This is a genomic window from Candidatus Brocadiaceae bacterium, from assembly GCA_012728835.1.
Classification (GTDB): domain Bacteria; phylum Planctomycetota; class Brocadiia; order SM23-32; family SM23-32; genus JAAYEJ01.
In genome coordinates this window covers 1-57,547 of record JAAYEJ010000042.1, presented here as the reverse complement: position 1 = coordinate 57,547, position 57,547 = coordinate 1, and the positions used below count along the sequence as shown (strand labels likewise).

Here is a 57,547-nt window from a genome sequence, read left to right as displayed (position 1 = left end):
TGAGGCTGGCCGGCGCCGTCGCGGCCGTGCTGGCGGCCTTTGCGCTCTACGCACTGATCTCGCCCAAGAGCGCCGGAGCCAGCGTGCGGCGGCTGATGAACCCGCGGGCCGATATCCTGCCCCCGACGGCCACCCGCCTGGTCGAGATCGCGCCGGGCGACGTCTACGCGATCGTCGGGTCCGCGCCCGCAGTGGGCGTGACCGCGACGGGCGTCGAGCCGGCCGCCGTCGACGTCATCTGGGACGGGACGACGTTCTCCGGCCGTCGCCTGCCGCTCGTTCCAGCGGGGCCGCACCGGTGGGAGGGCGCGTTCCCGCCGCTGCTGGAGGACGGGCAGTATCACCTGGTCGCCGGCGACACGCGCAGCGAGCGATTCGCCATCCGGCTGCTGCCGGTGCCCGCCGTGGCGGACGTGCGCATGACGATCGCCCCGCCGGCCTACACGGGGCTGCCCGTGCAGACGGTCGACGGCGGCAGCGCCGACGTGGTGCAGGGGACGGAGGTGACCGTCGAGGCGCGCACGAACCTGCCCGCGCGGGCGGGCTTCGTGCAGTTCGCGCCCGGCCGGCGGCTGGCCATGGACGTGGGGGCCGACCGGCGGACGCTGCGGGGCCGGTTCTTCGTGCGGCGTTCGGAACGCTACTCCATCTGCTTCGAGACGCCGCCGTATCCGAACGGCGCCTCGTTCGCGAACCCTTCGCCCGTGGTCTATGAGCTGACCAGCCGCCCGGACCGGCCTCCGACGATCGAACTCCTGGCGCCGGAAGACGGGCTGGAGGCCAAGCGCGACGCGAAGGTCCTGCTGGGGTACGCAGCGCGGGACGACTTCGGCATCGCACGGGTGAACCTGCACTACCGCGCGAACGGCATGGCCGGTTCCATGGACACGGTCGCCGAGCCCGCCGTCGCCTCCGTGCCCCGCGGCGCGTACGAATGGGACCTGGCCGGAGTGCCGCTGCGGCCGGGGTCCGTGCTGGCCTACTGCCTGGAGGCCGTGGACAACCGGCCCGACCGGCCGCAGACGGTGCGTACCGAGGAGCGCCGCATCCTCGTTCCCGCGCTGCCCGCGCGCGACACCGCCCCGACGGCCGACTCCGACGAGCGCTCCGCAGAGGCCCCGGCCCGCCAGGACGCCCCCGGCGGACAGGCCGGCCAGGATGAAGCGGAAAGCGCCGGGGGCCACGCCGACGCGCTGACGGCTCAGGCACGCCGGATCGCCCGCGCGTTGGCGCAAGCGCAGGAAACGGCCGCTCCCCGGGCCGCCGACGAAGAGGCCGATCCGGTGGCAGACGCCGCCCCGCAGACCGCTGACGGCCAGGCATCCGGAGCGGCGCCGGCCGATGAAGCGGGGGCCGGTGTGCAGGGCACGCACGAGCCGGCGGACTCCGACGCGGGAGGCGAAGGACGCGAGGACTCACGGCGGCATGCACCGGAGTTCGAGGCCGGCGACGGGGCCTCCGAAGGCGGCGGCGCGCGCGGCCAGGCCCGCGGAGGACGCCCGCAGACCTCGGATGCCGACCGTGGGGCACGCTCCGGCGGCGCGACGAGCCCCGGCGGAGCCGAAGGGGGGGCTGCGCCGGATGCGGCTTGGGCCGCCGCCGGTGAATGCGCCGACTGCGCGGTGGGCGAGCGCCCGGGCGGGGCGGAGGGTTCGTCCCGCGCCGGGGCGTCGTCCGAAGGGGAGGGCGGGGACGAGGGCGGACCGTCCGGGACCTCGACCGGTCAGGGCGCCGAGCGGGGCAATGCGGACCCCGGCGCGTCGCCCGGCGAAGGCGGCGATCTGCCCGGCCGCACGCCGCCCGGCGATGGCGGCGGGGGGGGCTCCGCCGGCGGCGGGGGCGGCGTCCGCGCCCTTCCCGAGGACGGCCCGCCGGAGCCCGCCCTGTCGCAGGATGAACTGGACCGTGCGATGGAGGCCGTCGCACGGATGCTGCGCGACGAGAGCCTGCCGGGGGGCCTGCTGAAGGACCTGGGGATGGAGCGGGAGGAACTCCGTCGGTTCGTCGAGCATTATCGGGCCGCCCATGTGGACGGGTCGGCGCCGGGCCCCGAGGGGCCGGCGGCCGACCAGGGGCGCGTCGTGTATGCGCCCGAGGCGGCGGCCGACGGGGTGCGCGCGACGGAGGGCCTTTCGGATACACTACCGGCCGACGTCCTGCGCAGCCGGTTCGAGGATGCCGACGGGCGCCTGGCGCCCCGGTACCGCGACGTCGTTCAGCAATACTACAGAACACTGTCAGAGATCCCATGAGAAGACCCCTGAAGCTCCGCCGTTACCTGGTGCATTTCAGCAGCCACAACATCCCGCAGATATTCACCGACGTGCTCGTTCTCGGCAGCGGGGTGGCGGGGCTGACGGCCGCCCTGGCCCTACCGGAGCGCACCTCCGTGCTGGTCGTTACGAAGGGTGAGCTGCACGACGGGAGCACGAACGAGGCGCAGGGAGGGGTGGCCAGCGCCATGGGCCCGGGGGACACTCCGGAACAGCACGCCCGCGACACGCTGGAGGCCGGCTGCGGCGTCTGCAACGAGGACACCGTGCGGCTGGTCACCGAAGAGGGGCCGGCGTGCATGGAGGATCTGGCCCGGCTGGGCGTGCGCTTCGACCGGGCCAACGACGCGCTCTCGTTCACCCGCGAGGGCGGGCACGGGCGCGCGCGCATCCTGCACGCCGACGGCGACGCCACGGGCCGCGCCATCGCGACGGTGCTGTGTGCCCGGGCGCGCGAGCGCGCCAACACGGACATCTTCGAGCACACCTTCGCGCTGGACCTCCTGACCTTGGACGGCACGTGCCACGGGGCGCTGATCTGGAGCGAGAGCCGCGGGCTCATGATGGTGCGCGCGCGCCAGACCGTCCTGGCCACGGGCGGCTGCGGCCGCATCTACCGGGAGACGAGCAACCCGCCCGTTGTGACCGGCGACGGCCTGGCCATGGCGTTCCGGGCGGGCGCGTCGCTTCAGGACATGGAGTTCATGCAGTTCCACCCGACCACGCTCTACGTCGCCGGGGCGTCCCGGGCGCTCATCAGCGAGTCGCTGCGGGGCGAGGGCGGCGTCCTGCGCAACCGCGCCGGCGAGCGCTTCATGGACCGCTACCATCCGGACGCCGAGCTGGCGCCGCGCGACGTTGTCAGCCGCAGCATCATCGAGGAACTGCGGCGTACGGGACACACCTGTGTCTACCTGGACGTGCGCACGATGTCGGCCGACTACCTGGCGACGCGCTTCCCGACCATCACGGGCCTGTGCCGGCGCTTCGGCCTGGAGCCGTCGGCGGACCTGATTCCCGTGCGTCCGGCCGCCCACTACATGGTCGGCGGGGTGCGCACGGACCTGGAGGGGCGCACCGACATCCGCAACCTCCTCGCCTGCGGCGAGGTGGCCTGCACGGGCCTGCACGGGGCGAACCGCCTGGGCAGCAACTCGCTGCTGGAGGGTCTCGTCTTCGGGCGCCGCTGCGCCGCCACGGCCCAGGCCGCCATCGACAGGGCCCCGGAGGCGCTGTCCGTCCACGCCATCCAGGGGCTGCCGGAGGAACCCGCCTACGGGAACCTGAACCTGGCCGACGTGGGCAACTCGCTCCGCAGCCTCGTCTGGCGCAGCGCCGGCGTCGTGCGCACCGGCAGCGAGCTGGACGAAGCCCTCGAGATGATCACCTTCTGGTGCCGCTACCTGATGGACAAGGAATTCGACGGCCCGGAGGGCTGGGAGCTGCAGAACATGCTGACGGTCTCGCGCCTCGTGTGCATGAGCGCGCGCCAGCGCGGGGAATCGCGCGGCGTGCACTACCGGAGCGACTTCCCGGAGACCTCGCCGAACTGGCGGCGGCACATCATCACGGCGAACGCCAGTCAGGAGTGGCTGTAGTCGATGCGGGCGTGCTGGCCCGTGTGGGATGTCACGGCCGTCCGGACCAGGTGGCGTTTGCCCTCACCGCAAGCACGGAGGGCAGGGCCGATGACGCAGCAAGAGCGCGCGGAAGTGACGTTCAAGGGACTGGGCATCGTCCTGCTGGCCTCGGCGATCCGCCCGGCGTCGGGGATGATGCCGGCGGCGCTCTCCGGCGGCGGCGCTCTGTCTGCATCCGGCCGAGCGGCCCTGGCGGCCGTCGTCCTGATCCCGGCGATCTTCGGTGTCGCGTTCATCACCGCGGCGCGGCTCCTGGCGCGCCGCCTCCTGCCGGCCTGTGACCCGGCGCCGCCGCCTCCGGAGGAAGCGCTGGCCACCGGCGTCTGTACGGCCGGTCTGTTCTGGATGTGTGCGGCTGCGGCCATGATCCCCCCGGCTCTCCTGCTGCCCATGGGGACACCGGACGTCGGGGTCGGACTGGCGCGTGCCCTCGCCGCCATCTCCGTGATCCTCGCGGCGGTCTCCTTCTCGCTGGCGTTTGCACTCCGGCCGCGGAGTGTGGCCGCGTTCTGCGGACGGGTGGCCGGCGGGCCGCCTCAGAGCATGCTGACAGCCGGGCTGTGGCTCATCGGGCTCTGGTTCGGCACGCGCGGCCTCCTGATGGTGCTCTCGACTCTCAGTGTGCTCATCGAGAGTTCGCATCACGTGGCGATGACGGATGGCAGGGGGCCGCGATGGGTGCTGGGCTGGGTCGCCAGCGCAGGGAGTGCGGTTCTGCTTGCCGTGCTGCTTCTCCGGTGCGCACGCGGGATCGCATCCCGGTTCGGGAGAGCGGCGGACATGGAGGGCGCCGCCGGCGACGGCATCCGTTTGGGAGGCACGGCGGCGCTGGCGCTGGTTGTCCAGGTCGTTATCGCCGGCCTGCTCATGGGCGTCGATCCTTGGAGCGTGCGCACGGTGGTCCTCGGCGACGGCCGGGACAGGCTGATCGAGTTCGTACGGGGTATCGCGGAGCGTGTCGGCGATCTGTTGGGCCTGGCGCAACCCGGTCTGGATGCGGCGGCCGACGTCGCCGGAGCGCTGTTCGCCGTCGCCATGCTGCCGCTGCTGGCCGTCGTCGCGCTCTGGCTGGCAGGCAGGCTTGCCTGGCCGACGGCGCGCCTTGTGCACAAGCCGGCTGCTCCCGACGCGGAGACGGCGGCGCCCGCGTTGCCCATACTGCTGGAGGTCGGCCTCGCCGTGCTGGGGCTCTACCTCGCCATCGACCTTTTGTGCTCGGCGGCGTTGTCCATCGTCGCGGGCGGCGGCGCTCCGCCGGCGGCTGCCCCGTACCGCTTCGAACCGGCGCTGGCCGCGCTGGGCGCCCTCGCTGTCGTGCTGCTGAAAGGGGATCTGGCCTTGATGACCGTGCGGGACGGGGCAGCGCAGGAGGCGGGCCGCGCCACGCGGGCGGCGCTGCTCGGGCCGTGGTTGGTTCTGCTGGGCGCCTGGCTCGTTCTTCGGGATGGGCCGGCGATGGTCTCCTGGGCCGCCATGGCGTTGGCCCGTGCCTCGAGCGCATGGACGACAGCCTGGCCGCCGTGGGGCGCCGTCCCCGGGCTGCTGCTGATCGTGTGCGCCCGGCCGATCGCCCGCCTCCTGTCCTTCGGGCCGTTGCTCAGGCGACCGAAGGGGGAGGGGTGAGGCGACTGGACCGGCGGCGATCCGTGCGCATGGCCGCCCGTTGACGGAGTGTGGAACGGCCGCCCTCGGCTGTTGGTCCAGGTCTGGAGCGGCCTGCTTGCAGGCAGGAGCGCACAGGCGAGGGTGCCTGTGCCAACCAAGAGCACTTCCTCAACGGGCTGACAGGGCTTGACTTGGCCGGATGGTGCGGGTAGTCATGTTGGCGTTCTTGCGGCCGATGGGCACTGAGGGAGAGCAACGAGCATGATCGTGGTTAACACGGAGACGATCCCCGGCCTGCGCATCGTGCAGGCCAGGGGGATGGTCCAGGGGAACACCGTCCGGGCCAAGCACGTGGGGCGCGACCTCGCGGCGGGCCTGAAGAACATCGTCGGCGGCGAACTGCGCGGCTACACAGAGCTGCTCACCGAGGCCCGCCGTCAGGCCCTGGAGCGCATGCTCGCCCAGGCCGAGGAACTGGGCGCCAACGCCGTGGTCAACGTGCGCTTCAGCACCAGTTCCATCACGTCGGGCGCAGCGGAGATCTACGCCTACGGCACGGCCGTGACGGTCGAGCCGGAAGCGCAGCCGTGAGAGGGGGGTGCGATGGAGGGGAGTCTGATCAGCGTCGTGCCGGTCGGGTTCCTTCTGATGCTGGGCTGGATCGCGGGCCGGACGGCGGAGAGGCTGCACGTCCGGTCGCTTCGCATGCGCGAGGAGGCCCTCGCGCACGTCCTGGTGACGGACGTCCGAACGTTCCCGCCGGCCGCAGATCCTTCCGCCCATGCGGCCGTTGTGATGAGCGAGGTGGTCATCGCCACGGACTACATGAAGACGTTCCTCGCCGGCCTGCGGAAGATCGTCGGCGGCGAACTGCACAGCTACCAGAGCCTGCTCACCCGCGCGCGCCGGGAAGCGGTGCTGCGCCTGATGGATCAGGCGGTGGGGCTGGGCTACGACGCCGTCTGCAACGTGCGCCTCAACACCGCCGACATCGGCGGGGGCACGATGCGCAAGCGGGCGGCGATGGTGGAACTCATCGCCACGGGCACGGCCTACCGGAGGACCTCGGGCGGTGACGAGAGCCAGCAAGTCGGACAAGCCGTCGGTCTTTGATGAGCCGCACATGCACGGCGGCCCGATGAAGGCCGACCCGAGCGAGGCAAAGGCGGCGGCCGGCCTCCGGCGCGAGGCTCCGGCCGAAGCGAGCGAAGACGCGCGCGTGGACCGGACCGTCTGGGATGAGCCGGGCCTTTCCCGCGAGCTGGCCGGCGGGCCGCCGGCCGGCGAGTTGACCTACCGCGACTGGCTCGTCCGACGGCGGGACGGTGTGAGTGCGGCGCGCACCTGGGCCGTGACGCTCGGGCTCGCGGTGGCCGCCGGCCCGTGGGCGGTGCTGGGGGCGTTCTTCGGCTCGCGGCAGGGCCATTTCACCGTGCTGGTCGTCGTCGTCTTCGGGCCCGTCGCCGAGGAAGTCATGAAGGTGGCGGCGCCGTTCTACGTGGTCGAGCGGCGGCCGTTCCTGTTCCGATCGCCCGCGCAGATCGTCCTCTGCGCGCTGGCGGCCGGGCTTGCGTTCGCCGCCATCGAGAACGTGATCTACCTCGGCCTCTACATCCCGCGTGCGTCGCAGGCCATGGTCGCCTGGCGCTGGACGGTCTGCGTGGCGGTGCACATGGGCTGCAGCCTGGTGGCGGGGATGGGCGTGATCCGCGTCTGGCGCGACTGCTGGGAGCGGATGGACCGGCCGCGGCTGTGGATGGCCTTTCCCTACCAGGTCGTGGCCATCGCCATCCACGCCGTCTACAACGCCGCGGCGGTGGCGTTCAGTGTGGGGCACGGTGCGTTCTGAGGGCAGGCGCGAACGGGCCGAACGGAGACGTGCACGGACCCTCCTTTGCCCTTCCGGCGACGGAGGGCCTGCGGCACACGGACGGCCGTTGCGCGTTACCAGGCGCCGCGCCGGATGTCTTGCGCATATCCGACTAACACCCCGTAGTCGGCGTACTCTTCCACCGGCCGGTCGGGCACGGTGCGGACCTTGAACGCCATCTCGCCGTGCGGAAGCAGGCGCTCCAGGTAGTGCCTCTTCACCTCGGCGTCGATGAGGCGCCCCTGCGGGTCGAAGAACTGCGCTTCGATGCCGATCTTCTCCCACTCCACGTCGCTCTCATTGCGCAGTTTGCCGACGACGTAGACAACATCGCTGCCCTTGAACATCTCCGATTGAGTCACCGTGATCTGCCCGGTGTACGGGACGGCATCTTCGGCGCAGCCGTCCGGCCGGAGACGGGCGGAGAGCCACTCACCATAGACCATGAACCCAGCGGCGATCAGCAGGAATGGCGGGACGATCTGCCACAGCCAGCGCACCTGCATGTGTCCGCAGTGCGGACAGGCCCGCGCCCGGCGGTCGATCTCCCGAAAGCACATTCTACATAGCTTCGTATGTGGCTCGTCCTGCATCGTGCCGTTCCCTCAGAAGAGCGAATCTGCCGGCGACGTCGCGCGCACAAAGACGGTGTGCGCCGCGTAGCGATTCATGGGCAGTTCGGGCGGGGCCACCAGACGGAAGGCCGCTTCACGGTCGGGAGGAATAGTCAGGGGCCGGATGTACCAGGAATCCAGCCTGCCTACGTCCACGAGCCGGCCGGCGGCGTCGGTGAACTGTACCTCGAGGACGGCAATCCGCAGCGCCTCCTCTGCTCCGTTCCGCAACCGCCCGACGATGGCGAGCACGGGCTCACCTGCCTGTTCGCCCGGGACCATCTCCGAGGCAATCACGTCCACTTCTTTCTCGAATGCCCCCGCACCGGCAGCCGAGCGAAGCGCCAGCAGCCGCTGTGAGGCGAGGGACATGACCCACCACTGGAGCCCGATGGCGCACAGCACCATCGCGCATATCAGATAGGGCCCGAAAAGCACCCGATAGGCGCCACTGGCCGCGCGATCCTGCCAGCGGGCGCAGTGGGGACAAACGCGCGCGTCCGCATGCAGCGACCCCGTGCACCAGCGGCACCTGCGCTGAGCCCCTTCCGCTTCCTTTATTCCGCTTGGGTCGCCCATCGGACCTCCACTTCGCAGGCGGCGTAGTCCGCTACGGGAAGGTAGGGGAAGTGAGTGATTGCGAAACTGCGGTTCTCACCCGGTTGGACGCTGAGACTATGGTAGTCGTTGTTGACGTCGATCAGCTTGCCGTCGGCATCCAGAAAGCGGCATTCGGTCTCGATTTCCTCCCAGGGGATCCGCGACCTGTTCTCGAGTTTGCCCGTGACAAGCAGGACGGTGGATTCGTCTTTCCTGCCAGGTTCCATTCGGGTCTCCACGGCCACCAGCTGGTGCCTGTACCGGCTGAAGTCCTTTCCGGGACCGAACTTCTGGTGAACGAAGGCGCCCGTCGCCACCATGAACACGAGTGGCGAAAACATCAGGAGAGCCAGAACGGCTGGATGCAGAAGCCAGGCCCACCGGGTCTGCTGAATTCGGCAGTGGGGGCAGCGCTTCGCGCGCGGGTCGAGCGGCTCATAGCAGTACCGGCACAGCTTCTCTGTCCGTTCTGCCTCCATGGCAGTCCTCCTGCCCCTGAATACGCCGCCGCACCGCCCGGTATTCGCCCCCTGCCTTGTGAATTGTAGTGCGCGTCGGGCGGGAAGTCAATATGGGCGGCCCCTTCGATCCGTAGTGCAGCTGACTCGGGGCGGACCGGCACGGACCGACACGGACCGGACACGGACCTGTGCGGACGCCGCCCTTCGTGGCCGCATGTGGCACAGCCGCCCCCGGCTGTGATCCGTTGTCTTCCCGTCGTGCTCGTCGTGCCGTTGTGGTTCCACCGCCGTTGACTTTGGCGCTGAGGGCGGGTAAGCTCCGGGTTCCTGTCGTGTGCGCAGTCCTGCACGTGCTCCAGAGGTCAGCCATGCACAAGATCGCTGTCTTGCCGGGCGACGGCACCGGCCCGGAAGTCGTCCGCGAGGGGCTCAAGGTCCTCGCCGCCGTCAAGGAACTGGATGGATTCGAATGCGAGACCGTCGAATACGATTTCGGCGGCGAACGCTTTCTCCGTACCGGCGAAGTGCTGCCGGACTCCGCTCTGGACGAGCTGCGCGGCTTCGACGCGATCTACCTGGGCGCCGTCGGACACCCCGACGTGGCCCCCGGCATCCTGGAGAAGGGCCTGCTGCTGCGGCTGCGCTTCGAACTGCAGCAGTACATCAACCTGCGCCCCGTGAAGCTCTACCCCGGCGTGGACTGCCCGCTGAAGGACAAGGGGCCCGAGGACATCGACTTCGTTGTCGTGCGCGAGAACAACGAGGGGCTCTACACGGGCGCCGGCGGGTTCACCCACAAGGGCACGCGGGACGAGGTGGCCATGCAGGTGATGGTCAACACGCGCGCCGGCGTCGAGCGCTGCATCCGCTACGCCTACGAGTACTGCCGCCGGCGCAACGACAAGAAGATGCTCACGCTCTGCGCCAAGACGAACGTGCTCACGTTCGCCCACGACCTGTGGTGGCGCACGTTCTGTGAAGTGGGGGAGGAGTACCCCGACATCAAGCAGGACTACGCCCACGTCGACGCCACCTGCATGTGGATGGTCAAGAACCCCGAGTGGTTCGACACCATCGTGACCTGCAACATGTTCGGCGACATCATCACGGACCTGGGCGCCATGATCCAGGGCGGCATGGGCATCGCCGCCGGCGGGAACATCAACCCGGACGGCGTCAGCATGTTCGAGCCCATCGGCGGCAGCGCGCCGAAGTACACCGGCAAGGGCGTGATCAACCCGCTGGCCGCCATCTGCGCCCTCGGCATGATGCTGGAGCAGTTGGGCGAGTCGAAGTCCGCCCGCCGGATCGAGCAGGCCGTCATGGGCCTGACCGCGAACAAGATCAAGAGCATGGCGGCCGGCAAGATGGGCTACAGCACGTCCGAGGTGGGCGACCTGGTGGTGAAGGCTCTGCCGGACATCGACGTCTGAGCGGCGCCGCGACGGCGCCCGGGGGCTGCGCGGCGATGGCACGGATCTCGGACGCGTTCAGTGCGCGATGCACCGAGGCGCCCACCGCCCTGGTGGGGGCCCTGGTGGACTCCATGCCCTACCCCCTGATCGTGCGGGACATGGACCGGCGGGTCGTCCTGGCCAATCGCGAGGCCGAGCGTTCATTCGGCGGCGACCTGCTGAGCTGTCGCTGCCACGAGATCGAGGTCCTCCGACGCAGCGTCTGCGGGCATTGCCCCGCGCAAGAAGCCCTGGACCAGCGCCGTGCGGTGGACCGCGAGGTGAGCGATCCGGAGACCGGCCGGATCCTGTTCGTGACCGTCTTCCCGATGCTCGAGAGCGACGGGACGCCCTGCGGCGTCATCGAGACGGCGCGCGACGTGACGGAGGAACGCCGTGCCGCGGCGCGGACCCGCGACCTGCTCGCCCGGGTTACGGAGCAGAACGAGGAGCTGTCGGCCTGGCGGCGCAGCTTCGACTACGAGCTGCGCACGGCGCGCGAGATCCAGCAGATGCTGGTGCCGGGCCGGCCGTTCTGCATGGGCGGCATGTGCTTCGACTTCCTCTGTCGGCCGTCCGGCCAGATCGGGGGCGACCTCTACGACATCTGCCCCGTGGGACCGCATGGGGCGGGGCTGCTGGTCTGCGATGCCTCGGGGCACGGCGTGGCGGCGGCCCTGCTGGCCGTGATGGTCAAGATGGTGTTCCGGACCTCCGGCCTCGTCACGGGCAGCCCGACGCGCGTCATGCGGGCGCTGAACCGGCGTCTGGTGCAGATGTCGCCCGCCCAGCATTTCGCGACCGGGTTCTACGCCGTCTACGATTCGGAGACGCACGCGATGCGCTACGCCGCCTGCGGCCATCCGGCCCCGCTGGTGGTCCGGGCGGGCAGCCAGGACGTGGAGGAACTGCCGGGCGGCGGCATGGTCCTGGGCGGCATCGAGGAGATCCAGGTCGACGAGCGGTCGGCGCAGGTGGAGCCCGGCGACAGGTTCCTGGTCTACACCGACGGCGTGACCGACTGCACAAACCGGGCGGGGGAGCGTTTCGGGATCGAGCGCCTGCGGGCGGCGGCGCGCGAAGGAAGCCGTCTGCGGGGTCCCGAGTTCCTCCAGTGCGTTGTGCGGCACGTGGACGAGTTCGCGGACGGGGCGCCGCCGGCCGACGACCTGACGCTGGTCGTGGCCGAGCACACGCACGACGAGCCGGCCTGGCTGGCCGCGTATGGGCAGGAATAGCGGGCGCGGCCGGTTCTTGCATGCGGGCACGGCGGGGGTATAATCGCGGCCGTCGGGCGGCGACGGTGCTGCGGCGCCGAGGGCGGCTGCCCCCACGCATTCCAGACAGGGGCCGGGAGACGATGACGGAGCGCATCGAGAGCGTGGTCAGCATTCGGGACTTCGATCGCGACGCGATCCTGCGGGTGCTCTCGGTGGCCGCCGGCATGGAGGCGGAAGACCGTTCGGGCCTGCTGGCCGGCTGCGTGCTGGGCACCATGTTCCTGGAGCCCTCGACGCGCACGCGCATGAGCTTCGCCTCCGCGATGGTCAGGCTCGGGGGCAGTGTCCTGGACCTGGGCGACCCCGCCCACTCGTCCTTCAAGAAGGGCGAGTCGCTGAGCGACGCCATCCGGATCGTGGCCGGCTACTGCGACGTGATCGCGCTGCGACACCCGTGGGAGGGTGCCGCCCGCCTGGCCTCCCAGATCGCCGGCGTGCCGGTCATCAACGCCGGCGACGGATCGAATCAGCACCCGACGCAGACGTTCCTGGACCTCTACACGATTCAGAAGGTCTGCGGCCGGATCGACGGGCTCACGGTGGGCTTCGTCGGCGATCTGAAGTATGGGCGGACCGTGCACTCGCTGGTGACGGCCCTGAGCCGCTTCGACTGCCGGCAGGTCTTCGTCTCGCCCCCCAACCTGTCGGTCTCGGCCGACCTGCGGCGTGAACTCAAGGAGGCCGGCATCGCCGGCCACACGACCACCGACCTGCGGGAGGTCCTGCCGGAACTGGACATCGTCTACTGCACGCGCATCCAGCAGGAACGGTTCCCCGACATCGTGGAATACGAGCGTGTGAAGGGCGCCTACCGGATCGACCGCGAACTGCTGGAGCGCGCCGGCGTCAAGGACTCCATGCGCGTGATGCACCCGCTGCCGCGGGTCGACGAGCTGGCGCCGGACGTCGACGAAACGCCGCACGCCGTGTACTTCGAGCAGGCCAGGAACGGGATCCCCGTCCGGCAGGCCCTGCTGGCCATGGTGCTGGGAAAGGTATAGGCATGGACCCGGGCAGGGCGCCGCGCGAGAAGATGAACGTCGCCGCCATTCGCAACGGCACCGTCATCGACCACATCCAGAACGAGGCCACGTTCAAGGTCGCCGAGATACTGCAGCTGGCCCGGAGCGACCAGGTGGTTCTGGTCGGGATGAACCTGCGCAGCAGCCGCGGCGGGTGCAAGGGGATCGTCAAGATCGAAGACCGCGAGCTGACCGCCCGCGAGGTCAGCACCATCGCACTGATCGCCCCGCAGGCGACGTTGAACATCATCAAGGACTACCGGGTGGTGGAGAAGCGTCGCGTCGAGCTGCCCAGGACGGTCGAGGGGATCGTGCGCTGCTTCAACCCGAGCTGCATCACGAACTGCCAGAACGTCGCCACGCGGTTCGACGTGCTGGCATCCAACCCCGTCAGTCTGCGCTGCAGCTACTGCGAGCGCCTCATGAGCGGCCCCGACATCGTCCTGAAGTGACCCGGCCGGCTTCAGCCCGAGAACGCCACCAGCGGCACCTCGACCATCGTCTTGAGGCCCGGCTCGGCGGCCAGCACCGAACGGGCCGCGTTCACCACGATGGCGCACGTGGCCACGTCGCCGTTGACGCCGCCCTCGATGACCGAGCGGATGTCCGGCTCGCCGGTGATCTCGACGATGTCCCGGCTGGCCGGCTCGCCGACGGCGGCGCGGAACACGAGCCGGATCACCTCCTTGTCGCCCACGTAGGCGCGGCCGACCTGCTCGACGCCGCAGACCATGCCGGCCTCGATCGGCACGTAGCCGCCGCTGATCGCCTTGTCGGCGACGACCGGACGGATCGTCTCGGTGCTCCGCGTCAGCGTCCAGCCCAGGCGGGCGGCGATCATGTCCATGGACTCCGGCAGACCCACGTGGCGCAGCGAGCCGTCCTTGACCCGGCGGCGGAACTCCGCCCGCGTCAGGCCGGCACCGATCTTCTTCTGGAAGGGCACCCGGCGGGGCGCGGCGTCCTGCAGGCGGTGGACGACCACCTTCCGGACGCTCTGGCATACGGCGGTGAGCGCACACGGCAGGGAGTCCATGAGGAACCCCGGGTTGACGCCGGTGGCCAGGCACGTGACCCCGTGCTTCCTGCAGACCGCGTCGATGCGCCGCGCGGCGGCCGGCGCCGTGCGCCAGGGGTGGGAGAGCTCCTCGCAGGTCGACACGATGTTCAGCCCCGCGGCGGCGATCTCCGCGATCTGGGGCTCGATGCGTTTCAGATCGGATACGGTGGACAGGAACGCGACGTCGGCCTTGCGTCGCCCGAGGGCCGCGGCGAGGTCCGTCTTCACACGCACACGCAGGCGTTCGTGCCCGCACAGCTCGCCCAGGTCCTGCCCGGCCTTGTCCGGGGCGGGATCGACGGCGCCGATGAACCGCACCCCGGCGTTCGCCCGATCGAGCGCGTAGCGCACGATCTTCCGGCCCACGGGGCCCAGCCCCACCTGGATCACCTTTGCCATACCGGCCATCCCTTCTTCGGTCCTCGTGTGTGGTCACGGATCGGCGTGCGGCCCGGCCTCCGGGCGTGCCCACGGAATCATAACCCATGACGGCGCAAGGTCAAAGGGAGCTTCCATGTCGCGCCGGAACCTTGCGGGGCGTGCGTCTGTGCGCTACACTCAGCGCCCATCACACCTCGAAAGGCGCTCACCGTGCAGCAGCACACCAGAGCCGTGCCCGCCGGGGGCACACCGTCCACGGGCCGCGTCCGCGCGATGTCGGCGGCCGTGTTCCTTGCACTGGCGGTCGCGGCCGTGCCCGTGATCATGCTGGCGTGGGGACGGATGGGCGCCTCGGCGTCGGCACCGGCCGCCCCGGGGCGGCCGCCCCTGCCGCCGGAGGGCGCCCGCTGGGCGGTCGACCTGTCCCGCGAGGATGGAGACCGGCTTCTGGAGGCGTTCTTCGCGGCTCTGGAGGCCGAGGCGGGCGCGGCCGCGACGCCGCCGCCCGGGCGCGGGGGAGACGGGCCGCCGATCCCCGTGTTCGTGACCGCTTACGTGCCCGGTGCCGACCCGGTGCGCGTGTGCGGCTACGGAGCCGAGCCTGAGGAGGGCGTGCGGGAGGCGGCCGCAATGGTGCGTGCACGGGCCAACCCGGCCCTGGAGCCCGGCCGGATGCGCGTGCGCATCGACGTGGTCCGGGAGGCGCTGCCGTTCTCCGAGCGGCATCGCATGGCGTTCGTGCGGCGGCCGGTCGGCGAGCCGGTCGGGGTGGCGCTCCGGAGCGGCGAGCGCTATCACTGGTTCCTGCCCGGAGACATCGCCGACGACGAGGCCGCCGACGGCGAGGCGGTCCTGATGCTGCTGTGCCGCCGGGCGGGTCTGCGGGCCGGCCGGTGGCGTCAGGCGGGCCTGCCGATGTGGCGCCTCCGGGTGGCGGGGTTCGTCAACTCGGCGCCCGGCAGCCGCTACGCGATGGCGAGCCCCCGCGGGCTGGCGCCCCTGTCTGAGCCCACCGTCGCACGCCTGCGGCGCGCCTGCCGGATGGCCGCCGACTACCTGCTGCGGTCGCAGCAGCCGGACGGACGCTTCGTCACCTACCGCGACGCCGCCACGGGTCTGCGCGGCGGCTGCGAGACGGTCACCGAGCAGGCGGTTGCGGCCGGGGCCTTGGGGATGCTGGCGGAACTGCGGCCGGAGGTCGAATACGTCGAGGCGGCCTACCGGTGCCTGTCCTACGCCATGGCGGCCACGGACCTGGACGCCGCCGGCCCGATGACGGCCGTCACGCGCCGCCAGGAGGTCTGCAACGTCGCGTACGAACTGGAGACGACTGCCCAGGTGCTCGAGGCGCTCTGCCGCTACCGCCGCGTCAGCGGGCAGTCCGCGCCGGACGCCTGGATACTGGCCATGGCCCGGTTCCTGCTGTCGATGCAGGGCGAGGACGGGCGTTTCCACCTGGCCTACGACGCCGTTCGGCAGGAGCGCCTCAGCCCGGGCCTGCATGCGGACAGCCCCATCCCGCAGGCGAAGGCGGCGGCCGCCCTGCTCCTGGCCCACCGCGAACTGGGCATTCCGGCCTGCCTGTCGGGAGCCGGCAGGGCGTTGGTCGCGTTGCGGGACAGCCTGGCGGCCCGGCCCGCCCCCCTGCAGGCCCGCGAGGCGCGTTGGCTGGCCGCGGCGCTCCGCGAGGCGGCCCCCCTGTTTCCGGACGAGGGTTTCGACCAGTGGCTGTGCCGGATCTCCGCCGAGCGGCGCACGGCGCAGGTCCTGCCCGCCGACGCCCCGGCAGCCGACCTGGTGGGTGCGACGCTCGAGCGCCTGCCTCCCACCGCGCAGACGACCGCCGATGACCTTGTGGTCTTCGTCTCGGCCAGTATGATGGATGGGCCTGACAGGGCGGCCGATCTGGCTGCCGCCCGCCGCGCGGCCGCATGGCTGATGCACCTGCTGTACCTGCCTGAGAACAGCTACTACCTGGCCGACCCCGGCGCCGCCGAGGGCGGCCTGCGAGAGCAGATCGGCAGCAACGTCATCCGCGTTCAATCCCTTGAGTCGGCCCTCAGAGGCATGGCCATGCTGACCCGACTCGAACTCCAGGACATGCGCACGAATGATCGAGAAGGCTAAGATCGCAGACCCCCCGGCCATCCTGGCCATCGTCAACCACTTCGCGCAGCGGGAGCTGATGCTGCCCCGTTCGCTGAACGACGTCTACGAAGCCCTGCGCGACTTCTTCGTCTATCGCGAGGATGGCAGGATCATCGGCTGTGTGGCCCTGCACATCAGCTGGCAGGGGCTCGGCGAGGTGCGCAGCCTGGCCGTCGTTCAGGAGGCACAGAACCGGGGCGTCGGCACGGAGCTGGTGCGGCGCTGTCTCGACGAGGCCATGGAGATGGGCATGCGGCACGTCTTCGCCCTGACCTACCGGCCGGAGTTCTTCAAAAAGCTGGGCTTCGTCGACTACCCCAAGGAGAAGCTGCCTCACAAGATCTGGACCGACTGCCTGCGATGCCCGCGCTTCCCCGAATGCAACGAAGTGGCCGTGATGAAGGACCTGCCGCCGGGCGGCTGACGGCGGCGCCCGGCGGGGAGGCAGAGGAGCGACCATGACAGCGACAGGCGCCGCACCGGGCCGCACGCCGCCCCCCGACGAGGACGTGCGGGCCGAGGTGCGCGATTCCTCCGCCCGCACGATGCTCGTGGAGGCCGCCGCCGGCACGGGCAAGACGACGCTGCTCGTGGACCGCATCCTGGGCGGCGTGCGCGAGGGCCGCGTGCGCCTGGCCGGCACGGTGGCCATCACGTTCACCGAGAAGGCGGCCGGGGAACTGGAGGACCGCCTTCGCACGAAGCTCGCCGAGGCATGGCAGCAGGCCCCCCGCGATTCCGCTGAGCGTCGACACCTTCAGACGGCGCTGGAGGAGATCGACCGGGCGGCGATCGGGACGATCCACGCCTTCTGCGCGCGCCTGCTCCGGGAGAAGCCCGCCGAGGCCGGCGTGGACCCCGAGTTCGCCGTGCTGGAGACCTCCGCCGCCGACCTCCTGCGCGAGCGCTGCTGGCGGGAGTGGATCGACGGGCAGATGGACGCCCGGGCCGAGCCGCTGCGGGAGGTCCTCCGGGCCGAGGTGCCTCTCTCGGCGCTCAAGGGGCCGGCCCTGTCGCTGCTGGATGCCCCCGAGGTGCTGGAGGGGGAACGCTTCGTCCTGCGCAGGCCGGCTGCGTTGCCTGCGGAACTCTCGTCGGATCTGGTCGGCGGGCTTGCGGCCGTCCGGAAGGTCCTGGCCGGCCTCGAGCGCACGAACGAGCACTCCCGCGTTCTTGTGCAGGCTGTGGAGGGCCTGGACGACCTCGGGGCCGACGCGGTCCGACGGCTCGGCTACGCGGCGGCCGGCGTCCCCTGCGAGGACGTGCTCCGGAGCGTCTCCAAGGGCCTCCGCGACGAGGCCGTCGGCGTCCTGGAGCCATGGCTCGCGGCGGCGGCCTCCCTGGGCGCCCACCTGGCTGCCGATGTGTTCGAGTGGCTGCTGGGCTTCGTCCGCCACTACGGCCGGGCCAAGCAGGCGCGGGCGGTGCTGGACTTCCAGGACCTGCTCTGGATGTCGGCCCGGCTGCTGCGCCGCGACAGAGCGGTGCGGCGCTTCTTCCAGCTGCGGTTCAGCGCCTTCTTCGTCGACGAGTTCCAGGACACGGATCCTCTCCAGGCCGAGGTGGTGGCCTTCCTGTGCGAGGACCCCGAAGCCCCGCCGGCCGACCGGATGGAGGACGTGCGCCTGGCCGACGGCAAGCTGTTCGCCGTGGGCGACCCGAAGCAGTCGATCTACCGCTTCCGGCGGGCCGACGTCCTGATCTACGAGCGCTTCAAGGGCTTGTTCGGCCCGGCCGGGTTCGGCGAGGACCGTACACGCACGGTCTCGTGCAACTTCCGATCCACGTCCCGGCTGCTGGACGTCTTCAACCGGACGTTCGAGCGGCTCTTCGCGGTGTCCGACCGGCCGGACGTCTACCAGGCCGCGCACGTGCCCCTGGGGGCACCTGCGGACGCGGCGCCGGGCGGGGCGCCGGTTCTCGCCGTCTGCCCGCCGGCGGGCGTGTACGATCCGAAGCGACAGGCCGGGCAGGGGCGGCGGTTCGAAGCGGACGCGCTTGCGCGCACGATCCGCGCCCTTCTGGACGGCGCACTGCCGGGCGCCGACGGCCTCACCGTCGGGCCGTCCGGCGTCGCGGTCCTGTTCCGATCCCTGACCGGGATCGACGTCTACCGGGCGGCGTTCGACGCGCTGGGAATCCCTTACCGCGTCCTGGGCGGAAAGGGCTTCTACCGGCGCGAGCACGTGGCCGAGACACTGACGGTTCTGGAGGCCGTGGACGATCCTCTCAACGAGGCGGCCGTCGTCGGTGCGCTGCGGAGTTCGTTCTTCGGCATCACCGACGAGGAGCTGTTCCGGCACCGCGAGGCGGGCGGCCGCTGGAACTACCAGGTGAGCGCGGGCGGCTCGGCGCCCGTGCAGGAGGCGCTGGGGCACCTGGCGCGGTGGCACGCCCGCCGCAACCGCGTGCCGGCGGCCCAGCTCCTGCGCGAGATCCTGGCGGCCACGCGGGCCGTCCAGGCCTTCCGGCTCAAGCCGGCCGGACGGCAGCGGGCGGCGGACATCGATCTGATGCTGGGCCGGCTGCGGGAACTGGCCGGCTCGGCGCCCACGTTCAGCGCGGCTGTGCGCTACCTGAGCGCCATGCGGGACGGCGGGGCCGCCGAGCAGGAGTCCGCGTCCGGCGCCGAGCCCGGCGACGACTCCGTCTGCCTGATGACCGTCCACAAAGCGAAGGGGCTGGCGTTCGACGTCGTCGTGCTGGCCGACCTTGCCCATGCGTTCGCTTCGGTGGACAAGGTCGGGCCGCTTGTGGTCGATCGCCGGGGCGGGCAGATGGGCTTCCGGCTCACGGCGGGCCTTCGATCGCAGGGCTACGACGATCTGGCGGAGTGCGAGCACCGGAACGTGCAGGCGGAGGAGCGGCGGCTTCTCTACGTCGCGTGCACCCGGGCCAGGAAGCTCCTGGTGCTGCCCCTCCACTGGGCCCGCGACACGGCCGCCGGGTCCCAGCAGGCGGATCTCCTGGGCACAGGGCTGTTCGCGGATGCGGAGTCCGTGCCCTTCGGCCGTGAACAGGATGGGGTCTACTACCTGGACACCGCCCCCTGGGCCGGCGAACTGGGCGGCGGGCCCCGGCCTCGGGTCCTGCCGCAGGACGACCGGCCCGATGCGGAGGGCCTGCTTCGCCGGAGGGACGAGTGGCGGCTGCGCCACCGGCTGTTGGCGGACCGTGCCTCGGCGGCCGATCCCTTCGTGCTGCCCAGCGTCACGGATGCCGAGGCCGAAGGCGCCCGCCCGGCCGACGAGACCGCCCGTGGGGTGGGGGGCAAGGACTTCGGCTCCCTGTTCCACAACATCATGGCGCGCGTGCCTCTGCGGGCCGGCGAGGACGGAGGCGACCCGGGGCCGCTTGTGCGGGGACTGGCCCGCATCGAGGCCGATCTGCTCGGGCTGGACGACGCGGCCACCGAGGAGGCGGCCCGGCTGGCCCTGGAGGCGCTGGCCCACCCGGAGTTCCGTGCGCTGCTCGACGCGGCCACCGGCGTGGCGACCGAGGTCGCCTTCGCCGTGCCGTTGGCCGCGCTGCCCTTCTGCGCCGACGACCGCCCCGGCCTTCTGGAGGGGAGCATTGACCTGTTGCTCAGCGGTCCGGGGCGCACGGTGATCGTCGACTACAAGACCGATCGCGTCCCGCCGGGGCGGCACGAGGAGGCGGCGGCCGCCTACTGGCCGCAGCTGGGCCTGTATGCCCTGGCGGCCGGGGCCTGCGGCCGGGCGGCCGGCGAGGCGGAACTGGCGCTCTTTTTCGTGCGTACGGGCGATATGCTCCGGCGTCGGCTCGATGCCGACCTGCGGAGGAGACTGGCCGACCGGCTCTCCGACGGCGGACGGAGCGACTGAGCCGGCGTGCGCGGCCGGCGGCGCAGCCGCCTACAGCGCCAGCGTCAGCCCGTCGGTGGCGGCCAGGACCTCCAGGCCGAGTTCCTGCGAGAGGCCGGCGGCCAGCTCGCGGGGCCTCGACTTGAGCATCGTCATGCCGAAATGTGTCAGCACGGCCCTGCGCGGGCGCACGGTGCCGATCACCTCGCGGGCGTCCTCCAGGCTCAGGTGCATCACGTGCGGGCTCTTATGCGGTTCGCGCAGCACGACGTTGAGGATCAGTATGTCGGCGTCGGAGTAGGCGCCGGCCAGATCCTCGAATGGGGCCGTGTCCACCACAAATGCCAAGGTCCCGTGGGCATGACGGAACTTCACGCCGTAGGTCTCGACCCCGTGCCGGTGGCGCACGCTCGTGGTGAAGCGGACGGGCCCGAGGGCGTAGTCGGCCTCCGGCCGCAGCGGCACGACCTGGTCGAGGTGGGGCCGCAGATAGCCGAGAAGCACCGCGTCGGGGCCCTCCAGGCACTGCCCCGGGGCGAACAGGGCGCCGTGCGGACGATGGCCGCCGGCAGTCATTGCGTCCAGGACGGCGTTCAGGTCGCCGGAGTGGTCGATGTGGGCATGCGAGAGCACGACCGCGTCGAGTCCGGCGGGGTCGATGCGCGGGCGGGCGCGCGCACAGCGCACGAGCGTGCCGGGGCCGGGGTCGATCATGATGCGCAGGCCGTCGATGGCCAGCAGGGCGCCCGCCGAGTACCGCAACTGGCGCGCCATGACGAAGCGCGCGCCGGCGGTGCCCAGGAACTTCACGAAGTCGCCTTCCATGTGGTCCTCCGTGCCGGGAACATCCGCGCATTAGATCAGAACGGCGTTGCCCTGCCAACCGGCGAGTGCGCGCGCGGCCACGCGCGCGACGGGTCCTCTGCCTCGACGCGACCGACGCCACCACATGGCACATTCCTGGCCGGGCCAGCAGTTGCCATTTCGTCACGTTTGGTGTAGAATCGCGGGAGGCTGCGCGGCCGGAACGGCTTCGCGACCTGTAGCGTTGTGCGACCGCCGGGCCGGGGTGCGCGCCCGGCGCCGCCTGTGGAAGTTGGTGCTTCGGAATGCTTTGGGATACTGGTCTCGAAGTGCGACAGCTTGACGGTGCCCCATGGCACGTGCTTTGCGTAGCTGTCGTGCAGTTTGGCGTGTGGCGTCCGGTTGTCTCCAGGCAGGAGGGCGCGTCAGTCCATGAATCGGATCCAGACAACAGGCATTCGGCGAAGTCGCTCGGGGCAGGCCGTTGTGGAGTTCGCCCTGATCCTCCCGGTCTTCCTTCTCCTGCTGTTCGGCGCCATCGAATTCGGGAGGGCGTACTTCACGCTCCACCTGCTGACGAACGCCGCCCGGGAGGGCGCGCGGACCGGCGTGGTGCCGGGCAAGGTGAACGCGGACGTGTCCGACGCCGTCGACGTGTTCCTCCAGGGCGTGGGGTTGAACGGGTCGTGGACGACGAGCGTCGTCGTCAAGGACTCCTCGGGCACGGTCCGGGGGGCCGGGCTGGTCGACGCGCTCGAGGGCGACCGGGTGCACGTGGCCGTCAACTACAACTTTGCGGTCCTGAGCGGTCAGATCATCCCGGGAATGAGTGGAACGCTGCCGCTGGCCGGGCGGTGCGTGTTTCGGCATGAGTAGGGAGATGGTGTGCGACGGCGTGGCCGCCGTGGCGGTCTCGGCGGTCTGATGGGTCCTCAGTCTGCGTCGGGGAGTTGGCGGTGAAGGTGAAGAAGACGCGTTCGCGGGTGTTCATCATTGCGGGGGTGTGTTGCGCGTTGCTGGCCGTGGTTGTGCTGCAGAAGGGGAGGGGCTCGGGCAAGGCGCCCAAGGCGGCCCCCGAAGGCAGCAGCATCCTGCTGGCCTCGCGGGACATCGCGTACGGCGAACTGCTGGTGCCGGCCGGTCAGGGCGGCGAGGCGAACGTGACGGTCGTCAATGGCTGGCCGAGCGACCACAAGCCGGGGGGCGCCCTGACGGCGGCTCGGGAGCTGACCGAACGGCCGATGCGTGCGGCCGCGCCGTTCGTTCGGGACGAGGTGATCCTGAAGGCCAAGGTCATCCCGGAGGATGAGTTCATTCCGGCCGGCCTGAGGCGCGAGAGCATCACGGTCGACCAGGCCGATACCCGCTCGGGCCGCATCCGGCCGGGCATGCTCGTCGACGTCCTGCAGATCGTGAACAAGGAACCCCGCCCCTACATGCGCAACGTGCGCGTGTATGCCGTGGGTGCCGTGGACTCCCGGGAGCGCCCGGTGCAGCACAAGGAGCCCGATCCGATCGTGCACCTGCTCGTCAAGGCGGAGGACCATCTGACCTTTCTGGGGGCCAGGCTGAAGGCGAAGTTCATGCTGATGCCGGCGACGGATCCGACGATCGAAGGGCCGCTCCTGGTCGATGCCACGGTCCAGGAGGAGGCCATGCGCGCGGAGATTCGGGAGTTGCTGGTGCGCGGCGGCGCCCTGATGGCCGCGGGCGACTACGAAGGGGCGCATTCGGCCTTCCGGCAGGCGGCCGAACTGCACCCGTCGGTCGGCGACCTGTCCAAGCAGGCGGCCGAACAAGCCGCGCAGTGCCGGCAGAAGCTCGCGATGGGGCGCTATGAGCAGGCCCGGCGCGCGCTGGAGGAGGACAAGGACTACACGCTGGTCCTGCATCATCTGGACACCATCGCCAACGAGTTCGGCGACGTGCAGAGCGTCATCACCCAGGCGAGCGAGTTGCGCCGACGGACCGAGGAGGCGCGGAGCCGGGCGCTGGTGCAGGACCGCTACGCAAACGCCGTACGGCAGTTGGAGGACAGCCTGAAGGACGGCAACCTGCCCCGGGCCCGCGAACTGCTGGCCGACCTGAAGCAGCTCCAGGAACAGGGAGTCCGGTCGGACGGGGCGACCGAGGATCTTGCCACGGAGGTGGCCGGCTACGAGCGGAGGGTCCGGGAGGCGGCGCAGGCGTTCGAGAGCGACAGGATGGTTCTGGAGTCATTCGTTCGGCAGCAGAAGCTGCCGGAGGCACGGGACCGGCTCAGGCAGATGAAGCAGAAGTTCCCGCGGCACCCCGACCTGCCGCGTCTGGAGGCGTCCGTGCCTGCGGAGTAGCCGGATCAGTGAGGGCGGCCCGGGGCCGTCCGTTCGCGAATGGCGTCTACGAGGTGAGTGGTGACCGAGGTAGTCCTATTCGTCCTGCACGCAGACCGGGAATACGCCGAACAGATCGCGACCGCGTTCCGGCAATACGACGCGGAGATGACGATCGAGGTGCTGGTCGATCTGAGGGAGGCGTCCAACCGGGTCCGTGAGGAGGTGCCTACGGCGGTCGTCGTCGGCGTCGATGCGTCCAACGACCCCGCGCTCAAGACGGTCGAGACCGTCAGCCACATGTCGGGCGACGTGGGCATCGTCGTGGTCAGCCGGGATCCGAGCCAGGAGTTGCTTGTCTCCTGCATGCGGGCCGGCAGCGACGAGTTCCTGGAGTTCCCCATCGACCCGGACGAACTGGGCAAGGCGATGCGCGGGCTGTTCAAGCGCAAGGGGATCGCCGGCCGGCAGGAGGGGAAGGTGACGGCCGTCTTCAGCGCGGCCGGCGGGGTGGGCGTCACGACTGTGGCCTGCAACCTGGCCGCCGGAATCGCCGCCGAGATGGCCGGTTCCAGGGCCTGCAGCATCGTGGACATGAACCTCCAGTTCGGATCGGTCGCCCTGGCGATGGACGTGCGCGAGTTCGCGCATACGCTGGCGGACGCCGCCCAGGAGGAGTCGCGCCTGGACGAGAACCTTCTGGTGTCCTTCATGGCGCAGCATCCGTCCGGCGCGGGAGTGCTGCCGGCGCCGACGTCCTTGCAGGACCTGGACGGCCTGGACCCGTGGCGCCTGCGCACGGTCATCCAGGTCTGCCGGAAGACCTACAGCCACGTCATCCTGGACATGCCGCATGCGGTCGATGAGACCTCCATCGTGGGGCTGGACGAGGCCGACGAGGTGCTGGTGCTCTGCGACATGCTGCTTCCGACGATCCGCCACACGATCCACGCCCTGGAGCTGTTCCACGAGCTGGAGTATGGCGCCGAGAAGCTGAAGCTGGTCATCAACCGGTTCTACGACAACCACCAGGTGTCGCTGGACGAGATCGTCGAGCACGTGAAGCTGCCCGTGCACTGGGTGATCCCCTATGATTCGCAGGTGGCCATGGCCGCGCTGAACGCGGGGCAGTCGTTCGAGGCCACCGACGGCGACAGCCAGGCGACTCACAGCCTGATCGCCCTGGCGCAGTACTCGGCGGGGCTGCAGCCCCGCCCCCGACCGAAGAAGAAGCGCGGTCTGTTCAGTTGGACCCGATGACGCGCAGCGTCCACAACCGCAGGGGGTCGACGCGGAAGGAAGGTGACGCATGAGTTCTCTCAGGGACAGAATCAACAAGCTTCGTTCCACCGGGGCGAGCGAACCCACTCCGGCCGCCCGGGAAGCGCAGGCCCCCGCCCCGCCCGAGACCGTCCGGCCCGAGGAGAAGGAGGCCCAGCATGTCGTCAAGAAGCAGAAGATATCGCTCGGGCGCGAGCAGTACCAGGAGCTGAAGCGGAGCATCCACGGCAAGCTGCTGGACGCCCTTGACCTGAGCATCCTGAGCGAGATGAAGGAAGAGGAGGTCAAGGAGCAGATACGGACAGTGGCCACCCGGCTGCTGGAGCAGGGCAGCGTGACGTTCAACCGGCGCGAGCGCGAGAACTTCGTGCAGGAGATCGTCGACGAGGTGCTCGGTTTCGGGCCGCTCGAGCCGCTCCTGCAGGACCCGAGCATCAGCGACATCCTGGTCAACGGCGCCAAGCAGGTGTACGTGGAGAAGGAAGGGCGGCTGTTCGTCACGGACGTGGAGTTCAAGGACAACCCCCACCTGCGCCACGTGATGGACCGGATCGTCTCGACGGTGGGCCGGCACATCGACGAGAGTTCCCCCATGTGCGACGCGCGTCTGCCGGACGGCTCCCGCGTGAACGCCATCATCCCGCCGCTCGCCGTCGACTATCCCGTCCTGTCCATCCGCAAGTTCCGCAAGGATGCGCTCAGCGTCGAGGACCTGCTCAACCGCGGCACGATGGGTGCCGACGTGGCCGAGGTCGCCAAGGCATGCGTCCGTGCGCGTCTGAACGTTCTGATCAGCGGCGGCACCGGCGCCGGCAAGACGACGATGCTCAACATCATGAGCGCCTACATCAGCCACCGCGAGCGGATCGTCACGATCGAAGACAGCGCGGAACTGCAACTGCAGCAGCCCCACGTCGTGCGCCTGGAGACGCGGCCGCCCAACATCGAAGGGCGCGGCGAGGTGACGCAGTACGAGCTGCTCATCAACAGCCTGCGCATGCGGCCTGACCGCATCATCCTGGGCGAGGTGCGCGGGCGCGAGGCCCTGGACATGCTGCAGGCCATGAACACCGGCCACGACGGCTCGATGTGCACCGTGCACGCCAACTCGCCCCGCGACGCCCTGGCCCGCCTGGAGACCATGGTCGCCATGGGCGGCCACGACCTGCCCCAGTCGGCCGTGCGACAGCAGATCAGCAGCGCGCTGGACGTCATCCTCCAGATGCAGCGTCTGCCGGACGGCACGCGGAAGATGACCTACTTCACCGAAGTGCTCGGCATGGAAGGCGAGATCGTGACGATGCAGGACATCTTCCGGTTCGAACGCAAGGGCGTGGGCAAGGACGGCGAATCGCTCGGCAACCACGTGGCGACCGGGGTGCAGCCCCGGTTCCTGGATCGCCTGCGCGCCGCCGGCATGAACCTGAGCCCCGCCTTCTTCATGCCGCGCAAGTAGCAGGCCGGCCCCGCACCCTCTTGGACGGAGAGGCAGCCGCAATGCAGGATCCACTCGTTCTGGCCCTGGTGTTCCTGTCCGTCCTGTTCGGGCTGTCCGGCATCTGGCTCTGGGTGAGCCAGCGCAGGACGGTCAGGGGCCGCATCAGCATGCGGATGCTGGGTGTCAAGCAGGTCAAGCGGTACGAACTGGGCGATGCCCTGGCCGAGACGCGGAAGCGCGAGGAGAAGAAGCGGCAGCAGCGCACGGACGCCCTCCGCAAGAAGGCGTTCAGCGACATCCCGGCCGTCGACGGCGCCCTGCAGAAGGTCTCGTGGGCCGAGAAGCTGGACGGCATGCTCATCCAGTCTCAGTTGCCGGTGTCGGTCGGCAGCTTCGTTTTGCTCTGCCTGGTGATGGGCGCGTTGGGAGTCGCCGTGGCTGTGCTCTGGCGCCGCTCCTTCGACCCGATCCTCTCCGGGCTGTTCGCCCTGCTGCTGGGCGGCGCTCCCGTCATCTACGTCGTCATGACGGTGCGCCGCCGGGTCAAGCGGTTCAGCGCGCAGCTCCCCGACGCCCTGGACCTGCTCTCCAGCAGCGTCAAGGGCGGTCAGTCGCTGAACGCCGCCGTGCAGAACGTCGCCGATGAGATGCCCGACCCCGTGGGGGACGAGTTCAAGATCCTCTCGGACGAACTGTCGTTCGGCGTGCCTTTCGAGAGGGCTCTCCGCCACCTGATGAGCCGGATCGACTCGGGCGATGTGCGGTTCCTGGTCGCCGCCCTGACCATCCAGAAGGAGACGGGCGGTAACCTGTCCGAAGTGCTTGACGGGCTGCAGAAGACGATTCGGGAGCGGTACCGCATCCTCGGGCAGGTGAAGACGCTGACCGCACAGGGCAAGCTGAGCGGGCTGATCGTGGGCTCGCTGCCCGTGGTTCTGGGCGCGTTCCTCTACCTCGCCAATCCCGAGTACATGAGCAAGCTGTTCGAACCTGGGGTCGCCAGGGCATTGGTCGCCATCGCGCTCGGACTCCAGGTCGTGGGCTGCCTCCTGATCGCGAAGATCGTCAGAATCCAGGTGTGAGTGCCATGGACAACCCGCTGGTGCTGGCCGGAATCTTCGTGGGCGTGGTCGGCCTGTTCGTGGCCGTCGGCGTGTTCCTGCAGAAGCGGCGGGGGCCCCGCACGCTCGACAACTGGGACATCGCCGGCAAGGGCGCCGGCCCGGTGGTTCTGAAGCCGAGCGGGCGACGCCCGCGGCGCCAGTACGGCGAAGGGTTCATGGCTCGCATGGTCCGGCCCCTGGCCTCCTTCTGGCGGTTCGGGGACTCCTCCCAGAGCAAGCTGCAGGAACTCCTCGTCCATGCCGGCATCCGCCAGAAAGGCGCGGTCGAGGTGTTCCTGGGCGCCAGGCTCGCCCTGGCTCTGGCGCTCCCGGCCGGCGTCGTCGTCTTCCTGCTGTCGCGGACGAACGTGACCGCGCATCACCTGAACCCCCGCGCCCTGTTCCTCTACGGTTCCATGGCCCTGATTGTGGGCATTCTGGCTCCCATGTACTGGCTGCGCGGCAAGGCGCGCCGGCGCATCCAGAAGGTCCGGTTCGCGCTGCCCGACATGCTGGACCTGCTGATCGTCTGCGTCGAATCGGGCCTCGGTCTGGATGCCGCCCTGATCCGCATCAGCCGCGAGCTGCAGGAATCGGCCCCCGAACTGGCCGAGGACCTCATACTTCTGAACCTGGAGATCAGCGCGGGCAAGCCGCGCGAGGAGTGCCTGAGGAACCTGGCCCTGCGCAGCGGATCGGACGAACTCGAGTCCCTGGCCGCGCGCATCAACCAGGCCGCGAAGTTCGGCACGAACCTCGGCAACTCGCTGCGCATCCACTCCGAGTCGCTGCGCCAGAAGCGGCGCCAGGAGGCCGAGGAGCGGGCGGCCAAGACGTCCGTCAAGCTGCTGTTCCCCCTGGTCTTCTGCATCTTCCCCGCCATCTTCGTCGTCATCCTCGGGCCGGCCATGGTCGACATGATGGAGTTCTTCGGCAGTTGACTCCGTCCTCGGCCCGATCGCCCCGTCCGTCCGGGTCCCCGTGCGCCCCGATCTTCCCGTCGGCAGGCCGATCGGCCGTGTGGGGCCTCTGAGCGGGGCGGGCGGGGGCCGGGTGCCGGCGTTTTTCGGCCGTGCCTTTTCGCCCGCCTCTGCCGGCCCGAACGGGTCGGCCGAACGGCCGATGCCCCGACGCCCGACTCGGCGGAACACCTTGTGAGCACAGGGGATACGACGCAGACGGCATCTCGTGTCCGTCACCCCAGCATGGCGTGTGCCGGTTGCGGCGAGCGCCGGCTGCAGGAGCCGTCGGGGCATTTCTTGAAAGCCCGGTCGTCGATTGCTTAGATTCATCCCTGGAGGTGCGATCCCGCACAAGACGCAGTGGTTCAGGGAGGATTCGGAAATGGTTCGGCGCATGTGGGGCATCTGTATCGTGGCGGCGTTGGCTCTGTCTCTCGGGTGCACGAACGTGCAGAAGGGGACGGCCGCCGGCGGCGCGGCCGGGACGGGGATCGGCGCCCTGGCCGGGCACGCCATCTCTTCGGTGGGCGTCGGCCCGGGAGCGGTGGTCGGGATGGGGCTGGGAGCCCTGGCCGGCGCCGTGGCGTCCGGGCAGTACTACGATGTCGACGGCACGGCGGAGCTGGCCACGGCCGACACCGACGCGCTGGCACGGCAACTGGCCGAACGGGAGGCGGCACTGGCGGCGGCCCAGGCCGAGATCGAACGCGAGCGGGCCCAGCAGAAGGCGATCCTGGAGGCCTATGAGAAGCTGCGTGCGGGGCAGGGCGCGCCGGCGTCGGCGCCTGACCCGGACGCCGTGCACACGGTCACGGCAGGCCCGGACGACGGACTGATCTTCACCATCGAGTCGGCGGCCCTGTTCAGCTCGGGGAGCGCGACGCTGAGTGCCAAGGGCAAGAGAGCCCTGCAGGCGGCCGTGCGGGACATCCGGTCCCGGTTCTCGCAGCCGCAGATCGAGGTGCGCGGGCACACCGACAGCCAGCCGATCCGCTACTCGTCCTACAAATCCAACTACGCGCTTTCGGTCGCGCGCGCCCAGGCGGTGGTCAACTACCTGGTCGAATCGCAGGGCTTCCAGCCGTCGGAGTTCACGCTGGTGGGATGCGGCGACACGCAGCCGGTGGCATCGAACGCAACGGCGGACGGTCGCCAGAAGAACCGGCGCGCCGAGCTGGTCGTGCGCCCTCGAGGGACAAAGGTCGCGGACGTCAGGTAGTCGGTTCGCCCGACGAGACGAAGGACGGCGGCCCTCGAGGAGGCCAGGCCGGCTGATGAGCCATGTTCCGGACGGCAAGAGCACACGCTTGCTCCGCATCCTGCTGCTGGCGGCGGTGCCGCTCTCGGTCGCGTTCGGGTGCCACTATCCGCAGGCGCTCCGGACCTACGAGTACGTGGTGACCCATGAGCGCATGAGTGCCGCCCACGAGCCCTTGCTGTCCCTGGTCTACGTCCCCAGGTCCGTGAACCTCCGCGACTACCGCGGCATCGTCATCGGCGAGGTCGGGGTGGGCCGCCACTGGGTGGAGACTCCGGACGCGGCGCGGCAGTACGCGCAGTTGTTCCGCGTCCTGCTGCGCCGCGAACTCCTGGAGCAGAACCGGTTCCACTTCGTCAGCATGGACCCGGACGACCCGCGCATCGACGCCGTGCCGGGCAAGAACGACGTGTTGCTGTTCGAGGGCATGATCACCCGGCTGGACGAGGGCTCGGGGGTCCTGCGCTACCTGAGTTTCTTCTTGTGGTTTCTCCAGGCAGGAGCGACCGACCTGCAGATCGAGGGCCGCATCCTGGAGGCCGAGTCCGGGCGGCTGGTCGTTGAGTTCGTCGACCGCCGTCGGCACCTCTGCAACACGCCGTTCGGTCCAAACCCGAAGACGATCAGGGACGGGTATGCCATGCACGTTACGGCGCATCTCACAGCGGAAGCCCTGGCCGAATTCATCGCGAGAGGCTGGAACGGTCTGCCCGTCGCACGGGCCGACGGAAGTGAGGACGCAAGCCCCAAGGGCAGGAGCTGAGGTATGCCCATGACGGTGGATCTCCGGCCGGTCTCGATGTGCTCGTCGGACGAACTGCGTCGGATTGTCGGCGACATCGCCGGTCGGCCTGTGACCCTGATGGGATTGGGCCTGTTCGGGGACGGACAGGGCGCTGCGCGCTATCTCGCGACGAGAGGTGCGCAGGTGACGGCGACCGACCTGCGGCCGGCGGAGAAGCTGGCGCCCGCGCTCGAGAGGCTGGCGGACCTGCCGATCACCTACCACCTCGGCGGGCATTGCCAGGAGGACTTCACCCGGTGTGCGCTGGTCGTGGCCAGCCCTGCGGTGCCGAGGGGGAACGTCTATCTGCAGGCCGCCGAGCGGGCGGGCGTGCCCATCACCAGCCCGATGAACATGTTCCTTTCGCTCTGCCCCGCCCCCGTGGCCGCCGTGACCGGCAGCAACGGGAAGTCGACCACGACCGCCCTGATGGCCGCCATCGTGCGCGCCCTCGGCGTGCGGACGTGGCTGGGGGGCAATATCGGCATCTGCCTCCTTTCGGACCTGGAGCGGATGTCGCGCGAGGACGCAGTCGTGCTGGAGCTGTCCAGCTTCCAGCTCGAGGACGCGGCCGTGCTGAAGTGGTCTCCCCACGTGGCCGTCCTCACAAATGTGACCCCGAACCACCTGGACCGGCACGGGACGATGGAGGCGTATGCCGACGCGAAGCGCAACATCGTGCGCTACCAGACGGCGGAGGACTTCGCCGTGCTGAACGCGCACTGCGACGAGGCCTGCCGCTGGGCACGGGAGGGGCTGCCGGGGCGGGTGCGCTGGTTCGACGCGGAGGCGCCGGCCGGGTGCCTGCCCGAGGGCGTGAGCCTGATCTCGGGCCGGCTGATCCGGCGCGACGGGCCGCGTCATGAGGTGCTCTGCACGCGGGAGGACATCCCGTTGCTCGGGATGCACAACGTGGAGAACGTGATGGCCGCGGCGGCCGGGGCCGGATGCCTGGGCGCGGGCTTTGAGGAGGTGCGTGCGGCCCTGGCGTCCTTCGTGGGCCTCGAGCACCGCCTGGAGCTGATCGGCGAGTTCCGCGGCATGCGGTTCTACAACGACTCCGACAGCACGACGCCTGCTTCCGCCATCGCCGCCGTGCGGAGCTTCAGCGGGCCGGTGACGCTGATCGCCGGCGGCTATGACAAGAAGCTGGACGTCTCCCCCATGGCCAGGGAGGCGGCCCTCGGCGCCGAGGCCCTGATCACCATGGGGCAGGCCGGCCCGCTGATCGCGCAGAAGGCGCGCGAGGAGAACGCGTTGATCGGCCGCTCGCTTCTGGTGCGCGAGGTCAGTACCCTGAGCCAGGCCGTGGACGCCGCTGCGGAGCTGTCCATGCCCGGCACGACGGTGCTCTTCTCCCCGGGCTGTGCCAGCTACGACATGTTCGAGAACTGCAACCACCGCGGAGAGGCCTTCAAGCACCTGGTGTGCGCACGCTTCACCGGCGCCGGCAGTTGCTCCTGCAGCGCCTGAGGGCGCGGGGAGCGCGCCTGCCCGCACCGTCTCGACTCCCGGGCGGTTGCGCCGTTGGCCGCGGCGTCTATAATGGGTGGGATGCCGGCTTCTCGTACCCGAACCCCCGCAATCGGTGTGCTGTGTCGTGTTCGGGACCGCGCCGGCGGAGCGTGAGGGGAGGGCGCCGGGCGTGGCGGCGGCGATTCTGGGTCTGAAGGCAACCCTGTCGGACGGCTCCTGCCGGCGTGTCCTGCTGTACGACGCCGGCGGGGGGGCCGTCGTGCTGGAGCGCACCGGCAGCGGCGGGTGGGCGGGGCCCGACGGCGCGGCTCGCCTGGCCGGCGACGATCTGGCCGCGCGAATCGAGGCCGGGCTCGGCGACCGCTGGCAGACGGTGGAATGCCGGCTGGACGGGCAGACCGTCGTCTACGACGTGCGGGGCGGCGCGGTGCGCGTTCGTCGCCTGGCGGTTGCCCGGGGGAGTGCGCCGGCCGAGGCGGCCGCGGCCGCGGCCGACGCCGGGGCGCTGATGGACGCCCTGGGCATCCCGCGTTCGAAGCGCAGGGGTAAGTTCCGCCAGGCCGGCCAGTTCGGCCGGATCGTGCTCGACGCGCTCGGCGGCGGCGAGGGCGCCCCGGTGCGGCTTCTGGACCTGGCGTGCGGGCGCAGCTACCTGGGGCTCTTCCTTGTGGACCAGCTTCGGCTGCTCGGGCGCCGCGTCCGTCTTCACGGGGTCGATTCCGAACCGGAGCTGGTGGAGAAGAGCCGCCGGATTGCGGAGGGCCTTGGCTGGCAGGGATGCACGTTCGAGGTGGGCGACCTGGCCGGCTGGTCGTCGCCTGCGGGAAGCTGGGACGTGGTGCTGGGGCTTCACGCGTGCGACACGCTCTCGGACGACGTTCTGGCGATCGCCTGGCGGTGCCGGGCGCCGCTGCTGTTCGTCGCGCCGTGTTGCCAGCACGAGCTGCGGCACCAGTGGGAGGACCATCCGCTGGCGTGGATGTCGCGGTACGGGCTGCTGGAGCAGCGGCTGGCGGACGCGGTGACGGACGGGCTGCGATGCCTCGTGATGGAGGCGGTCGGCTACCGTGTGAAGGTGCTGCGGTTCACGGAAGCCGACGTCTCCCCCAAGAACCTGCTGATACAGGCGCAGTGGACGGGCCGCCCTCTGGCATGGTGTGCGGAGGCGGCCCGGGAGTTCGCGCGGACGTTCCGCGCACGACCGAAGATCATCCGCCTTCTGGAGGAGGCGGCGGAACCACCGGACCGGCCCCGGCAGGGGGCCTGTGAGCGGCGCGAGCCGCCTGGCCAGAGGATCAGCCAATGAAGATCAGCATCGTCGGCGCCACCGCTTACACCAGCCGGGAACTCATCCGGATCCTGGCCCGCCATCCCGAGGCCGAGATCATGCACCTCGGCGGGCGCCGGGAGGGGAATCCCCGCATCTCGGAGGTCTTCACGTCCTTGCGCGGGCTCTGCGACCTGCCCGTGCTGGGGATGCACGTGGACGACGTGCCGGAGAAGCCGGACGTGGCCTTCTTCACCGTGCCCCACGGGCTGGCGCAGCAGTTCGTGCCCGAGTACCTGGACGCAGGGGTGCGCTGCGTGGACTTCAGTGCCGACTACCGGCTGCCCGACCTGGGGCTCTACGAGGCATGGTACGGCAAGCACGAGGACCCCGAGAACGTCCAGCGCGCCGTCTACGGCATCCCCGAGCTGTTCCGCCGCGACGTGGCCGGCGCCGACCTCGTGGCAAACCCGGGCTGCTATCCCACCGGCGTGGCCCTGGTGCTCGCGCCGCTGGTCCAGGCGAAGATCGTCGACTGCAGGGACGTCATCGTCGACGCCGACAGCGGCGTCAGCGGCAGCGGGAACAAGCCGACGGCCGGCAGCATGTTCTGCGAGTGCAACGAGGACGTGCGGGCCTACAACGTGGCCGGCCATCGCCATGAGCCCGAGATGGAGCACGTGCTGGTGCTGGCCGGCGGGTGCGAGCCGAACGTGACGTTCGTCGCGCATCTGGTGCCGATGGACCGCGGGATACTGAGCACCGTGCACGCGCGCCTGACGCGGCCGGTCGGCGACGACGAGCTTCAGGGGCTTCTGGAGAGCTTCTACGCCGATGAGCCGTTCGTGCGCGTCTGCCCGCCCGGGCAGCAGCCGCGCACGAAGGACGTGGCGTTCACGAACTGCTGCGACGTGGCCGTCGTGGCGCGCAAGGGGATCCGCGTCGTGGCCACCGCCGCCATCGACAACCTGATGAAGGGGGCCGCTTCGCAGGCCGTCCAGAACATGAACTGCATGTTCGGCCTGCCGGAGACGACGGGCCTGCTGCTGTGACGGGGGGGCGTCAGGCCGCGGTGGAGACCACGCGGTTGCGGCCGGACTCCTTGGCCCGGTAGAGGCATTCGTCGGCGCGGGCGAAGACCGAGTCGGCGTCATCCGACGGTTCGTACTGGGCCACGCCGAGGCTGACGGTTGCGGGCACCAGGGAACCGGCGGCGCCGCGGAAGCGCCGCGCCTCGATCGTCGCCCGCAGGCGCTCGGCCGTGGCGGCCGCCTGGCTCAGGCGCGTGCGCGGCAGCAGCACCGCCAGTTCCTCCCCGCCGTACCGATAGGCCGAATCGTATTTGCGCAGGACGGCACGGACGCGATCGGCCACGCGCATCAGGACGACGTCGCCGGTTGCGTGCCCGTGCGTGTCGTTGATCTTCTTGAAGTGGTCGATGTCGATCACGATCAGCGAGAAGGGCTCGTGCGTGCGCGCGGCCAGCTCGATGGCCGCCTGCATCTGGGCGTCGAAGTGGCTGCGTGAGAAGAGGCTGGTCAGGCCGTCCACCACCGCCCTGGTGTGCAGGTGCTTGGCCTTGACGGCCAGGCTGATGTGGTGGGCGATCTCCATGAGGACGGGCCGGCGGGTGCGGTTGAACTCCTCCACCTGCCGGGCCGGTTCCCGTGGGTCCTTGCGCCAGGCGAGGACCAGGACGCCGTGGATCTCGTCTTCCACCTTCAGCGGCAGGACGGCGTGCAGGGCGCCGGCCTGCACGCGTGCAATGACGCTGTGGCTCTCGAACTCGGCGATCTGGAAATGCGGCAGGCGCGCGGCGGCGGCCTTCCGGCCCGTGTGTGCCTTGCCGTCCGCATACCGCGCGAACGGGCTCATCTGGCCCTTGCGCTCGTCTCGCAGCAGGATGACGGTCTCACAGGGCCTCAGCAGGGCGTGGATCAGCTCCAGGAGCTTCTCCGCGATGATCGCGAACTCGCTCTCGTTGTTGACGATCGTGGCCGCTTCGCGCAGTGTGGACAGCTCGTCGATCCGGGCACGCTGGCTCCGGTGGCGCGACTCCAGTTCGACGGCGCGCGTCTGAAGCGCCTGCAGGCGGGCCTCCAGCCGTTCGGCCTTCGCGTGGCGTGTGGCCAGCAGCACCGTCGCCACGATCCCGTAGAGCCCCGCCACGCAGCCGAGGCCGGCCGGCACCGCCAGCACGAGTCGGCTGCTCAGCATCGGGTGGTCGAACAGAGGCGTGTCCAGCAGGAACCGGGCGGCCAGGAGCCCGCAGCCGGCGGCGGCGATGGTGCAGATGAGGACCCCTATGTTCGTGAGTGCTGCGCGCAAGAACGGGGCTCCCGACGGGCCATGGCTGCGAGTCTGTCGAACGGGGCACACGCCGTGCCCACAGGTACCATGGTAGGGCATCGGCTGCGGGGGAGTCAAAACGGCGGGGGAGCGCCGGGGGGCCATACGTGCGATGGGATGGTGCAAGTGCTTTGGCTGCAAGTGCTTAAATAAGGCGTCGTCGAGGAGTCCAATCCGTGCCGGTGCCGCCGAAATCCCCCCGGGGGCGCCGGAATCGACCCGTGCGCTGACAGCCCGATGAAGAAGTGTGGAACAGCCGCCCCTGGGCTGTTGGTCCAGGTCTGGAACGGCCTCACTGCAGCCGGGAACGCACGGGCGAGGGCGCCTGTGCCACACAAAAGGACTTCTTCAACGGGCTGCTAAGGCAGGCCATCGGCGCGTGCGAGCGCGTCATCCAGCCGGCCGAGGCATTCGTCCTTGCCGAGCACCTCCATGGTCTCGAACAGGGGAGTGCTGACCTTCCGGCAGGTCACGGCCACGCGCAGGGCCATGTAGAGGGAGCCGCGCTTCCAGCCGCCCTGCTCGGCCACGGCGCGGACGGCCTGCTCCATCGCGTCGGCCGTCCACTCGGGCAGCTCGGCCAGCGCCTGCCGGGCGGCGGGCAGTGCGTTGCGCACAAAGGCGGCGTCCTCCTTGCGTGGGATGAGGTCTGCGGCGTCGTAGGGCTCGCGGGCGAAGAAGAAGCCGGTCCATTCGTCGAACTGCGCCAGCCGCTTGAGCCGCTCCTGCACCAGGGGGACGATCCTCAGCAGGAAGTCGGCCGGCGCATCGACGTGGCGCGTGTAGGGTTCGTGCAGCACGCGTTCGAGCAGTTCCTCCGGGGACAGGGCGCGGATGTACTCGCCGTTGAGCCACTCCAGCTTCTGCAGGTCGAAGACCGGGCCGCTCGTCTTGACGCGGTCCCACGAGAAGCACCGCACCATCTCATCCAGGCCGAATACCTCCTGCTCCTCGCCCAGCGACCAGCCCATGAGGGCGAGGAAGTTCAGCAGCGCCTCGGGCAGATATCCCTCGGTGCGGTACCAGAGCAGCGACGTGGGGTTCTTGCGCTTGCTGATCTTGGACCGGTCGGCATTGCGCAGCAGGGGCATGTGCACGAACTGCGGCGGCTCCCACCCGAATGCCTGGTAGAGCAGCACGTGCTTGGGCGTGGACGAGATCCACTCTTCGGCCCGGATCACGTGCGTGATGCCCATGAGCCGGTCGTCGACGACGTTGGCCAGATGGTAGGTGGGGAACCCGTCGCTCTTGAGGAGCACCTGGTCGTCGATCTCGGCGTTGGCCATCGTCACCGTGCCGCGCACGATGTCGCAGAAGCTCGTCTCGCCCTCGGTGGGTACCTTCAGGCGCACCACGTGCGGCGTTCCGGCCTCCAGCTTGCGGGCCACGAGGTCCGCCGGCAGGTGGCGGCAGAGCCGGTCGTAGCCGAAGCCCCCGCCGCCCTGTTTCCGGCGCTGTTCCCGGCGTGCGGCCAGTTCGTCCGGCGTGCAGAAGCAGCGGTAGGCGGCGCCGGCGTCCAGCAGCTGGGCGGCCCGGCGCGCGTACAGGTCCAGGCGCTCGCTCTGGCGATACGGGCCGCATGGGCCGCCCCGGTCCGGCCCCTCGTCCCACTGCAGCCCCACCCAGCGCAGCGCCTCCAGGATGGCCTGCTCGCTCTCGGCGGTCGAACGCTCCCGGTCGGTATCCTCGATGCGCAGCACGAAGGTGCCGCCCGCGTGGCGGGCGAAGACGTGGTCGAACAGCCCGATGTAGGCCGTCCCGACGTGCGGGGCGCCGGTCGGGGAGGGGGCCAGGCGAACGCGGACGGGGCCGGCATGGTCACTCATCGAAGGCTCCTGTGCGGTCTTGCGGCGGGGCGGTTCCTGCCGGCGGGTCAGGCCTGCCCGAGCAGTCGTCGCAGGCGGGCGGCCAGCCCCTGGCCGTCCAGTTCCAGCAGCGCCAGTTGTCGTTCGCGCGGAGCGGCCGCCACGGGGGCCAGGGGCACGGCGGCCTGTCGGACGTGGCCCGCAGCGACGCCCCGTTCGGCCAGAGCCTCGAGCACGGCCGAGCCGAACCCGCCCGCGACGGAATGGTCCTCGGCCAGAAGCACGGCCGCGTGCCCTTCGACGGCCGGCACGATGGTGTCCAGGTCCAGCGGCTGGGCGAAACGGGCGTTGATGACGGTGGTCTCGATGCCGTCGGCCTCGCAGAGTATCTGCGCGGCCTCCAGCGCCCTCGGTACCAGGGCGCCGTAGGCCACGATGGCGGCGTCGGCGCCGCGGCGGCAGACCTCGGCCCGGCCGACCTCGAAGTCAGCGGCCTCTGACGCGGCGTCCTCGTCGGCGATGGGCTCGCGAGGGTAGCGGACGGCCGCTGGGGTCTCTCCGGCCATGGCGAGTGCCAGCATGCGCCGCAGCTCGGCGGCGTTCTTCGGAGCCATGACGACGAGGCCGTTCATGGCCCGGCAGTAGGCGATGTCGTTCAGACCATGGTGCGTGGGTCCGTCGCAGCCGACCACGCCGGCGCGGTCGATGCAGAAGACGGCCGGGGCCGCCTGGAGCGCGATGTCGTGGAAGAGCTGGTCGTAGGCGCGCTGCAGGAAGGTGGAGTAGACGGCGAACGCCGGCCGCATGCCGGCCCGGACGAGTCCTCCGGCCAGGCCGACGGCGTGCTGTTCGCAGATGCCGACGTCGTAGAAGCGGTCGGGGAACTCGCGTGCGAACCCGCTGAGCCCCGTTCCGTCGGGCATGGCGGCCGTGATGGCGGCGATGCGCGGATCCTCCCGCGCCATCCGGCAGAGGGTGTCGCCGACGATCTGGGAGTAGCTTGTCCCGTTGGAGGGTTCCTCGCTGCACAGGGTGCCGTCGGCGAGTTCGAATCGGCCGCTGCTGTGGAAGCGGGTGGGGTTGGCGCGCGCGGGCTCGAAGCCGTGGCCCTTTTCGGTCAGGACGTGCAGGAGCACGGGGCCCCGGAGGCGGCGGATGTGCTCGAAGGTCTTGACCAGGTCGCCGATGCTGTGTCCGTTCACGGGGCCGTAGTAGTGGAAGCCCAGTTCGACGAACAGCCCGCCGGGCGTCAGGGCGGACTGGAGGCCTTCCCCGGCCATGGACAGGAGGGCGTCGAAGCGCCGCCCCACCGCAGGCACCAGGTTCAGCAGGTCGTGAACGTCCTGCTTGATCTCCTTGTAGGGCGCACTGGAGCGGAGCCTGCTCAGGTAGCGGGCGATCGCGCCGACCGAGCGCGAGATGCTCATGGTGTTGTCGTTCAGCACGACCAGCAGGTCGGCGCCGGTTTCGCCGGCGTGGTTGAGCGCCTCGAAGGCCATTCCGCTGGCCATGGCGCCGTCGCCGATGACGGCCACGGTGCGGCGGTCGTTGCCGAGCGTCTTGTCGGCGCAGGCCATCCCCAGGGCGGCGCTGACGCTCGTGGCCGTGTGGCCGAAATGGAACGTGTCGTAGGCGCTCTCGCGGGGGTCGGCGTATCCGCTCACGCCGCCTTCCTGACGCAGCGTCGCGAAGCGCTCCCGCCGCCCGGTGAGGATCTTGTGTGCGTAGGTCTGGTGCCCGCAGTCCCAGACCAGGCGGTCCCGGGCGAAGTCGAACGCGCGGTGCAGGGCGAGCGTCAGCTCAACGGTCCCGAGGTTGCTGGACAGATGGCCTCGGTTTCGCCCGACCACCTCGATGATGAGCCGGCGCACCTCGGCGGCCAGATCCTCCAGTTGCGATGTGCTCAAGGTGCGCAGGTCGTCCGGCGAGTGCACTGATTCCAGAAGGCTCTCCATGGTGGTCTCTATGGGAAAAATCGATTGGCGGCGTTTCACGCGGTGTCCGATACGCCGACGATATCACCCGGCACTGGTTGCGCGCAAGTGCCTGCGCAGTTGGTCCACGATCATGCGGCGGACGTCGTCGGTCGGTTGGGCGATCTCGCAGCCCGCTGCGTACCTGTGCCCTCCGCCGCCGTAGAGGGCGGCGACGGCGCAGGCGTCGACCGGGTCCCTGCTGCGCATGCTCACCTTGACGCAGCCGTCGCCGGGCATCTCCTTCAGCAGCACGGCCGCCGAGACGCCCCGGATGCCGATGAGGGCCTCCACGAAGCCCTCCGTGTCGACCGGGGCCAGCCCCGTGCGCCCGAACATCTCGGCGGTCACGGCCATGCTGGCGATGCGCCCGTCGGCATGGAAGCGGAGCGTGCCCATCGCCATGTTGCGCAGTTCCACCTGGGCGCGCGAGGGCGACGGGAAGACCTGCCGCGCCACTTCGTCGGGGGCCGCTCCCGCCCGGATGCACTCCGCGCACGCCTCCAGCGCCTCCGGCGTCGTGTCCTGATGGCTGAACCGGCCGGTGTCCGTCAGGATGGCCGCGAAGAGGCATTCGGCGATGGCGGCGGTCAGGGCCACGCCGTTGGCGGCCAGCAGGGCGTAGACCATCTCGCCGGAGGAACTGGCCGTCGGGGCCACGCAGTTCAGGTCGCCGAAGCGGGTGTTGCTGGCGTGATGGTCGATGTTGACGGTCTGTGCCCGGCCCGGCAGGCGCGCGATCCGCTCGCCCGCTCGGTCCAGTGAGCTGCAGTCGATCACCACGAGGTGGTGGGCCGGCGGCAACTGCGAGACGTCCGAGGCCCGCATCTCCATGCCCGGCAGGCAGTCGAACACGGCAGGCGTGGGGGGCTCGAAGAACACATGCGCCTCCACGCCGGCGTTCCGCAGGGCGTGCCAGAGCGCGAGGGTCGAGCCGACGGCGTCGCCGTCGAGACGGGCGTGGGAGGTCAGCACGGCGGGCAGCCCGTCGGTCAGCAGCGCCCAGATGGCGGCGTGCGTGGACCGGCAGTGTGGGGCGCGGCCTGGCAACACGGACTCCTTCCCGGGTGATGGCATGCAGGCAGGGTACTGCCGTCTCGCGCAACGGCGCCTGCGGTGGCGAGGTGAGGCGGATTCAGAAGCCCGCTCCGGCGAAGCCGCCCTGCGAGGTCTCGCCGGCGGCATCGATCAGGCCCGAGGAGTAGGGGTCTTCCCAGGTTCCGTGGCCGCACGAACTCTTGATGAGCAGGATGAGATTCTCGGCCCTCGCCGTCCGCGGGGTCCAGCCGTCCGAGTCGTCGCCGTTGGCGCTGCCGCCCGAGGAGGTCGCACGGGCGCCCCGTCGGGACGATGCGTATTGCGGATTCCTTGCGGTGCGCGACCTGCTCCCGGTGCTGCTCGTCCCGGAGCCCTCATCGCCGCCGCGATCCTCGACGCTTACGAGCAGGTCGCCGATCGGGTAGATGCGCGTGACCAGTTCCTGCTTCGCGTGCGCGCCCACGAAGAGGATCTCGCCCGGGCGGACGGTGTAGCCGAGGTCGGTCGGCTCGAGGACCACGTCCAGCACGTTCCGCAGGGGCACGTCGCGCACGCTCAGGTCCACGGGCGCCTGCGTTGTGCGCACTTCGGGTGCGAGCGCCATGTTCACGCCCGTCTCCGCGCGGATGTAGTCCAGGACCTCGTAGACGGATGCCCCGCTGAAGTCGACCGTGATGCGACGGGCCATGGCCTCGGCTACGACGGGCGCACGGGCCGGGCCCGGTCGGCCCGAGGGCGCCGGGGCCTGGTCCGGCGTGCCGGCCTCCGGTGCGCGGCCCGAGGGCGCAGCGTCGGGGCCCGGGATCACCTGCACGATCCGCCAGGACGGGAGGGTCAACGTTCCGCTACGGGACTGGATCGACACGCCGTTCCGTGCGGGCGTCACCGTGCCGGTCAGGCGCGCTCCGTTCGTCAGGACCACCGTGTCGGCACGCCCCGTCGCCGCCCACGCGGCGAGCAGCAGCCCGGCGTACACCATCATCCTTGCCATGGTCTCGCTCCCAATCTCGGCCCGTCCTCCAGTACTGCTATTGTACCTCGCCGGGCGCGAGGCCGTCAACCCGGTCGGCGTCCGTCGCCGAGGGCGGCGAAGAAGTCGTCCAGTTGCCGGGCGGTCACGGTGAACTGGCCCAGCGGGCGTTCGCTGGGGCGGCCGTGCCAGTCCGAACCGCCGGTCGTCAGCAGTCTGAAGTGCTCGGCCGCCTTCTCCACGTAGAGCTGAGCGTTCCCGTTCAGGCTGGGGCGGTACGCCTCGACGCCGTCCAGGCCGGCATCGCTCAGGGCGGCGATCCAGCCGTCGATGATCTCGATCGAGGGGTGGGCGAGCACGGCCAGGCCGCCGGCTTCGTGGATGATCTCGACACAGGACTGCGGCTCGAGCATCCGCATGGGGACGTAGGTGGGGGCCGTCTCGCCCAGGAACTTCCAGAACGCCTGGCTGAACGAGTCGACAACACCCGCCCGGACCAGTTGCCGGGCCACGGCCGGACGCCCGGGGTAGTGCTTGGCGCCCTCATCCGGTGCGGCGATGCCGGCCGCGTCGACTCCGTCGCGGCGGAGCCGATAGACGATCTCACGCAGTTGCTCGATCTTCCGCTGGATGATGTCCCTGCAGAAGGCGAGCAGAGAGGCGTTGTCCGGATCGACGCCGTATCCGAGCACGTGGATCTCCGGGCCTTCCGGAGGCTGGGCGCTGAGTTCCACGCCTCGGACGAAGGACCCGGCATCGTCCGACAGGCCCGCCTCCACCTGCGCGATACCGTCCACCGTGTTGTGGTCGGTGACGGCGAAGAAGCTCAGTCCGCTCTCCGCAGCGGCCCGAACGAGTTCCTGCGGCGACACGCAGCCGTCGCTGACGCTCGTGTGGATGTGCAGGTCGCCTTTCATCGCCTTGCCCGTGTCGAACGGCCTTCAGAAGCTGAGTCGCTCTTGCGCCAGGGCGTGTTCCACCGCAGCGATGTCGCCGCGGCTGGTCAGGTCCAGCACGCCTCCGTCGCTGAACAGGACGCGGAACGCCTGGGGCGCAGCCGCGCGGAGCCGTTCCACCGCTGCGGTCAGCTCGTACTCCTTGCGTTCCGGGTGCGGCTCGATGCTGCGGCAGGCGTCGAAGACGGCCGGCGTGAATCGGTAGAGGTTCATGTTCGCCCAGACCTGGCCGTCGACGGCATAGCGTTCCGGGTCAGGGGGCTTCTCCACGATGCGCAGAAGCCGCCCGTCCGGCGTGGCCTGCACGACGGCCATGCTCCTGAGCCGTTCCGGAGCGATGTTGCCCTTGCGGTGGAGCGCCTCGCGCTCGAAGGCCGCCACGCAGCACTCGTCTCCGTCGAGGGCGACCAGGCGCGCCATGGTGTCCGGAGGGTACAGGTTGTCGCCGTTGCAGACCACGAAGGGGTCGTCTCCCGCGAACGCCTCGGCGGCCAGGACCGCGTCGGCGGTCCCCCGCGGCTCGTCCTGGACCGCCCAGCCGACGCGGATGCCCGCCTGCCGGGAGAGGCGGTCGGCGTGCGCGCGCATCTGGTCCGCCTCGGGCGCGATGACCAGGCAGATGCGGTCGACGCCCGCCCGGACGAGCCGGTCGACGGCGTAGTCGACCATCGGCCGCCCGTGCAGCGACATGAGGACTTTCAGGCCCTTCCGGGCCAGGGCGGCGCGCTCGACGTCCAGTTCGACTCCGTCCTGCGCCTTCTGCATGCGCGTGCCGAGCCCGCGCGCCAGGATGACGGCCTTCTTGGTCACGGCGTGTTCTCCCGCGAATGTAGACCCGCAGTATGCGGCAAAGCCGAGGCCCGGCGCAACCGTCGCATCCCACTCGGGCGGGGCGGCGCTCAGCGGCCGGTCCGCTTCGGACCGGGGCGAAGGACCGCGCGCAGGAAGCGGCCCGTGTGGCTCTTCGGGCAGGCGGCGACCTGCTCGGGCGTGCCGGCCACGACCACCTCCCCCCCCTGTGCGCCCGGCTCCGGGCCCAGGTCGATGACGTAGTCGGCGTACTTGATCACGTCCAGGTTGTGCTCCACGACCAGAACCGAATGGCCGGCGTCGACCAGAGCCAGGAAGCAGGAGAGCAGCTTCCGGATGTCGTCGGGGTGCAGCCCGACGGTGGGTTCGTCGAACAGGAAGAGGTAGCGGTCCTTCGTTCCTGCGGCCATGTGCGCGGCCAGCTTGAGTCGCTGGGCCTCGCCGCCGGAGAGCGTCGTGGCCGGCTGACCGAGCCGGATGTAGCCCAGCCCGGTGTCGCAGAGGCGGCGCAGGCGCGCCGTGAGCTGCCGGTGCTCCTTGAAGAACGCCAGAGCCTGATTGGCCGTCATCTGGAGCACGTCGTGGATGGATCGGCCGCGGTACTCCACCGCCAGGATGTCCTTGTGGAAGCGCCGCCCCTCGCAGCGGTCGCACGGCACGTAGACGTCGGCCAGGAACTGCATGTCCACGCGGATGCTGCCGGCGCCTTCGCAGGCTTCGCAGCGGCCGCCGGGGGTGTTGAAGGAGAACGCGCCCGGGCCCAGGTTCCGGATGCGTGCGTCCCGTGTGGCCGCGAAGAGCTGCCGGATGTGGTCGAACGCCTTGATGTAGGTCGCGGGGTTGGATCGTGGCGTGGCCCCGATGGGGCTCTGGTCGACCAGGATGGCATCGTCCACCAGATCGGCGCCGTCCAGGCGGTCATGCTCTCCGACGGTCTCGGCGTAGCCCCCGGGTTTGAGCCGTTTGATCGCGCCGTAGAGCGTGTCGCGGACGAGGCTGCTCTTGCCGCTGCCGCTGACGCCGGTGACGCACAGAAGAAGGCCCAGCGGGAACTCCACGGTGAGGTCCTTCAGGTTGTGTTCGCGGGCGCCCTTCAGCCGCAGCCGCTCGCGGCCCGGCCGGCGGCGCCGGGCGGGCACAGGGATGGACAGCTCCTCCCGCAGGTAGGCACCGGTCACGGACGCCTCGCAGCCCGCCAGGCCCTGCAGTGGCCCGGTGTAGACCACCTCGCCGCCCCGGTCTCCGGCGCCCGGGCCGACGTCGATCACGTGGTCTGCGGCCTCGATGATGCGGCGGTCGTGCTCGACGACCATCACGGTGTTGCCGCGGTCGCGCAGTTCGGTCAGGATGCCGATCAGCCGGTCCGCGTCGCGGGCGTGCAGGCCGATGCTGGGCTCATCGAGGACGTAGAGTGTGTTGACGAGGGTCGAGCCCAGGCTGGTGGTCAGGTTCACGCGCTGCATCTCGCCGCCGCTCAGGGTGCGGGTGTGGCGGTCGAGTGTCAGGTAGCCCAGGCCGATGCGCACCAGGCAGTCCAGGCGGCTGCGTATCTCCGTCAGCAGCAGGCCGCCCACCTGCTCCTCGTGCGGAGCCAGCACGATTTCGTTCCGGAAGAACTCCTCGGCCCGTTCGACGCTCATGGCGCTGACTTCGGCGATGTTCAGCCCGCCCACCCGCACCGCCAGCGCCTCCGGCTGCAGGCGCGTTCCGCCGCACGCCGCGCAGGGCACGTAGCTCCGGTATCGGCTCAGCAGAACGCGCACGTGCAGCCTGTACTTCCTCGTCTCCATCCAGTCGAAGAAGTCCATCACACCGTAGAAGTCGTCGGTGCCCGCGAAGACCGCCTCCCGCTGCCACTCCTCCAGGTCCTGCCAGGGCACGTCCAGGGGGATGCCCGCGCGGGGGGCGCCCTCCAGGAGCTGATCCAGGCATTCGCGGGTGGAGTCGGTCATCCAGGGGGCCACCGCGCCGTCGCGAAGCGTCCGCCGCGGGTCCGGCACGACGCGGTCGCGGCTGATGGCGATCGTCGCCCCGTAGCCGGAGCACGCCTTGCACGCGCCCAGCGGGCTGTTGAACGAGAAGAGCTGCGGACTCGGCGTGGGCATCTGCACGCCGCAGTCGCCGCAGCGGAGCATGTTCGTGAACTCCCGGCCCTCGCCGCCCGGCACGTGCAGGCGGCAGCGCCCGGAGCCGAACCGGTAGCAGGTCTCGACGGCCTCCGCCAGGCGCTCGCGCAGCCCGGCGGCGTCGGGCGAGGCCACCAGCCGGTCCACGACGACCTCGGCCTCGGTGCCCAGGTCCGGCGGGGACTCGGCCGCGATGTCGACCACCCGGCCGTCGAGCCGCAGGCGCACGAACCCCATCTCCCGGATGCGCGCCACCTGCTCCTCGGCGCCCATGCGCTCGGACAGGGCCAGGGGGAAGGCGACGAGGAACCGCGTGCCGGCGGGCAGGGAGGCCGCCTCGTCCACGACCCGTGCGACAGGGTACGCCTGGATCTCCTGCCCGCACTTTGGGCAGAAGACGTGGCCGACGCGGGCCCAGAGCAGGCGCAGGTAATCGTTCAGCTCCGTGGCGGTGCCCACGGTCGAGCGGCGGTTCTTGACGGGGTTCTTCTGTTCGATCGCAATGGCGGGGGGGATGTTCTCGACCTTGTCGACGTCCGGCTTGTCCATGCGCTCGAGGAACTGCCGGGCGTAGGCGCTGAAGGACTCCACGTAGCGCCGCTGCCCCTCGGCGTAGAGCGTGTCCAGCGCCAGGCTGGACTTGCCGCTGCCGCTCACGCCCGTCACGGCGACGTAGCGCCCCTTCGGCACGTCCACGTCGATGTCCTTCAGGTTATGCACCCGCACGCCGCGGGCGCGTATGTAGCCACGATCATCCATCGCGCGTCGGTCTTCTCTCGGAACGGGCCAGGGAGGGTTCCCCAAACCCTTCATTATACCACGGCCACCGGCGGCGGGCACCCCGCTGCGGCACCGGTCGGAGCCCAAAAGCGCCCTTTTTTTATCTAACCGTTCCGCTGCAGCAGACGTCTTGTATGATGAAGGCGGCCGGAGCCGCCGCGTTCGGGGCAGGAGCAGACGACAATGGCGGGCGATGCGAAGCTGCTGAAGGCGTCCCTGAAGGGCGATCACGAGGCGTTCGGGCGGATCGTGCGGCGTTACCAGTCGCTCATATGCGCGATCATCTACAGCGGCACCGGCGACCTGGCCGCGAGCGAGGACCTGGCGCAGGAGACCTTCCTGAGGGCCTGGCAGCGGCTCGGCTCGGTACGCGAACCCGGCGCGCTCCGTGCCTGGCTCTGCACCATCGCACGCAACCTGGCCACCGACCACATACGGCGCCGGCAGTGTGACCCCGTCGCCGGGGCGGCGTCCCTCGAGCAGGCGCGCGCCGTCGAGTCTCGGCTCCCCGGGCCGGACGAAGAGGCGGCGGCGAGGGAGCACGAGCGCCTCGTGTGGGACGCCGTGCGCCAGATACCCGAGACGTGCCGGGTCCCCCTGATCCTCTACTATCGCGAACGTCACTCCGTCCGCCGGGTGGCGCAGACCATGGGGATCTCGCGTGCCGCCGTGAAGAGCCGGCTCATGCGCGCCCGCGGCATGGTCAGGGCCAGGCTGGCATCGGTGGTGGACGAAACGCTCTCCACCACGGCCCCGGGCAGCACGTTCGCGGCGGCCGTGCTGGCGGGCCTCGGCGGAGCGGCGGCGAACAAGGGGCCCGGGGGCGGTTCCGTGCTCTCTGCCCTGAGCTTCACGAGGGTGGCCGCCATCGGGATAGTGGGCGTCGGGTTGACGGTGGGAGCGGCGGTTGTACTGCAGCCCGCCGCGTCCGGGCTTGGGCAGACCCGGAGCACATTCGACGATGTAGCAGAGGGTGTATTGTCAGCGCGATCTTCATTGCACTCCATTCGAGCAGCCTACACGGTAAGCTACAGCGATCTCGACAAAGTCCGGACCGTGGAGAGAGATCCCGAAGGCTACGTCCATATCCACTGGCAGGGCGTCCCGGCGGGGGCCTACACCTGGGCCTGGAGCAGGGATGCCGAACCATCCGCGCGCAATCCTTATACGTCGGACAAGCGTCTGCTGGAGACACGCCAGGAAGAAGGTGACCTGCCGGAGAGGCGAGCATGGGCATTTAACGGTTCAGTCAGCACGAGTCTGCAGGTTCGGGAACGTGGGCACCCTAATGGTTGGATCAGCCCAGGCGTTGACTTCCGAGCGTTTGTCACAAACGAGGTAGTTTCGGATTTTGCTCTTTACTGCTACCAAGAGACGTGGGAAACCGTGATAGCGCACGACTGGCTGAGACTCGCCGGCACCGACACGGTCGACGGGCGAACATGTTATGTGCTGGAAGGGCGGGTGAGTCGCAATCCGGATGCTGACTTCCCTGGCTATCCTGTGAAGCTATGGCTCGATCCCGGTCGGGGATTTGCGTGCGTGAAGCGCGAAGTCCGCGACTTCGCTACTGGGGATATCGTCGACGGACACTCATACAAAGTCCTGGAGCTAAAGCAAGTTGGAACTGGCCTCTGGATGCCCGCACATGTCACCTATGGCAACGGCGCCGATATTCGGCTGACCGAGGTAACCGTAAACGAGCCAATTCCAGAGGACGTTTTCACTTTGTCGTTCCCGGAAGGAACGGTGGTGACCGACAAGGTTCTCGGGATGCACTATCGCATCAACCACGAATTCGCATTCCTGGAGGGCGAGAGTGCCGCCCCGACGCTCCATCAAAACGCGGGTTCGGGCAACCTTCCGGGGGGGGCGGCAACTCCTGGCCAAAGGAGTTGCCGCAGACGTCAAGGATGAGCTCGGCGGCACGGCGCTTCACCTGGCCGCCGAGCGTGGCCACACGGATGTCGTTCTGGTGTTGCTTCAGGCGAAGGCAGACGCCCACGTCAGAGACGACGCCGGTCGCACGCCTCTGCACCTGGCCGCGGAGGGCGGGCATCGCGCCGTGGTCGAGGCGCTGCTCAAGGCCGGTGCGGACGTGAACGCCACCGACCTTCAGGGCCGTACGCCCACCGGCCTGGCCGTCCGCGCCGGACACGATGATATTGCCGACCTGCTGCGCGAGCACGGCGGGGTGGAGTAGAGACAGAGACAGGCACATGCGGCGCGGCCGGAGCTCTGTTGCCAGAACACGTCGCCCTGCGGCGTTGAAGGGGGAGGCGGGGTCTCCTACAATAGCTGTCTTCCCCCCGGGACGAGGACGCCCATGGCGCTGGAGAAGATTGCGGACCCCGACGAGATGCGGCGCGTCGTGCGCGGCTGGCATGCCGACGGGCTGTCCGTCGGCCTCGTGCCCACCATGGGCGCGCTGCACGAGGGGCACCTGAGCCTGATCCGCGCCTCGGCCGCGGAATGCGACCGCACCGTCGTGAGCATCTTCGTCAACCCCACGCAGTTCGCGCCCGGCGAGGACCTGGCCAGCTATCCCCGGTCGCTGGACGGTGACTGCGCCTCGGCCGCGCGGGCCGGCGCCGACGTCGTCTTCTGCCCGTCCGACCGGGCCATGTACCCCGACGGCTACGCCACGTACGTGATGCAGGAACGCCTGACCGGCGTTCTGGAGGGCCGCTCGCGCCCGACGCATTTCCGCGGAGTGCTCACAGTGGTCTGCAAGCTCCTGAACATCGCGCCGGCCGACCGCGCCTACTTCGGCCGCAAAGACTTCCAGCAGACCGTCGTCGTCCGGCGCATGGTCCGTGACCTGAACCTGCCGTCCGAGATCCGCATCCTCCCCACGGTGCGGGAGTCGGACGGCCTGGCGATGAGTTCGCGAAACGTGTACCTGAGCGCGGAAGAGCGGACGCAGGCCCTGTGCCTGGTGCACGCGCTGCGTCGCGCGCGCGGCCTCTTCGAGTCGGGTGAGACGGATGCCGACGCGCTGCGCGCGGCGATGCGCGAGGTGCTGGACGAGCAGCCGCTGGCGCGGACGGATTACGCCGACATCGTCAACGCCGACACGCTGGAACCCGTCCGCACCGTGACCAGGGACGACGTCGCCGTGCTGGCCGTGCGGGTGGGCGGCACGCGCCTGATCGACAACATGCCGATGGCAGACGACACGCCTGCCGATCCGCTCTCTTCTTAGGGGCCGCGCATGCATCCCTACCTGCTGGAGATCCCGCTGCCGTGGGGCGGTCACTTCCGCGTGGCCTCCTACGGCGTCATGATCGTTTGCGGCTTCCTCCTGTGCCTGTGGCTGCTGCGCGGGCGTTCCCGGCGGATGGGGCTGGACCCGACGGCGATGTTCGATGCCGCCGTCTTCGCGCTGATGGGCGGCATCATCGGGGCGCGCGTCTTCTTCGTGATCCACCACTGGGAGCACTACGCGGACAACCCGATCCTCATCGTCCGGCTGGACCTGGGCGGGCTGACGTTCTACGGCGGGCTCATCGGGGGGGCGGTCGGCCTGCTGCTGACGGTCCGGCGACGCCGGCTGCCGCTCCTGCGCACGCTGGACGTGGGCGCGTCCCTTGTGCCGCTGGGGCATGCGTTCGGGCGGGTGGGATGCTTCCTGAACGGCTGCTGCGCGGGCCGGCCGACCGAGTCGTGGGTCGGCGTGCGGTTCCCGCCCGAGAGCGTGGCCTACCAGGCGCAGGGGATCGCCGTGCCGGCCGAGTGCCCGCGCCTGCACCCGACCCAGCTCTATGAGGTGGCGTATGAGTTGGCGTTCTTCGCCGTGCTCAGCTTCGTGCTGACGCGGCGCCGCCGCGACGGAGACGTGGCGTGGCTCTACGCGGTGCTCTACGGCTGCGGGCGGTTCGTCAACGAGTTCTTCCGCGCCGATCACGCGCCGCTGGAGAGCTTCGGCGGCCTGACCGGTTTCCAGGTGATGTCGCTGGCGCTGGCGGCCTTCGGTGCCATCATGCTCGTCCGCAGCCGCACGCGGCCGCGCGAGCCCCTGCCGGAGCCGTTCGAGGCACCGGCGGCGCCGGCGGCCGAGTGACCGGAGCCGCGCCCTTCCCATCCGGTACAATGAGGCGTCTGGTTTCTGGGAATGTTTGACCCGTACCCCCACTGGATCCGCAGGCTGCCATGCAGGCATCCCATCCCGAGTCCGCCGCCGCTCCCGAACGGTCGCCTCGAAGCATCGCCTACCGCATTGTGCGCGCCATGTTTGTGGTGCTGTTCTTCTGGGTGTTCTGGAAGTTCGGCGGCTACATCATCACGGCCCTGGTGGTGCGCCATTTCGGCTCGGGGGCCACGTCGGACGCCTACTTTTTCGCCACTCAGGCGGTCGTTTACGGCCTGATCTTCGGGCCGGCCATGGGTGTGCTCGTGCCCGCCTTCATCCCCGTGTTCACCCAGGAGCGGCTGCAGCGGGGGGAGGAGGCGGCCTGGGCATTCGCCCGGAGCGTCCTCTGGGTGGTCCTTCTGGGGTGCGGCGCGATGGCGGCCCTGGTATACGCGTATGCGGGGCCGGTCACGGGCATGCTCGTGCGGGGGTTCGAGCCCGAGGCGGCGCAGATGGGCGTGCGGATGCTGCGCCTGCTGGTGCCGGGCGTGGTGCTGATGGTGGTCTTCCTGCTCTTCCGCTCCCTTCTGCACAGCGACAAGGTCTTCGCGTGGCCGGCGGCCGCCGAGGCGGCGCAGAAGCTGCTCTGGGTGGCCGTATTCGCCGTGGGGGTGGGTGCGTGGGGCATCCGGGCGGCGATCGCCGGGTTCGTCGTCGGTTCGGCGGCCATGGCGGTGATCGGCGCGTTCGGCCTGGGGGCGCGCCTGCGGCGCCTGCGTCCGGCCGGCGGGGCGATGAGTTCGCGGCGGGTCGGGATCGAACTGGCATGGGGGGCGGGCTTGCTGGTCGGCACGGGCGCGGCGCTCTGGGGGGCCGGCGCCCTGATGGCCGGGTCGCAGTACCGGGATCTGGTGCTGATGACGATCATGCTGGCGGCCGTGCTGCTCTACTCCCTGTCGCTGTGGGCGCGCAGCCGCCGGCGCACGGGGGCGATGGCGCGATTCGGTGCGCTGGCCGCGCCCCTGGTCGTCGGGGCGTTCTTCGCCTGCTACCGGAACGCCGTGACCGTTCATTTCCAGTCGTTCACGCACGAGGGCATGTTCACGGACATGGAGGCGGCGCGCAAGCTCGTCAACTTCCCGACCGAACTCGTGGCCCTGGCGCTCTCGGTGGCCATGCTGCCGTACCTGTGCGACCTGGCCGGGCGGAAGGACCGGGCCACGCTGGGCGACGTGTTGACCCGGTCGCTGCGTATGCTGGCCCTGGCGTTCGTGCCGCTGACGGTGATGACGTTCGTGCTGGCCGATCCGGTGTGCCGGTTGGTGTTCGACCGCGGCGACCGGGCCGCCGAGCACCTGCGGTACACCGCGCTGGCACTGCGGCTGCTCTCGCTGGGGCTGGTGGTCTACGCGGCCGAGCGCGTGATCATGCAGGGGTTCTTCAGCCTGCAGCGGATGTGGGCGCCGACGCTGCTGGGCATCGCGGGGGCATTCGTGCAGGTCGGCTTGATGGTCGTGCCGATCTACGTGCTGGGGATGGAGGAGCCCCTGCAGGTGTTCGTCTGGGTGGCCCTCAGTTACCCGATCAGCCGGGCGGTCAAGAACGCCGCACTGCTCCTGCTTCTGCGACGCCATGCGCCGGTGCTGCCCCTGCGGGAAGGCGTTGTCTTCGCCCTGCGGCTGGCGGTTCTGAGCGCACTGGTCGGCGCTGCCGTGTGGGGCACGCTGCAGGGGATGCAGCGGTGGCTGCCGTATGAGCAGTACAGGGCGCAGGTGGTGTCGCTGGGCACCGGCATGGTGGAGCGCACGCCGCCGCGCACGCTCCATTACGCGGCGGCCCTGCTGCTGCACTGCGGGGTGTCGACGGGGGCGGGGCTCTTCGTGATGGGCGTGCTGCTGAAGGTCCTGGGGTTCCCCGAGCTGGGCTACCTGATCGAGTGGGTCAGAGACCGGGGTTGGCGCCGCCGGGCGGCGGAGGAAGGAGCACCGGATGCCGTCGCCTGAGGTCCACGGCCGGCCCCGGGTCCTGCTTCTGACCGAGGCCCTGGCGGGCGGAGTCGAGCGGCATCTCCGCGATCTTGTGGGCGGCTTGCCTGCGGACCGCTATGAGGTGCACGTGGCGGCGCCGCCCGGGCCGATCTCCGGCGCATCCGATTGCCTGCGGCCATGGCGGAACGCCGGCCGGCCGGTGCACGAGGTGCCGATGCGTAAGCGGATCGCGCCGGTGAGCGACGTGCGTGCGTTCCGCGCGCTGCTGGCCCTGTGCAGGCGCGAACGGTACGCCATCGTCCACACCCATTCGGCCAAGGCGGGCTTCCTGGGCCGCCTGGCGGGGCGGCTGACGGGCGCCGCGACGGTGCACACGCCGCACGTGCCGCCGTTCGACCGCGGGGTGGCGCCTGTCTCCGAGCGGCTCTACCTGTTCCTGGAGCGGCGGGCCGCCCGCTGGACCGACCACATGGTGCTCCTGAGCCGCTACCAGGAGAATCTGGTGCTGCGCCGGCGTCTGCTGCCTGCGCAGAAGCTGACGGTGATCCCGAACGGGCAGGATGCGGAGGCGACCGGCCTGCCGGACCGGCGGGCCGCCCGCCGGGAACTGGGCCTCGCAGGCGACGAGACCATCGTGCTGCAGATGGGCAGGTTCTGCCGTCAGAAGGGCCAGGAGGTGCTGATCGAGGCGACGGCCCTGGCGAGGCGGCAGGGCGCCGCCCTGCGGGTGCTGATGGTCGGCGACGGCCCGACCCGGCCGCAGCTCCAGGCCCGCATCCGGTCGGCGGGGCTGGAGGGGGTCGTCGCGCTCGAGGGATGGACTGCCGGGCCGGGTCTCTACTACGCAGCCAGCGACCTGGTGGCGATGCCGTCCTGGTTCGAGGGGGGGCCGTACGTGCTGCTCGAGGCCCGGGCCGCCGCACGTGCGACGGCTGTCAGCCTGTGCTGCGGGATGGAGGAGTTCGTCCGGCACGGCGTCGACGGGTTCCTGCTGCCGCCGGGCAACGGGGAGGCGTGGGCGCGTCTGCTGTTGCGGGCGGCGCGGGAACGGGATGATCTGGACCGGATCGGGCGGCAGGCACAGGCGCGCGCGCGGCAGGAGCCGACGGTGCGCGAGGCGGTGGAGAGGTTGACGGCCGTGTATGACCGGCTGTTGGGCCGCCGTGCGGCGGGCTGAGGGGGGCGGCCAAAGAGAAGGGCCGATCCGGGGGACTGCCCCGCCGGATCGGCCCTGCCACTTCAACGCCTGTGGTGCTCTGGCCGGCATGTTGTGTGAGGACGAATCCTCACTCAAGCATCGGCACACCCGCGTCCTGGAGGGCTTCCCTGAGTTGCAGCAGTTCGCTGGACTCGGTGGGTATCTCGTCCAGTGCGCCCTCGAACAGCGCGAGGGTCAACTGGATGAGCCGGACCTCCAGAGTCTCCTGGTGTGTCAGGTTCCCGTCTCTGTACTTCTGGACGAGTTCCTCGATCAACTCGCCGACGGCGAACACCTTCTCGTCGAGTCCGGTCAGGACCTCGTCGAGCACCGGCCCCATAGCCTCCTCGAAGGCGGCTTCGATGCGCGCCTTGAGGGCAGTCTGGTCACGCAGGTCGGCGCCGGTGACCAGTTGATCGGTCTCGGCGATCACCTGTGCGACGACGTCCTCGATCTGCCCGCCGAACTGAGCAAGCAGCTCGTCCGCCTTCTGGTTGACGAGGGTCAGCAGCTCCTTGCGGCCTTTCGGCACCAGGTCGGTCCTCAGGTACCGGACGCCGTCGTTGATCCACCCGGGTCCTTCCGTGCGGAACCTCTCGGTCAGCTGCATGCGATGCCGCGGGAGGTCGTCGATCAACTGCTGGAGTTGTGGCCTCACGAGATCGCGCACCAGAACCGGCGCGGCGTCGCGGGCCTGCAGCGAGGCCCAGTCCGCGACCTGCTTCGGGTTCTGCAGGCTGGGTGCGCCCTGCGATTGCAGAGCCGAGTCGAGGGCCGTGAAGCCCATCTGCACGATGGTCTCCGGGGTCAGGAGGTTCTTCAGCGGCCGATACACAAGGATGTAGAGGTAGCTGGCGATCACGGTCAGGAGGATGACCCACACGATGGCCGTGATCTTCCACGAGCGTGCTGCGCGGCTGCTCATGGCATGCACGTCGGCGGCCAGCCCGTCGAGGTCGTCTGCGACCTCCTGGGGGATGCTGCGGACCTCTTCCTGCGGCGTGTTGTCACTCATTGCCGGCCTCCCTGTTGGCGTCAGCGGCGGCAGCAGCCCGTCTGCGCATTTCCTGCTCCACGCGGCGTCTTGCCTCGGCGGCCTGCTCGACGGCGTTGGCCTCGAGTTCCTCGCGCGTCTTCGGCTCCGAGTCGCTTGTGAGCGCCGCTGCGGTGAGGTCGACGTCGTCGTACGTGGGGAGCTGCTCCCGGACGATGGCGGTGAGGACCAGCATCATCTCGTTCACGATGTCGCCGCGCGCGGACTGGGGCAGGGCCGGTAGGTACGCCACGTCTTTGGCGACCGTCTCCAGCACGCCGCGGACGTCCCCCACACGCGTCTGGACGACCTTCTGCATGGCCAGCAGGCAGGCGTCCTGCAGGTTCACCACGAGCTGTGCGAGTGTCTCCTCGTTCAGGTCCAGGTCGCGTCCGATCCGCTCCTCCTGGCTCTGGACGATCAGGGTCAGCCGGTCAGCGAACTTGTTCCTGAGCATCTCCTGCAACTCGAGCAGCGTCTCGTCCCTCTGCGCGGCCAGGAGTTCCTGGATCTGCGGCATCACGCGGTCGAGTTCGCGCCGCGCGACCGGTTCGAGCTCCGCCCATGCCAGATCCCATTCGCTACGGGCGATGCCCGTCAGGTCCATCTCATCCAGCAGCGCGCGACCTTCCTGAAGGTAGGCCGGCGCCGAGTCATGCATGATCCGCGTGAGGTTGTCCTGGAGTTGCAGTCCCTCCACACGCTTGTCCAGCTCCGCGCGCAGTTCCGTCGGCTGGGCCACATTCTTCCCGAGCTGGAAGAACATCCACACGTAGAGTGCCACAATCCCCAGGCCGACCAGCACGCCGAGTAAGCCGACGATTCGTCCGATCTTTGCCGATACACGAGCCGAGCGAAGCGCCTCTCGCATCTCGGCGATCTGGCCTCGGACTTCCTGCTCGCTTGTGCTCATCTGGCTCTCCCCTAAAGGAAGATGCGAACTCCTCCCATCTCCACGGTCCTTCCCCAATGCTCATCAGGCCGTGCGGCGGCGATATCACCTCCTCCCAGAGACTCGATGCTCCCTGCAGACGTAGAATGTTCGCTCTCTGTCGAGTCGTTCCAAGAGCCAACCGTGTGCGGACGGGGCCCGGCGACGCATGCCCCGCCGAAAACGCCGACGGATCATAATGCATCCCCCCCCGTTTTGTCAAACCCTATTTTGCCCCGCCAAAGGGTGGCTCAGAGCATCGAAACGGGGTCCACGTCCACGAGCACCTTGACTCCCGACGGCCCCTTGAGGACGGCGGCCGCCTCGGTGAGGAGTTCCTCGACCGATCGCGCGTCCGGGCACTTCAGGAGCAGGTGGCGGCGATGCCGGCCCCGGATGCGGGCCACCGGCGCTGCGGCCGGCCCCAGCACGTGCGAGCGGCCGCCCAGGTCGGCGCAGAGCCTCCGCAGGGCGGCCCCGAGGTCGGCGGCGTAGGCCTCCACGCGGTCCGCCTCGCGGGCCCGGCAGAGGATGCGCACCATGCGACCGAACGGCGGATAGCCGAGCTGCCGCCGGTGGGGCAGTTCGCCGCCGGCGAACGTCTCATAGTCGTGCCGGGCCGCCGCGCGGATGCTCGGATCCTCCGGCATGAAGGTCTGCACGACCACGCGCCCGCCCGCCGGGCCCCGGCCCGTGCGGCCCGCCACCTGCGCAAGCAACTGGAACGTGCGCTCCCGCGAGCGGAAGTCGGGCAGGTGCAGCCCCACGTCGGCGTTGACCACACCCACGGTCGTCACGTTCGGGAAATCCAGGCCCTTGGCGATCATCTGCGTGCCGATCAGCACGTGCGTCCGTCCGGTCCGGAACGCCTCCAGCTTCTGCTCGTGTGCGCGTCGGGCCTGCGTCGTGTCACTGTCCATGCGCTCGACGGTCTCGCCCGGGAACATCGCCCGCACGGTCTCCTCGATGCGCTGGGTGCCCGTGCCGCTGAACCGGATTCCCTCCAGGGCGCACTCCGGGCACTCGGACGGCGGGCGCTGCTGGAGCCCGCAGTAGTGGCACGTCACCGCGTCGATGTCGCGGTGGTAGTCCATGGTGATGTCGCAGCGCCGGCACTTGACGACGAATCCGCAGCGGGGACAGTGGATGAACGGCGCGTAGCCGCGGCGGTTCATGAACAGGATCACCTGCTGGCCGCGCTCCAGGGTCTCCCGCATCAGGTACTCCAGCCGTCGGCTGATGACGCGCAGCCGGCCCCGACCGGCCCATTCGCCCCGCATGTCAACGATCTCCACCGGCGGCAGGGGGTGGCCGCCGATCCGGCCGGACAGGACGGCGCGCGTGTACTTGCCCGTCACGCAGTTGTGGTGGGTCTCCAGCGACGGCGTGGCCGAACCGAGCAGCACCAGCGCCCCCTCCGCCCGCGCCCGCATGATGCCCACGTCGCGCGCGTGGTAGCGGGGCACGTTGTCCTGTTTGAAGCTGGTCTCGTGCTCCTCGTCCACCACCAGCAGACCCAGGCTCGGCACCGGTGCGAACACGGCCGAACGGGCGCCGATCACCACGTCGGCCCCGCCCGTGCGGATGGTCTGCCACTGACGGCGCCGTTCGGCCTCGGTCAGCCGGCTGTGCAGGACGGCCATGCGCGCGAACCGGCTGCCGAAGTGCCGGATCGTCTGCGGCGTCAGGCTGATCTCCGGCACCAGGACGATCGCCTGCTTGCCCCGGCGCACCAGGTGGTCGATGCACTGCAGGTAGACCTCCGTCTTGCCGCTGGAGGTCACCCCGTGCAGCAGCACCACGTCGAAGCGGCCGCGGTCCATCCGGCCGGTGATCAGCTCGTAGGCCTTCCTCTGTTCATGCGTCAGGTCCGGCGGCTCCTGCCGCGCGGCGTGCACGTGCGTCAGGGGATCCTCCGGCTCGACGTGCCGCATCTCGAACTGCACAAGCCCCTTCTTGCGCAGTGCGTTCAGGGATGCCTGAGAGGTGCCCGTCACCCGCTTCAGCTCGGCCGCCGACGCCGCACCGCCCATCCCGGCCAGCGCCCGCAGCAGCTTGCTCTGGGCCGGGCTCCGATCGAAGACCTCGTGCGCCGTGGCCTCGGCCTCCCGAGCCGTGCCGCACAGCGCAACCATCCGCACCTTGCGCCCCTTGCGCCCCTGCCGCACGCCGGGCGGCACGGCCGCACACAGCGCCTCGCCCAGCGAGCAGTGGTAGTAGCGGGCCGCCCAGCGCGCCAGCCCCATCATGCCCGGCGTGACCGTCGGCTCCGGATCGATCAGCCGCACCACCGCCTTGAGGTCCGACTCCGGCACCTCGGCCGACTCCTTTAGGGCCACGCAGAAGGCCAGCTCACGGCGCCGGTTCCCGAACGGCACCTCCACCCGTACGCCCGGCTGCACACGGCCGCGCAGGGCATCGGGGATCAGGTAGTCGAACGTCCTTCGCAGCGGCACGTTCAGTGCCACCTCCGCGATGCGTTCGGCAGGCCGCGTGCTTTCGGGCATGCGTCGGTTCCTCCGTGGCCGCCCGGCCCGAGCGGCGCGCCCGCATTCTCTGCCTGCCCCCACGTCCGTGTCAACGGCGCAAAGCCTTAGCTGT

General features: G+C 70.1%; 46 protein-coding genes (1 of these 46 cut by a window edge). 30 read left to right on the top strand and 16 right to left on the bottom strand.

All coding sequences use genetic code 11. The features are described 5' to 3' along the window. The 6 genes from GXY85_06180 to GXY85_06155 form a co-directional block, all read left to right on the top strand. On the top strand, positions 1-2,252 hold the 3' portion of the coding sequence (locus GXY85_06180; protein NLW50417.1) for a hypothetical protein. It extends 460 nt beyond the left edge of the window; the window shows 2,252 of its 2,712 coding nt (coding positions 461-2,712); its start codon lies beyond the left edge, outside the window; its stop codon occupies positions 2,250-2,252. Then, positions 2,249-3,871 (top strand): L-aspartate oxidase, encoded by a 1,623-nt coding sequence (gene nadB / locus GXY85_06175; GenBank protein ID NLW50416.1) that lies wholly within the window; start codon positions 2,249-2,251, stop codon positions 3,869-3,871. Before GXY85_06180 ends, nadB begins: the two co-directional genes overlap by 4 nt. Positions 3,872-3,961: 90 nt before the next feature. Further along, positions 3,962-5,536 carry a hypothetical protein gene (locus GXY85_06170; GenBank protein ID NLW50415.1) on the top strand — a complete coding sequence of 525 codons (1,575 nt, stop codon included), beginning with the start codon at positions 3,962-3,964 and terminating at the stop codon, positions 5,534-5,536. Positions 5,537-5,779: 243 nt separating this feature from the next. Then, on the top strand, positions 5,780-6,109 hold the full coding sequence (locus GXY85_06165) for a YbjQ family protein (GenBank protein NLW50414.1): 330 nt from the start codon (positions 5,780-5,782) through the stop codon (positions 6,107-6,109). Between the two features lie 12 nt (positions 6,110-6,121). Continuing rightward, on the top strand, positions 6,122-6,631 hold the full coding sequence (locus GXY85_06160; GenBank protein ID NLW50413.1) for a YbjQ family protein: 510 nt from the start codon (positions 6,122-6,124) through the stop codon (positions 6,629-6,631). Continuing rightward, on the top strand, positions 6,591-7,367 hold the full coding sequence (locus GXY85_06155) for a PrsW family intramembrane metalloprotease (protein NLW50412.1): 777 nt from the start codon (positions 6,591-6,593) through the stop codon (positions 7,365-7,367). The genes GXY85_06160 and GXY85_06155 overlap by 41 nt, the downstream gene beginning before the upstream one ends. A gap of 95 nt (positions 7,368-7,462) precedes the next feature. On the opposite strand, the gene GXY85_06150 is transcribed toward GXY85_06155, so the two are convergent. The 3 genes from GXY85_06150 to GXY85_06140 are packed head-to-tail and all read right to left on the bottom strand — an operon-like array spanning position 7,463 to position 9,081. After that, positions 7,463-7,948 (bottom strand): DUF3426 domain-containing protein, encoded by a 486-nt coding sequence (locus GXY85_06150; protein ID NLW50411.1) that lies wholly within the window; start codon positions 7,946-7,948, stop codon positions 7,463-7,465. A gap of 45 nt (positions 7,949-7,993) precedes the next feature. Continuing rightward, the gene (locus GXY85_06145) at positions 7,994-8,581 is read right to left on the bottom strand and encodes a hypothetical protein (protein NLW50410.1); all 588 of its coding nucleotides are present in this window, start codon (positions 8,579-8,581) and stop codon (positions 7,994-7,996) included. Beyond that, complete coding sequence (locus GXY85_06140) at positions 8,560-9,081, bottom strand: hypothetical protein (protein NLW50409.1); 522 nt, start codon at positions 9,079-9,081, stop codon at positions 8,560-8,562. Before GXY85_06140 ends, GXY85_06145 begins: the two co-directional genes overlap by 22 nt. 350 nt (positions 9,082-9,431) lie before the next feature. Here GXY85_06140 and GXY85_06135 point away from each other — a divergent pair, with 350 nt between their 5' ends. The 4 genes from GXY85_06135 (at position 9,432) to GXY85_06120 (ending at position 13,271) form a co-directional block, all read left to right on the top strand. Then, on the top strand, positions 9,432-10,496 hold the full coding sequence (locus GXY85_06135) for a 3-isopropylmalate dehydrogenase (protein NLW50408.1): 1,065 nt from the start codon (positions 9,432-9,434) through the stop codon (positions 10,494-10,496). 35 nt (positions 10,497-10,531) lie between these two features. Further along, the gene (locus GXY85_06130) at positions 10,532-11,755 is read left to right on the top strand and encodes a SpoIIE family protein phosphatase (GenBank protein ID NLW50407.1); all 1,224 of its coding nucleotides are present in this window, start codon (positions 10,532-10,534) and stop codon (positions 11,753-11,755) included. Positions 11,756-11,877: 122 nt separating this feature from the next. Further along, a complete protein-coding gene (pyrB, locus tag GXY85_06125) occupies positions 11,878-12,798 on the top strand; it encodes an aspartate carbamoyltransferase (protein ID NLW50406.1) in 921 nt (306 codons plus the stop codon). Positions 12,799-12,800: 2 nt separating this feature from the next. Beyond that, the gene (locus GXY85_06120) at positions 12,801-13,271 is read left to right on the top strand and encodes an aspartate carbamoyltransferase regulatory subunit (protein NLW50405.1); all 471 of its coding nucleotides are present in this window, start codon (positions 12,801-12,803) and stop codon (positions 13,269-13,271) included. 11 nt (positions 13,272-13,282) lie between these two features. On the opposite strand, the gene GXY85_06115 is transcribed toward GXY85_06120, so the two are convergent. Further along, positions 13,283-14,278, bottom strand: a complete 996-nt coding sequence (locus GXY85_06115) for a dihydrodipicolinate reductase (protein ID NLW50404.1) — start codon at positions 14,276-14,278, stop codon at positions 13,283-13,285. A gap of 192 nt (positions 14,279-14,470) precedes the next feature. On the opposite strand from GXY85_06115, the gene GXY85_06110 reads away from it, so the two are divergent. From GXY85_06110 to GXY85_06100, 3 genes are read left to right on the top strand one after another with little or no spacing between them, the layout of a single operon-like run. Further along, positions 14,471-16,387 (top strand): hypothetical protein, encoded by a 1,917-nt coding sequence (locus GXY85_06110; GenBank protein NLW50403.1) that lies wholly within the window; start codon positions 14,471-14,473, stop codon positions 16,385-16,387. Next, positions 16,371-16,832 carry an N-acetyltransferase gene (locus tag GXY85_06105; GenBank protein ID NLW50402.1) on the top strand — a complete coding sequence of 154 codons (462 nt, stop codon included), beginning with the start codon at positions 16,371-16,373 and terminating at the stop codon, positions 16,830-16,832. Before GXY85_06110 ends, GXY85_06105 begins: the two co-directional genes overlap by 17 nt. A gap of 34 nt (positions 16,833-16,866) precedes the next feature. Then, positions 16,867-20,253: a UvrD-helicase domain-containing protein gene (locus GXY85_06100; GenBank protein ID NLW50401.1), complete on the top strand. Its 3,387-nt coding sequence runs from the start codon at positions 16,867-16,869 to the stop codon at positions 20,251-20,253. A 30-nt stretch (positions 20,254-20,283) separates the two neighbouring features. Here GXY85_06100 and GXY85_06095 read toward each other — a convergent pair whose 3' ends face one another. After that, positions 20,284-21,057 (bottom strand): MBL fold metallo-hydrolase, encoded by a 774-nt coding sequence (locus tag GXY85_06095; protein ID NLW50400.1) that lies wholly within the window; start codon positions 21,055-21,057, stop codon positions 20,284-20,286. A 411-nt stretch (positions 21,058-21,468) separates the two neighbouring features. On the opposite strand from GXY85_06095, the gene GXY85_06090 reads away from it, so the two are divergent. From GXY85_06090 to GXY85_06040, 11 genes are all read left to right on the top strand, one after another. Continuing rightward, complete coding sequence (locus GXY85_06090) at positions 21,469-21,912, top strand: hypothetical protein (GenBank protein NLW50399.1); 444 nt, start codon at positions 21,469-21,471, stop codon at positions 21,910-21,912. 80 nt (positions 21,913-21,992) lie between these two features. Next, positions 21,993-23,369, top strand: coding sequence for a hypothetical protein (locus GXY85_06085; GenBank protein NLW50398.1), 1,377 nt, complete (start codon positions 21,993-21,995; stop codon positions 23,367-23,369). Positions 23,370-23,429: 60 nt separating this feature from the next. Next, positions 23,430-24,608, top strand: a complete 1,179-nt coding sequence (locus tag GXY85_06080) for an AAA family ATPase (GenBank protein ID NLW50397.1) — start codon at positions 23,430-23,432, stop codon at positions 24,606-24,608. A 49-nt stretch (positions 24,609-24,657) separates the two neighbouring features. Next, positions 24,658-26,085: a CpaF family protein gene (locus tag GXY85_06075; protein ID NLW50396.1), complete on the top strand. Its 1,428-nt coding sequence runs from the start codon at positions 24,658-24,660 to the stop codon at positions 26,083-26,085. A gap of 41 nt (positions 26,086-26,126) precedes the next feature. Then, on the top strand, positions 26,127-27,149 hold the full coding sequence (locus tag GXY85_06070) for a type II secretion system F family protein (protein NLW50395.1): 1,023 nt from the start codon (positions 26,127-26,129) through the stop codon (positions 27,147-27,149). A 5-nt stretch (positions 27,150-27,154) separates the two neighbouring features. Next, entirely contained in the window at positions 27,155-28,111 is a 957-nt protein-coding gene (locus GXY85_06065) for a type II secretion system F family protein (GenBank protein NLW50394.1), read from the top strand. A gap of 403 nt (positions 28,112-28,514) precedes the next feature. Then, positions 28,515-29,351, top strand: coding sequence for an OmpA family protein (locus GXY85_06060; GenBank protein NLW50393.1), 837 nt, complete (start codon positions 28,515-28,517; stop codon positions 29,349-29,351). A 55-nt stretch (positions 29,352-29,406) separates the two neighbouring features. Further along, the gene (locus GXY85_06055) at positions 29,407-30,153 is read left to right on the top strand and encodes a hypothetical protein (protein ID NLW50392.1); all 747 of its coding nucleotides are present in this window, start codon (positions 29,407-29,409) and stop codon (positions 30,151-30,153) included. A 3-nt stretch (positions 30,154-30,156) separates the two neighbouring features. Continuing rightward, the gene (gene murD, locus GXY85_06050; protein ID NLW50391.1) at positions 30,157-31,647 is read left to right on the top strand and encodes a UDP-N-acetylmuramoyl-L-alanine--D-glutamate ligase; all 1,491 of its coding nucleotides are present in this window, start codon (positions 30,157-30,159) and stop codon (positions 31,645-31,647) included. Positions 31,648-31,819: 172 nt separating this feature from the next. Next, positions 31,820-32,956: an SAM-dependent methyltransferase gene (locus GXY85_06045; protein NLW50390.1), complete on the top strand. Its 1,137-nt coding sequence runs from the start codon at positions 31,820-31,822 to the stop codon at positions 32,954-32,956. Then, entirely contained in the window at positions 32,953-33,969 is a 1,017-nt protein-coding gene (locus GXY85_06040) for an N-acetyl-gamma-glutamyl-phosphate reductase (GenBank protein ID NLW50389.1), read from the top strand. Before GXY85_06045 ends, GXY85_06040 begins: the two co-directional genes overlap by 4 nt. A gap of 10 nt (positions 33,970-33,979) precedes the next feature. Here the strand turns inward: GXY85_06040 and GXY85_06035 are convergent, their stop codons facing one another. The 8 genes from GXY85_06035 to uvrA all read right to left on the bottom strand — a co-directional run bounded on the left by GXY85_06035 (position 33,980) and on the right by uvrA (position 45,703). Next, entirely contained in the window at positions 33,980-35,245 is a 1,266-nt protein-coding gene (locus tag GXY85_06035) for a GGDEF domain-containing protein (GenBank protein NLW50388.1), read from the bottom strand. A 380-nt stretch (positions 35,246-35,625) separates the two neighbouring features. After that, complete coding sequence (locus GXY85_06030) at positions 35,626-37,092, bottom strand: glutamate--tRNA ligase (GenBank protein ID NLW50387.1); 1,467 nt, start codon at positions 37,090-37,092, stop codon at positions 35,626-35,628. 47 nt (positions 37,093-37,139) lie between these two features. Beyond that, the gene (locus GXY85_06025) at positions 37,140-39,026 is read right to left on the bottom strand and encodes a 1-deoxy-D-xylulose-5-phosphate synthase (protein ID NLW50386.1); all 1,887 of its coding nucleotides are present in this window, start codon (positions 39,024-39,026) and stop codon (positions 37,140-37,142) included. 63 nt (positions 39,027-39,089) lie between these two features. Continuing rightward, on the bottom strand, positions 39,090-40,097 hold the full coding sequence (locus tag GXY85_06020; GenBank protein ID NLW50385.1) for a bifunctional oligoribonuclease/PAP phosphatase NrnA: 1,008 nt from the start codon (positions 40,095-40,097) through the stop codon (positions 39,090-39,092). Positions 40,098-40,179: 82 nt separating this feature from the next. After that, entirely contained in the window at positions 40,180-41,073 is an 894-nt protein-coding gene (locus tag GXY85_06015) for a hypothetical protein (GenBank protein ID NLW50384.1), read from the bottom strand. A 65-nt stretch (positions 41,074-41,138) separates the two neighbouring features. Continuing rightward, a complete protein-coding gene (locus GXY85_06010; protein NLW50383.1) occupies positions 41,139-41,969 on the bottom strand; it encodes a PHP domain-containing protein in 831 nt (276 codons plus the stop codon). Between the two features lie 24 nt (positions 41,970-41,993). Continuing rightward, entirely contained in the window at positions 41,994-42,818 is an 825-nt protein-coding gene (locus GXY85_06005; GenBank protein NLW50382.1) for a nucleotidyltransferase family protein, read from the bottom strand. Positions 42,819-42,907: 89 nt separating this feature from the next. Further along, complete coding sequence (gene uvrA, locus GXY85_06000; protein ID NLW50381.1) at positions 42,908-45,703, bottom strand: excinuclease ABC subunit UvrA; 2,796 nt, start codon at positions 45,701-45,703, stop codon at positions 42,908-42,910. Between the two features lie 204 nt (positions 45,704-45,907). Here uvrA and GXY85_05995 point away from each other — a divergent pair, with 204 nt between their 5' ends. The 6 genes from GXY85_05995 to GXY85_05970 all read left to right on the top strand — a co-directional run bounded on the left by GXY85_05995 (position 45,908) and on the right by GXY85_05970 (position 52,961). After that, positions 45,908-47,641 carry a sigma-70 family RNA polymerase sigma factor gene (locus GXY85_05995; protein ID NLW50380.1) on the top strand — a complete coding sequence of 578 codons (1,734 nt, stop codon included), beginning with the start codon at positions 45,908-45,910 and terminating at the stop codon, positions 47,639-47,641. After that, entirely contained in the window at positions 47,544-47,927 is a 384-nt protein-coding gene (locus GXY85_05990; protein ID NLW50379.1) for an ankyrin repeat domain-containing protein, read from the top strand. The genes GXY85_05995 and GXY85_05990 overlap by 98 nt, the downstream gene beginning before the upstream one ends. 123 nt (positions 47,928-48,050) lie before the next feature. Continuing rightward, a complete protein-coding gene (locus GXY85_05985) occupies positions 48,051-48,929 on the top strand; it encodes a pantoate--beta-alanine ligase (GenBank protein NLW50378.1) in 879 nt (292 codons plus the stop codon). Positions 48,930-48,938: 9 nt separating this feature from the next. Then, positions 48,939-49,787: a prolipoprotein diacylglyceryl transferase gene (gene lgt / locus GXY85_05980; protein ID NLW50377.1), complete on the top strand. Its 849-nt coding sequence runs from the start codon at positions 48,939-48,941 to the stop codon at positions 49,785-49,787. A gap of 89 nt (positions 49,788-49,876) precedes the next feature. Beyond that, on the top strand, positions 49,877-51,799 hold the full coding sequence (locus tag GXY85_05975; protein ID NLW50376.1) for an oligosaccharide flippase family protein: 1,923 nt from the start codon (positions 49,877-49,879) through the stop codon (positions 51,797-51,799). Continuing rightward, positions 51,786-52,961, top strand: a complete 1,176-nt coding sequence (locus GXY85_05970) for a glycosyltransferase family 4 protein (protein ID NLW50375.1) — start codon at positions 51,786-51,788, stop codon at positions 52,959-52,961. Before GXY85_05975 ends, GXY85_05970 begins: the two co-directional genes overlap by 14 nt. Before the next feature lie 109 nt (positions 52,962-53,070). On the opposite strand, the gene GXY85_05965 is transcribed toward GXY85_05970, so the two are convergent. From GXY85_05965 to priA, 3 genes are all read right to left on the bottom strand, one after another. Beyond that, positions 53,071-53,997 (bottom strand): citrate lyase acyl carrier protein, encoded by a 927-nt coding sequence (locus tag GXY85_05965; protein ID NLW50374.1) that lies wholly within the window; start codon positions 53,995-53,997, stop codon positions 53,071-53,073. Next, on the bottom strand, positions 53,990-54,928 hold the full coding sequence (locus GXY85_05960; protein ID NLW50373.1) for a hypothetical protein: 939 nt from the start codon (positions 54,926-54,928) through the stop codon (positions 53,990-53,992). Before GXY85_05960 ends, GXY85_05965 begins: the two co-directional genes overlap by 8 nt. Before the next feature lie 269 nt (positions 54,929-55,197). After that, entirely contained in the window at positions 55,198-57,453 is a 2,256-nt protein-coding gene (gene priA, locus GXY85_05955) for a primosomal protein N' (protein ID NLW50372.1), read from the bottom strand. Positions 57,454-57,547: the final 94 nt, after the last annotated feature.

Excerpts from the sequence above, each read along its gene's own strand:
- GXY85_06055 (NLW50392.1), top strand. The coding sequence starts at position 29,407 with ATGAGCCATGTTCCGGACGGCAAGAGCACACGCTTGCTCCGCATCCTG.
- GXY85_06105 (NLW50402.1), top strand. The coding sequence starts at position 16,371 with ATGATCGAGAAGGCTAAGATCGCAGACCCCCCGGCCATCCTGGCCATC.
- GXY85_05995 (NLW50380.1), top strand. The coding sequence starts at position 45,908 with ATGGCGGGCGATGCGAAGCTGCTGAAGGCGTCCCTGAAGGGCGATCAC.
- GXY85_06165 (NLW50414.1), top strand. The coding sequence starts at position 5,780 with ATGATCGTGGTTAACACGGAGACGATCCCCGGCCTGCGCATCGTGCAG.
- murD (NLW50391.1), top strand. The coding sequence starts at position 30,157 with ATGCCCATGACGGTGGATCTCCGGCCGGTCTCGATGTGCTCGTCGGAC.
- GXY85_06095 (NLW50400.1), bottom strand. The coding sequence starts at position 21,057 with ATGGAAGGCGACTTCGTGAAGTTCCTGGGCACCGCCGGCGCGCGCTTC.
- GXY85_06100 (NLW50401.1), top strand. The coding sequence starts at position 16,867 with ATGACAGCGACAGGCGCCGCACCGGGCCGCACGCCGCCCCCCGACGAG.
- GXY85_06135 (NLW50408.1), top strand. The coding sequence starts at position 9,432 with ATGCACAAGATCGCTGTCTTGCCGGGCGACGGCACCGGCCCGGAAGTC.
- GXY85_06120 (NLW50405.1), top strand. The coding sequence starts at position 12,801 with ATGGACCCGGGCAGGGCGCCGCGCGAGAAGATGAACGTCGCCGCCATT.
- GXY85_05960 (NLW50373.1), bottom strand. The coding sequence starts at position 54,928 with ATGAGCACAAGCGAGCAGGAAGTCCGAGGCCAGATCGCCGAGATGCGA.
- GXY85_06145 (NLW50410.1), bottom strand. The coding sequence starts at position 8,581 with ATGGGCGACCCAAGCGGAATAAAGGAAGCGGAAGGGGCTCAGCGCAGG.
- GXY85_06075 (NLW50396.1), top strand. The coding sequence starts at position 24,658 with ATGAGTTCTCTCAGGGACAGAATCAACAAGCTTCGTTCCACCGGGGCG.
- pyrB (NLW50406.1), top strand. The coding sequence starts at position 11,878 with ATGACGGAGCGCATCGAGAGCGTGGTCAGCATTCGGGACTTCGATCGC.
- GXY85_06040 (NLW50389.1), top strand. The coding sequence starts at position 32,953 with ATGAAGATCAGCATCGTCGGCGCCACCGCTTACACCAGCCGGGAACTC.
- GXY85_06130 (NLW50407.1), top strand. The coding sequence starts at position 10,532 with ATGGCACGGATCTCGGACGCGTTCAGTGCGCGATGCACCGAGGCGCCC.
- GXY85_06070 (NLW50395.1), top strand. The coding sequence starts at position 26,127 with ATGCAGGATCCACTCGTTCTGGCCCTGGTGTTCCTGTCCGTCCTGTTC.
- GXY85_05970 (NLW50375.1), top strand. The coding sequence starts at position 51,786 with ATGCCGTCGCCTGAGGTCCACGGCCGGCCCCGGGTCCTGCTTCTGACC.
- uvrA (NLW50381.1), bottom strand. The coding sequence starts at position 45,703 with ATGGATGATCGTGGCTACATACGCGCCCGCGGCGTGCGGGTGCATAAC.
- GXY85_06140 (NLW50409.1), bottom strand. The coding sequence starts at position 9,081 with ATGGAGGCAGAACGGACAGAGAAGCTGTGCCGGTACTGCTATGAGCCG.
- GXY85_05985 (NLW50378.1), top strand. The coding sequence starts at position 48,051 with ATGGCGCTGGAGAAGATTGCGGACCCCGACGAGATGCGGCGCGTCGTG.
- lgt (NLW50377.1), top strand. The coding sequence starts at position 48,939 with ATGCATCCCTACCTGCTGGAGATCCCGCTGCCGTGGGGCGGTCACTTC.
- GXY85_06015 (NLW50384.1), bottom strand. The coding sequence starts at position 41,073 with ATGGCAAGGATGATGGTGTACGCCGGGCTGCTGCTCGCCGCGTGGGCG.
- GXY85_06030 (NLW50387.1), bottom strand. The coding sequence starts at position 37,092 with ATGAGTGACCATGCCGGCCCCGTCCGCGTTCGCCTGGCCCCCTCCCCG.
- GXY85_06115 (NLW50404.1), bottom strand. The coding sequence starts at position 14,278 with ATGGCAAAGGTGATCCAGGTGGGGCTGGGCCCCGTGGGCCGGAAGATC.
- GXY85_05975 (NLW50376.1), top strand. The coding sequence starts at position 49,877 with ATGCAGGCATCCCATCCCGAGTCCGCCGCCGCTCCCGAACGGTCGCCT.
- priA (NLW50372.1), bottom strand. The coding sequence starts at position 57,453 with ATGCCCGAAAGCACGCGGCCTGCCGAACGCATCGCGGAGGTGGCACTG.
- GXY85_06160 (NLW50413.1), top strand. The coding sequence starts at position 6,122 with ATGGAGGGGAGTCTGATCAGCGTCGTGCCGGTCGGGTTCCTTCTGATG.
- GXY85_06010 (NLW50383.1), bottom strand. The coding sequence starts at position 41,969 with ATGAAAGGCGACCTGCACATCCACACGAGCGTCAGCGACGGCTGCGTG.
- nadB (NLW50416.1), top strand. The coding sequence starts at position 2,249 with ATGAGAAGACCCCTGAAGCTCCGCCGTTACCTGGTGCATTTCAGCAGC.
- GXY85_06065 (NLW50394.1), top strand. The coding sequence starts at position 27,155 with ATGGACAACCCGCTGGTGCTGGCCGGAATCTTCGTGGGCGTGGTCGGC.
- GXY85_06170 (NLW50415.1), top strand. The coding sequence starts at position 3,962 with ATGACGCAGCAAGAGCGCGCGGAAGTGACGTTCAAGGGACTGGGCATC.
- GXY85_06150 (NLW50411.1), bottom strand. The coding sequence starts at position 7,948 with ATGTGCTTTCGGGAGATCGACCGCCGGGCGCGGGCCTGTCCGCACTGC.
- GXY85_06090 (NLW50399.1), top strand. The coding sequence starts at position 21,469 with ATGAATCGGATCCAGACAACAGGCATTCGGCGAAGTCGCTCGGGGCAG.
- GXY85_06025 (NLW50386.1), bottom strand. The coding sequence starts at position 39,026 with ATGGAGAGCCTTCTGGAATCAGTGCACTCGCCGGACGACCTGCGCACC.
- GXY85_06060 (NLW50393.1), top strand. The coding sequence starts at position 28,515 with ATGGTTCGGCGCATGTGGGGCATCTGTATCGTGGCGGCGTTGGCTCTG.
- GXY85_05965 (NLW50374.1), bottom strand. The coding sequence starts at position 53,997 with ATGAGTGACAACACGCCGCAGGAAGAGGTCCGCAGCATCCCCCAGGAG.